The sequence below is a fragment of the Streptomyces sp. NBC_00236 genome, assembly GCF_036195045.1.
Classification (GTDB): Bacteria; Actinomycetota; Actinomycetes; order Streptomycetales; family Streptomycetaceae; genus Streptomyces.
The window spans coordinates 1,944,196-2,000,904 of the sequence record NZ_CP108100.1 but is presented as its reverse complement, the minus strand read 5'-3'; the positions used below and the strand labels follow the sequence as shown (position 1 = coordinate 2,000,904).

Below are 56,709 nucleotides of genomic sequence, written 5' to 3'. Positions count from 1 at the left end.
ACCCCGCCCTGCGGTACGCGGCGAAGGCCCGGGCGGAGCTCGGCGCGCCGACCACCTTCAACATCCTCGGGCCGCTCACCAACCCGGCCAAGGTGCGCGCGCAGGCGATCGGCGTCGCCGACCTGCGCATGGCGCCCATCGTCGCGGGCGTCCTCGCCGAACGCGGCAACTCCTCCCTGGTCTTCCGGGGCGACGACGGTCTGGACGAGCTGACCACCACCGCGACCTCCCGTGTCTGGATCGCCAGGAACGGCACGGTGCGCGAGGAGGCCTTCGACCCGCGCGACGTCGGCCTGGACCTGGTCCCCGTGGACGCCTTGCGCGGCGCCGACGCCTCGTACAACGCGGATGTCGCCCGCCGGCTGCTCGCCGGCGAGACGGGCCCCGTACGGGACGCGGTCCTGCTCAACTCGGCGGCGGCGCTCGTCGCGCTGGACCCGGGCGAGGGCACGCTCGCCGAGCAGCTCACCGCGGGAATCGCGAAGGCCGCCGAGTCCATCGACTCGGGCGCGGCCGGGCGGGCGCTGGAGAGATGGGTCGTGGCCAGCAACGCCTGAGACGGCTCCGGGCGCGGATATGAGGCAGGGCGCAGTCCAGATCATGGACTGCGCCTTGCGCGTTCGCGTACGTATGGCAAGATGCTGCGCAGGTCATGAGTGACAGCGACTACGGCCCCGGCCCGCTGTCCGGCAACCCTCCGTCCGTGGCGGGGTGCCCCGGGTGAAGACCAGGCCGCAGGCAGCGAGGTCTGCGGCAAGCGCGGACCCCTCGACGTCGTGAGATGTCCACCCGTGGGGTCCTGGTCCTCAGGGAGCCTCTTGTGAGCAAGCGAATGCGATAGGGCTTTTCGGCCCTCCTCCGCACATCCTTCTTTCTTCCTCCGTGCTGCCGCGTATCCGCAGGCGCGCGGAATTCGCCTGCCTGTTACGGGAGTTCGTCATGTCTGTCCTCACTGCTGCCACCGATCGGTCGATTTGTGCCCCGCTGCCGGTTCTGGGCAAGGATGTAACGGTTCCGCTGGTCACCGGCGGCGAGGTCACCTACGCCGCGCTGGACTACGCGGCCAGCGCTCCGGCCCTCCAGCGGGTGTGGGACGACGTGGCCGCGTACGCGCCGTACTACGGCAGCGTCCACCGCGGTGCCGGCTACCTCTCGCAGCTGTCCACGGACCTCTTCGAGAGCAGCCGCGTCACCGTCGCGGAGTTCCTCGGCTGCCGCGCCGACGACCAGGTGGTCTTCACCCGGTCCACCACCGACTCGCTCAACCTGCTCGCCGCCGCCCTGCCCGCCGACTGCCAGGTGTTCGTCTTCGAGACCGAGCACCACGCCTCGCTGCTGCCCTGGCGCGACGCCCGGGTGACGTACCTGAACGCCCCGCGCACCCCGGACCAGGCCGTCGAGACCCTGGAGCGCGCACTCGCCGGCCGCGACCCCTACGGGCCCGCGCTGGTGTGCGTCACCGGTGCCTCCAACGTCACCGGTGAGCTGTGGCCGGTCAAGGAGCTCGCCGCCGCCGCGCACGCCCACGGTGCCCGGATCGTGCTCGACGCCGCCCAGCTGGCCCCGCACCACCCCGTCGACATCGCCGAGCTGGACGTCGACTGGGTCGCCTTCTCCGGTCACAAGCTGTACGCGCCGTTCGGCTCGGGCGTCCTCGCCGGCCGCTCCGACTGGCTGACCGCCGCCGAGCCCTACCTGGCCGGCGGCGGCGCCTCCCGCCAGGTCGCCCGGCGCTCCGACGGCGGGGTGGACGTCGAGTGGCACACCACCGCGGCCCGTCACGAGGCCGGTTCGCCCAACGTCATCGGTGTCTACTCCATCGCCTCCGCCTGCAAGGCCCTCACCGAGGCCGGGTTCGACAGCCTGGTCGCCCGGGAGCAGCGCCTCGTCACCGCGGTCCGTGCCGGACTCGCCGAGGTCCCCGAGGTCAAGGTGCTCTCGCTGTTCGGTGATGACGCCCCGCGGGTCGGCGTCATCTCCTTCGTGGTGGAGGGCTGGAACAGCTCGCACTTCGCCGCGGCGCTCTCCGCCGAGTACGGCATCGGGGTGCGCGACGGACTGTTCTGCGCCCACCCCCTCGTACGCACCCTGCTCGGCAGCGACCCGCAGGACGTCGGGGAGTGCGGCGCGCCGGAGGCCGAGCCGGGCCAGAAGTCCCTCAACGCGATCCGGGTCAGCTTCGGCGCCGGTACGCCGGACGAGCACGTCGAGCGCTTCCTGCGGGCGGTCAAGGAGCTCGTGAGCGAGGGCGCCCAGTGGAAGTACCGCACCGAGGACGGCCGTTGCGTCCCGGACCGGGGCACCGCCACCCAGGTCTGAGGCCCGTCAGCATGTGAGGCCGGGTACGGACGACTGTCCGTACCCGGCCTCACATGCTGACGTGGCTACGCGTCCAGACCGATGGCGAAGGCCGCCTCCAGGTCGTGCTGCGAGTACGTACGGAACGCCACGTGCGTGTCGGTTCCCTCGACACCGGGGATCTTGCTGATCCGGCCGGGGATGACATCGGCGAGGTCGTCGTGCTTGGACACCCGGACCATGGCGATCAGGTCGTATGTACCGGTGACCGAGAAGACCTCGCTGACGCTGTCCAGCGCGGCGATGGCCTCGGCGATCTCGGGAATCCGGTCCACGCTGGTCTTGATGAGTACGATCGCGGTGATCACGGCTGGCTTTCTCCCTCGGTGGCCGTGGCTGGAGACTTCACTCTAGGGCCTTGCGGCCGGATCATGCCGGGCTCGCGGGCCCCGGCACGCGCATCTGCGGCGTTGTCGTCGCTCGCCCATGCTCCGCAGTGACTCCTCCTCCGCCTTGCAGCCGCACGCACCGGACCCCGCTCCCTTATCCGGCCTGATCCGGCCGCAAGGCCCTGGCCCCACGGCGATAGCGCCCCCAGGCATAGAGGAACCCGGTGGCGAAGCCGACCACATGGGCGAGATAGGCCACCCCGGGCCCGCTGCCCGCCCCCTCGGCCGCCAGCCACTGCAGGACGAACCAGAAGACCAGCACGATCCAGGCGGGGAAGCGCAGCGGCAGGAACAGCAGGAACGGGAACAGGCTGGTCACCCGGGCCCGGGGGAAGAGGTAGAGGAAGGCTCCCAGGACCGCCGAGATCGCTCCCGACGCGCCGACGAGTGTCTGGTCGGACGTGGAGTGCGCGGCCGCGTAGGCGAGCAGGGCGACATACCCGCAGCCGAGGTAGAAGAACGCGAACTCGGTGTGGCCCATGCGCTCCTCGGCCATCGCCCCGAATACGTACAGGAACAGCATGTTGCCCAGCAGATGCAGCCAGTTGCCGTGCACGAACAGTGCGGTGAGCGGGGTGAGGACGGCGTGCGCGGAGCCGTCCCACAGTTCGCTCGGGATCACGCCCCAGCGTTCGAAGTAGCCGGCCTGGGCGGCGAGCAGTGCGTCCGCGGTGCCGTAGACCGGGTTGAACCCCGACAGCGGGCTGATCACGAAGACCACGCAGCACAGGGCGATGAGGGCGTAGGTCACCGGCGGCCCGCCCGAGGTGGCCGCCCGCAGGATTCTGCCGGCCGCAGCCCGCCGATCGATCATGAACAGAGCATGACGCAAGCGGAGGGATCGGGACAGACCGCCTCGCCGTGCCGGTGGGAAGCACCGAGGCCGTAGGGTTACGAGAGGACATCCGCAGTTCGACGGCGCACCGCGAGAACCTTGTCCGGCAGCTCACGGCTCGACGAAAGAGGACGCAACGATGACGACGGTTCCCCAGCCGACCGACGGGACCCGCTGGCGCTGCACGCTCTGCGGAAATCTGACGAGGTTCGACGTGACGCGTTCCTCCAAGGTGGTCGAGTACGTTCACCTCGACCTGGCCGGTGAGTCCAGCGTCGAAGAACGCGAGGTGGTCAGTGAGACCATCGAGTCGGTGCGCTGTCGTTGGTGCAACGCGGTGGACCAGATCGAACTAGTCGACAGGCCGGGTGCCGACTCCTGACGGGGCCGTGCGGACATAAAAAATGAGGTGACGGAAGGTGGAGCAGCCCGCTGGCGGCGCCACGCCGGCCGATGCGGCCGGCGACGCCGTGGAGGTGCTCGACCGCCCGCTGCCCGAAGGCGTGCGGCGTCGCGTCGTCGCGCTGGTCTCGGACGCGTTCGGCGGTCTCACGGTCACCGAACTCCCGGCCCAGCTCCGACAGTACGCGCGCTTCACGCCCACTAGGCGTGCCAAGTTCGCGGGAAACGCGATGGCGGCCGCGCTGGAGGGCGACCCTGCCTTCCGCCGGCGCATCGGTGAACGGCTGAAGGAGGCCCAGCCGGAGCTGGCCGCCGCGCTGGTGGCGGGCTCGCCGCCCGCCGCCGCGGACCCCGTCGACGTGGCCGCGGCGGCCTATGTGCTGCGCCCGGCCGGCTGGGTCAAGCTGGTCGCCGCCGCCGGCGAGGAGGCCGAGCGGGCCGGTGCCGAGCGGGCCGACGAGGAGGTCCGGCTCGAACTGGAACGGCTGCGCGAGGAACTCGCCCGGGCCCGCGCCCAGACGAAGACCGACACCGAACGCCTCCGCGCCGAACTGGACGCCGCCCGCAAGGAGGCCGACTCGCTCCAGCGCAAACTGCGCAGCGCGGCCAACGAGGTCAAGCGCGGCGAGGCGGCGCTGCGCCGCGGCAAGGCCGAGAGCGACGCCCTGCGGGCCGAGGCGGCCGCCCAGGTGTCCGCGGCCGAGAGCGAGACCCGGCGCCTGCGGACGAGGCTCAGCGAGGCGGAGGCGTCCGTCGAGGCGGGACGCAGGGCTGCCAGGGAGGGGCGCTCGGTCGAGGACATGCGGCTGCGGCTGCTCCTCGACACGGTGCTCGAAGCGGCCGGCGGGCTGCGGCGCGAACTGGCGCTGCCACCCTCCACGATGCGTCCCGCGGACAGTGTGGACGCGGTGGAACCCGGCCGGATGTCGCCCAAGGACATTGCCGCCAGGGCCCTTTCGGAGACCGATCCGGCGCTGCTCGACCAGTTGCTCGCGCTGCCGCAGGCCCATCTGATCGTGGACGGCTACAACGTCACCAAGACCGGCTATCCGCAGATGCCGCTGGAGAAGCAGCGGCTGCGGCTGCTGGGCGGCCTGTCGGTGCTCGCGGCCCAGACGGGCGCCGAGATGACCTGTGTCTTCGACGGGGCGGAGCTGGCCGCTCCGGTGCTGCTCGCGCCGCCGCGCGGGGTGCGGGTGCTGTTCAGCAAGCCGGGTGTCACGGCGGACGAGGTCATCCGTCAACTGGCGCGCGCCGAACCGCCCGGGCGGCCCGTCGTGGTGGTGTCCACCGACCGTGAAGTGGCTGACGGGGTGGCGAAGGCGGGAGCGAGGCCCGTTGCGTCCGTCTTGCTCCTGAAGCGGCTTTCGCGTGTCTAGTGCGTGTTGATGTGACTTGCAGGGAAATCAGGGAACGGACCGTCAAGTCACCGCTACGCCCTGTGTGCTGTGGGTAAAGAAGTACCTCCTGTGACGAGATTTTTCCTGTGAGGATTTGAACTGATCACAGGATGGTCACTAAGGTCGGGCCTCGAACCTTCGCACGGTTGATCACCCACCCGGGGTGGCAGTGAAGGAACCGCCGAGGCCGTGAACGCGCACGGAGCTGGGGATTCATCTCCCCCATAGCCCGGTAGGCGGCTCGAGGAAGAAGGAGCTCGCCTTCGTGGGGTCCCACCGTCGTCCCAAGCAACCGAGCCGCACCCGCGTGACCGTGCTCGGCGTGACTGCCGCCGCGGCAGTTGCCCTGACCTCCCAGGCGGCCCACGCCGACCCGAAGCCGACCAAGAGCGAGGTCAAGGAGAAGGTCGACAAGCTCTACGACGAGGCGGAGAAGGCCACCGAGCAGCACAGCCTGGCCAAGGAGAAGCAGGACAAGCTCCAGAAGCAGATCGACGCGATCCAGGACAAGGTGGCGCGCGGTCAGCAGGAGCTCAACAACCTCCGCTCCGGCCTCGGTTCCCTCGCCGCCGCGCAGTACCGCTCGGGCGGCATCGACCCCTCCGTCCAGCTCTTCCTCGCCTCGGACCCGGACAGCTTCCTGGACCAGGCCTCCGCACTCGACCAGTTGACGGCCAAGCAGGCCGAGTCGCTGGCGAAGGTGCAGGAGAAGCAGCGGTCCCTCGCGCAGGAGCGCAAGGAGGCCCAGGACAAGCTGAGCGACCTCGCAGAGGTCCGCAAGACGCTCGGTGAGAAGAAGAAGCAGCAGCAGGCCAAGCTCTCCGAGGCGCGTCAGCTGCTCAACACCCTCACTCAGGCCGAGCGCGACAAGATGCGCGCGGACGACCAGCGCGCCAGCCGCGCCGCCAGTGACCGGGTCGACCTCGGCAACGAGGCCCCCGCCTCGGGTCTGGGTGCCGCCGCGCTCCAGGCCGCCGCCACCCAGATCGGCAAGCCGTATTCCCCCGGCCAGGCCGGCCCCGGCTCCTACGACTGCTCGGGCCTGACCATGTGGGCCTACGCCCAGGCCGGTGCCAACATCACCCGCACCACGTACACCCAGATCAACCAGGGCACCCGGATCGGGATGAGCCAGCTGAAGCCGGGCGACCTGGTCTTCTTCAACGGCAACTCCCACGTGGGCCTCTACGCGGGCAACGGAACCGTGCTGCACGCCCCGCGCTCGGGCACGTTCGTCCGCTACGAGTCGATGAGCACCATCGGCAGCTTCTACGGCGCGGTGCGCATCTGACCACGCCCGAACGGGCGAATTCCCGCGCCCCGTACTGACAGCCGCCCCGTCGGAGACCACAGGTCACCGGCGGGGCGTCACTGTGTGTGCCTGCCCTCCGACCGGCGCGGTCTTTGTCCGCTCAGTGTTCGCCCGACTACTGTCTGCCTGCTGTGCAGCTCCCGTGCGTCGGTCCGCCCGCCCCGGGTGGCAGGGGCTGCGCACGTCTGCGTACAGCGGAAGGGAGTGCGGCGTCCTGTGGTGTCCCATCGCCGTTCCACACAGCCCGGCGTGAGCCGGAGCGTCCGGGTGACCGTTCTGTCGGCTGCGGCGGCGACCGCCGCGGCAGCGCTCGGAGGAGCCACCGCGTACGCCGAGCCGCAGGACACACCCCGGACCGCCGGGGCCCGGGTCGACCGCCTCTTCACCGAGGCCGAGCAGGCGACCGAGCACTACAACAGGGCCGGCGAGAACGTCGCACGGCTGCGCGGAGAGGTCCGCAGGGCCCAGGACCGGGCGGCGCGGGGCCAGGAGCGCATCAACCGGATGCGTACGGAGATCGGTTCGGCCGCCCGTGAGCAGTACCGGTCCGGCGGCATCGACCCCTCGCTCGCGCTGCTGCTCTCCTCCGACCCGGACAGCTATCTCGACCGGGCCGCCACCCTGAGCCGGGTCGACACCCGGCGGGCCACCGCCCTGGCCGGCCTCCGCAAGGCCCAGCAGGCGCTCGCCCAGACCCGTGCGGAGGCCGCCCGCTCGCTCGCCGCCCTGGAGCGCGACCGGGCAGCCGTCAGCCGCCACAAACGCACCGTCGAGCACAAGCTCCGCCAGGCCAGGGAACTGCTGAAGCAGCTGCCCGGGAACGAGCGGGCCGCCTTCGAGCGGGCCTCGCGCACCGGCCGCGACGGCGGGGCCGCAGGGCCGGTGGCCGGACTGCCCGCCGGATCGGCCCGGGCGGCGGCGGCCGTCATGGCCGTCCAGCGGGCGCTGGGCCTGCCGTACGTCTGGGGCGCGAACGGGCCCTCCGGATTCGACTGCTCCGGGCTGATGCAGTGGGCGTACGCCCAGGCCGGGGTGAGCCTGCCGCGGACCTCGCAGGCCCAGCGGTACGCCGGCCGGATGGTGCCGCTCGCCCAGGCCCGCCCCGGCGACCTCGTCGCCTACCGCGCGGACGCCAGCCACATCGGGATGTACGTGGGCAACGGCCAGGTGATCCACGCCCCCTACCCAGGGGCCCCGGTCCGCTACGACCCGGTCGGCATGATGCCCGTCTCCTCGGTCACCCGGGTCTGACCGTACCCTCGGGCATGTGGCTGATCAGGGGCGTACCGCGGGGCGGGCGCGCGGAGGACGACGGCGGGCGGCGGGCGCGGTGCTCGCCGCGCTGCTGTGCGCGGCCGCCTGCACGGCCCCGGCCGACGAGGCGCCCGACACCACCGCCCGCGACATCCGGGTCACGCTGGACCGCCGGGCCGCCGCCGTGCTGCACCACGACGCGGACGCCTACGTGGCCGTCGTGGACCCGGACGCCACGGCCCTTCGGGGCGCACAGCGCAAGGAGTTCGCCCATCTCGCGGACGTGCCGCTGGGCACCTGGACGTACCGGGTGACGGACCTCGCCGCGCACGGGGCCGACCGGGCCACCGCCGACGTGCGGCTCGGCTACCGGATCGAGGGCTACGACAGCGCGCCCGTCTCCGTCGACCGGGTGATCGATCTGGAGCGCGACCCGGCCGACGGCCGCTGGTACCTCACCGCCGACCGGGCCGCCGACGGCGCCGGCGAGCAGCTCTGGGAGCAGGGCGACGTCGAGGCGGTGCGCGGCACGCACAGCCTGGTGCTGGGGGTCGGCCGGTCCCGGGACGAGCTGAAGGCGATCGCCGCGACGGCGGACCGGGCCGTGCCCGACGTGTCCGCCGCCTGGCCGGAGCACTGGGCGGGGCGCGTGGTGGTGCTGGTGCCCCGCACCGTGACGGACATGGCGGAGCTGCTCGGCTCGCCCGCCGCGAACTACCGGGGCATAGCGGCCGTCACGACGGGCGAGACCGGCGGCTCGGGGAAGGCGCCCGCCGACCGGGTGATCGTCAACCCGGAGGCGTACGCCATGCTCGGCGCCTTCGGGCAGCGCGTCGTCCTCACCCACGAGACCACCCATGTGGCCACCCGCACCGACACCTCGGCCGCCACCCCGGCCTGGCTCTCCGAGGGCTTCGCGGACTGGGCCGCCTACCGGGACGGGCGGCGTACCGCCGCCGAGATCGCCCCCGAACTGGGCGACGCCGTCACCGGCGGCGACGTGCCCGCCGCACTGCCCACGGACGAGGACTTCGGCTTCGCCGGAGATCCGGACCGGCTGGCGAGGGCGTACGAGGGCGGCTGGCTGGCCTGCGAGCTCATCGCCGAGCAATGGGGCGAGGAGAAGCTGTTCGCCTTCTACCGGGCCGTCGGAGGGCACTCGGGGCGGGACGGGGCGGTGGAGCAGGCCCTGCACGAGGTGCTCGGCACCACACCGCAGGACTTCACGCTGCGCTGGCGGGAGTATCTGCGGAGCCGGTTCGGCTGAGCGGCGGCCGGGCGGGCGCCGCGCCCGCGGCCGGAACACCACCGGCCGGGTCGCGCACGGTGTCCCGCCACAGCCGCGCGCACGCGAGCAGGCACGCGCCGACCAGCAGCCCGTTGCGCACGAACATCAGGGTCACGCCCGTCGCGTCGCTGGTCACCACATGGCCGAAGCCGAGCGGGAACTCCAGCTGGGTCACCCCGGTCGCCACCAGCACCAAGCCCGCCGGCCAGGCCATCCGGCTCTCCCGGAAGACCAGGCACACCGCGGCCAGACCGACCAGCCACAGCATGTACTGGGGGCTGATCACCCGGCTCGTGGTGGTGAACAGCAGGACCGCGGTGAACGCCGCGTCCGCCGTCGTACTCACCCCGAACGTGCGCGCCCGCAGCCGCCACACCAGCAGCCAGCCGAACGCGACGACGCTCAGCCCCAGGGAGAGGGTGCTCACCAGCGGCACGTGCGGCCCCAGGAACTCCAGCGAGCCGTAGTGCAGCTCCACCCGGCCCTGCCAGCCGAACTGCCGCGCCACATGGAAGACCAGCGCCCCCAGTGACTCGACCTCGGTACCCCGGTCCCGCTGGAAGCCCAGGAACGCCAGCGCGCCCGGTGCCGCCGCGGTGCACAGCACCAGCAGCCCGAGCGCCACCCCGGCCGCCGTCGTCCACGCCAGACGGGTTCGCCGGCCGCGGGCGGTACCGGCGAGAACCAGCGCCGGCCACACCTTCAGCAGCGCCCCGAACGCCGCCAGCGCCCCCAGCAGCCGCGGATGCCGGATCCCCGCCAGCAGCGCCGCCACCGCCACGGCCGTCACCATCACGTCGTACCGCGCGTACGCCGTCGTACCCAGCAGCGGCACCCCCGCCACCCACACCCAGGCCCCGGCCGTCCGCCGGGCGGCGCCCCGGCCCGCGTACAGCAGCAGACCCAGCACCAGCGCGTCGCACAGGAACGCCAGCACGAAGAAGGCCGACGCGTAGTCCAGGAAGGGCAGCAGGGCGGGGGAGAGGATCGCGAGCGCGGCGGCCGGCGGGTACTGCCAGGTGACGTCGGACTGCGGATAGCTGCCCGAGCTCAGCACGTCGTACCAGCCGCGGTAGATCACCGACACATCGCTCGTCACGTCCGGGCCCGGCACCGCGATCACCTTGATGACGCAGAGCAGGAGCACGGATCTGGTGAGCGCCCACACCGCGAGGGCTGCCGGCCGTGTGCCACTCGAACCCGTCATGTCCCGCCTCACCGTTTCCTTGTCGTACGAGGTGCCATGATGCCCGCCCCCGCTGTGCGGAACCCGCAGGGCCGGGTCCGGGACGGCCCGTGGCGTCGCGGCGCCGGGTGCGTGCGGTCCCGGACCCGGCCCCGGGCGGGGCAGCCCGGTACTGTCGGCGGCGATGGACAAGACCTTGATCGTGACCAATGACTTTCCGCCCCGCCCCGGTGGCATCCAGGCGTTCCTGCACAACATGGCGCTCCGCCTGGACCCGGAACAGGTCGTCGTCTTCGCCTCCACCTGGAAGCGCGGCGCCGAGGGCGCGGCGGCCACCGCCGCCTTCGACGCCGAGCAGCCCTTCACCGTGGTCCGCGACCGTACGACGATGCTGCTGCCGACCCCGCGGGTGACCCGGCGTGCCGTGGAGCTGCTGCGCACCCACGGCTGTTCCTCCGTCTGGTTCGGCGCCGCCGCCCCGCTCGGCCTGATGGGACCGGCGCTGCGCCGGGCCGGAGCCCGCAGGCTGGTCGCCACCACCCACGGGCACGAGGCCGGCTGGGCCCAGCTGCCCGCCTCCCGGCAGCTGCTGCGGCGGATCGGCGAGGGCACGGACACCCTCACCTACCTCGGCGAGTACACCCGCTCCCGGATCGCCGCCGCGCTCACCCCGGCCGCCGCCGCACGCATGGTCCAGCTGCCGCCCGGCGTCGACGAGAAGACCTTCCACCCGGACTCGGGCGGCGACCGCGTCAGGGCCCGGCTGGGGCTCACCGACCGGCCCGTCGTCGTCTGCGTGTCCCGGCTGGTGCCCCGCAAGGGCCAGGACACCCTGATCCTCGCCATGCCCGCGATCCTGGCCGAGGTGCCCGACGCCGTCCTGCTGATCGTCGGCGGCGGCCCGTACGCCGGTGAGCTGAAGAAGCTGGCGGCGGACACCGGAGTGCTGGACTCGGTGCGGTTCACCGGTCCGGTGCCGTGGGAGGAGCTGCCCGCGCACTACGGGGCCGGTGACGTCTTCGCGATGCCGTGCCGCACCCGGCGCGGCGGCCTCGACGTGGAGGGCCTCGGCATCGTCTACCTGGAGGCGTCCGCGACCGGGCTGCCGGTCGTGGCGGGTGACTCGGGCGGCGCCCCGGACGCCGTGCTCGACGGCGAGACGGGCTGGGTGGTGCGCGGCGGCTCGGCCGAGGAGTCGGCGGAGCGGATCGTCGCGCTGCTCGGCGACGCGGAACTGCGCCGGCGGATGGGCGAGCGGGGCCGCGCCTGGGTCGAGGAGAAGTGGCGCTGGGACCTGCTGGCCGAGCGGCTCAGGGAGCTGCTCTGAGCGGCCGGGTACGCGGAAGGGGCCCGCGGAACGGGCCCCTTCCGGTGGCACGGCATCAGCCGCGGTAGAGCGACTCCACCTCGTCCGCGAAGTCCTTCGCCACCACGTTCCGCTTCAGCTTCAGCGACGGCGTGATGTGGCCCGCCTCCTCGGTGAACTGGGCGGCCAGGATGCGGAACTTGCGTACCGACTCGGCCTTGGACACCGCGGCGTTGCCGTCGTCGATCGCGCGCTGCACCTCGGCCAGCAGCTCCGGGTCCTCGCGCAGCGACAGTGCGGTCGAGCCGACGGGCTTGCCGTGCTCCTCGGCCCAGCGGCCCAGGAACTCCTCGTCCAGCGTCACCAGAGCGCCCACGAACGGGCGGCCGTCGCCGACGACCATGCACTCCGCGACCAGGGCGTGCCCGCGGATGCGGTCCTCGATGACGGCGGGAGCGACGTTCTTGCCGCCCGCCGTGACGATGATCTCCTTCTTGCGGCCGGTGATCGCGAGATAGCCGTCCTCGTCGAGGGTGCCGATGTCGCCGGTGTGGAACCAGCCGTCGGCCAGCGCCTCGGCCGTCGCCGCCTCGTTGTTCCAGTAGCCGGAGAACAGGTGCTCGCCGTGCAGCAGCACCTCGCCGTCGTCGGCGATGCGGACGACGGAGCCGGGCAGCGGCTGGCCGACCGTACCGATCTTCTGCCGGTCCCACGGGTTGAAGGCGGTGGCCGCGCACGACTCCGTCAGGCCGTAGCCCTCCAGGACGGTGAAGCCGATGCCGCGGTAGAAGTGGCCGAGCCGCTCACCGAGCGGCGCGCCGCCGGAGATCGCGTGCTCGCCGCGCCCGCCGAGCACGGCCCGCAGCTTGCTGTAGACCAGCCGGTCGAACACCTTGTGCTTGAACTTCAGGCCCACCGACGGCCCCTGCGGCGTACCCAGCGCACGGCTGTAGGCGATCGCCGTGTTCGCGGCCCGGTCGAAGATCTTGCCCTTGCCGTCGGCCTGCGCCTTGGCCCGGGCCGAGTTGTAGACCTTCTCGAAGACGCGCGGCACCCCGAGGATCAGGGTCGGCCGGAACGAGGCCAGCTCATCGGTGAGGTTCTTGATGTCCGGTACGCAGCCGAGCTTGATCGGCGCCATCACGGAGGCGACCTCGACCAGCCGGCCGAAGACGTGCGCGGCGGGCAGGAAGAGCAGCACGGAGCATTCGCCGGTACGGAACAGCGGCTTCAGCCGCTCCACCACGTTGCCGCACTCCGCGAAGAAGCTGCGGTGCGTCAGCACACAGCCCTTGGGGCGGCCGGTGGTGCCCGAGGTGTAGACGATCGTGGCCGGGTCGTCGGCCTTGGCGCTCGTCATCCGCAGGTCGAGCGCCTCGTCCGAGATCTCCTCGCCGATCGCGACCATCTGCCGGATCGTGTCGCCCTCGATCTGCCAGATGCCCTTCAGCCCGGGCAGATCTGCCTGTACCGAGGCCACGGACGCCTGGTGCGCCTCGGACTCCACGATGCACAGGGTGGCGCCGGAGTCACCGAGGATCCACTGGATCTGCTCGGCGGAACTGGTCTCGTACACCGGGACGGTGACGGCGCCGGCGCTCCAGATCGCGAAGTCGAACAGCACCCACTCGTAACGGGTGCGGGAGAGCAGGGCGACCCGGTCGCCGGGCTCGACGCCGGCAGCCATCAGCCCCTTGGCGACGGCTCTGACCTCGGCCAGGAACTGGGTGGCGGTGACGTCCGTCCAGACGCCGGCAACTTTGCGGCTCATCACCGCGACATCGGCATGCTGAGCGGCATTGCGGCGGATGAGATCCGTCAGGTTGCCGTCCGAGGGGACCTCGTACAGGGCCGGAAGGCTGAACTCGCGCAAGACTGCTGCTCCTCATCGGGCTCCGGTGCCACGGCTCTGTGTGACGCACCGGCTGCGGTCCAAGATCGGGCGTGCTCAGTGGGGTGAGCACGACTGGACTGCCCGGACGTTACCCACCGGTACTCGGTTCCGGATAGGGGGTTCAGGCCAGATGTCTTATGCGTCACACATATCGGTGGTCCTCATCCGCACAGTAGTGCACCCCGCTCAACACTCGGAGGTAACCGCAGGTCCGGCCGCCTCTACCCACGTGGGCGCCGGGGTCCTAGGGTGATCGTCATGCGAGCAGGACCGAACAGCCGGAGCGCGTCCGCCGGACGCCGCACCCGCGTCCACGTGGTCAGCGACGTCCACGGCAACACCGAGGCACTGGCCCGCGCCGGGGACGGCGCCGACGCCCTCGTCTGCCTCGGTGACCTGGTGCTCTTCCTCGACTACGCGGACCACTCGCGCGGCATCTTCCCCGATCTCTTCGGCGTCGAGAACGCCGACCGGATCGTCGCCCTGCGCACCGAACGCCGCTTCGAGGAGGCCCGGGACTTCGGCCGGGAGCTGTGGGCGGGGCTGGACCGCAACGCGGCGATCGTCGCGGCCGTCCGGAAGCAGTACGCCGAGATGTTCGCCGCGCTGCCCACTCCGACGTACGCCACCTACGGCAACGTCGACATCCCCGGCCTGTGGCCCGAGTACGCGGGACCCGGCACCACGGTCCTGGACGGTGACCGCGTCGAGATCGGCGGCCGCGTCTTCGGGTTCGTCGGCGGTGGTCTGCAGACCCCGATGCGCACCCCGTACGAGATCAGCGACGAGGAGTACGCGGCCAAGATCGAGGCGGTCGGCCCGGTCGACGTGCTCTGCACACACATCCCGCCCGAGGTCCCGGAGCTGACGTACGACACCGTGGCCCGCCGCTTCGAGCGCGGCAGCCGGGCCCTGCTCGACGCCATCCGCCGCACCCGCCCCCACTACTCCCTGTTCGGCCACGTCCACCAGCCGCTGGCCCGTCGGATGCGGATCGGCGACACCGAGTGCGTGAACGTCGGCCACTTCGCCTCGACCGGCCGGCCCTGGGCGCTGGAATGGTGACCGCTCACCCCGCCCGAACCGGCCGGGCCCTGGAACGAGGCGCGGCGCTCACGCGATAGCCTTCTGGCGGCAGGCCTCTGCCGATCGACCGGTACACCGCACTGGAGGGCCACAGCGATGGCTGAACACACCAGCTCGAGCATCACGATCGAGGCGGCACCGGCCGACGTCATGGGCGTGATCGCCGACTTCGACCGCTATCCGGAATGGACCGGCGAGGTCAAGGAGGCCGAGGTGCTCGGCACCGACGACCGCGGCCGCGCCGAGAAGGTCCGTCTCGTCCTGGACGCCGGAGCGATCAAGGACGACCACACCCTCGCGTACACCTGGATCGGCGACTACGAGGTCAGCTGGACCCTCGTCAAGTCCCAGATGCTGCGCGCCATCGACGGCTCGTACGCGCTGGCGCCGCTCGGCGACGGCGACCGCACGGAGGTCACCTACCGGCTGACCGTCGACGTCAAGATCCCGATGCTCGGCATGATCAAGCGCAAGGCCGAGAAGGTCATCATCGACCGCGCCCTGGCCGGTCTCAAGAAGCGTGTCGAGTCCGTCCCGAAGGCCTGATCCGGTGCGGACGGTCCTGGTCACCGGCCTCGGCGGCGCCGGCCGTACCACCGTCGCGGCGGCCACCGCGCTGGCCGGCGCCCGAGGCGGCGCCCGCACCCTGCTGATCTCCGCCGACGCCACACCCGGCTTCCCGACGGACACCGAACCCACCGGGGTCACCGACGGCCTGTGGTCCGTCCGGATCGACTCCGGCGCGCACTTCCGCAGCGAACTCCTCACACTCCAGGACAAGTTGTCCGGCGTGCTCGACCTGCTCGGCGGCAACCGCATGGACGGCGAGGAGCTCACCGAACTCCCCGGCAGCGCCGAACTCGCCCTGCTGCACTCCCTGCGCCGCGCCGCGCAGGGCGACTGGTCCCGCGCCGGCTACGACCTCCTCGTCGTCGACCTGCCGCCGCTGCGCGAAGCCCTCGCCCTGCTGGCCCTGCCCGAACAACTGCGCCGCTATCTGCGCCGGCTGCTGCCCCAGGAACGCCAGGCCGCCCGCGCCCTGCGCCCGATGCTCGCGCAGCTCGCCGGTGTCCCCATGCCCGCCCAGTGGCTGTACGAGGCCGCCGCCCGGCGCGACGCCGAGCTGGCCGGGGTCCAGGCGCTGATCGAGGACCGCGCGACGACACTCCGGCTGGTCGCCGAACCGGGCCCGGCCGCCGAGGACGCCCTGCACACCGCCCGCACCGGGCTCGCCCTGCACGGGTTGCGGGTCGACGCCCTGGTCGCCAACCGGGTGCTGCCGCGCCACTCGTCCGACCCCTGGTTCGCCGCGCTCTCCGCACAGCAGGACAAGTGCCTCGACCACTGGCACGAGGAGCGGCCCACCGAGGCCCCGCTGCTGCGGTTGCCCCACCTCGGCCGCGATCCGCAGGGCCCCGGTGACCTCACCGGTCTCGTGGACGACACGCCCGCGCTGTCCCCGGACAGCCGCGGGGGCGGGCGCGCCGAGGACGCCTGGTGGATCGAGGAGGCCGGAGCCCCGGAAGGGCCGGACGACGCCGACGGCATACTCGTCTGGTGCCTGCGCCTGCCCGGCGCCGTCAAGAAGGACCTCCAGCTGGTCCGGCGCGGCAACGAACTGCTTCTCACCGTCGGCCCCTTCCATCGCATCGTGCCCCTGGAGTCCGCACTGCGCCGCTGCACCGTCTCCGGCGCCGCCCTCACGGACGGGGTGCTGCGGGTCCGCTTCACGCCGGATCCCGCGCTGTGGCCGAGGACGGGCTGAACGGCGTACCACCGTTCGGGTACCGTCGTTGGTAGGGGTTCCGGATGCCGGGCCGCCGTCCCACCACGCCGCAGGAGTCCGCCATGAGCGAAGCCACCGATCGTCCCGTCGACGACGACGCGTGGGCGCAGGCCTGCGCCGAGGACCTCGCCGCCGAGAAGGCCCGCCGCCGCGCCGAGTACGGCCCGCCGCCCGGCTCCGCCGCCGAGGAACTGCGCAAGCTGGTCGACGCCGTGGCCGACAAGCTCGGCTCCCTCCAGACACCCCTGCTCGGCGTGGCGGCCCAGGGCGCCGTGCAGCAGGTCATCAAGCAGGCGAAGTCCGCGGTGGAGCCCGTCATCGAACGTAATCCGGACGTTTTCGATCACATTGCCGCCGCCGGCAGTGAACTGCTGGCCGCCTACCGCTCGGCGGTCGAGGGACAGGAACGCCGCTGGACCCAGGGTGCGGGGGACCCCGCAGGCACGGAAAAGAAGGCGGACGACCCCACCGACCCCCGAGACGAGGGGCCCGGAGCCGGCGAACACATCGACCTGGACTGACCGGCGCCGACAGGACGGGGCCCGGCCTCGGGTACGGTTGCCCCAGCGGGGCTCGACCGAAACTGAGGGATTCATGGGACTCACCATCGGCGTCGATATCGGCGGCACGAAGATCGCAGCAGGAGTGGTGGACGAAGAGGGCCACATCCTCTCGACCTTCAAGGTGTCGACCCCGCCGACGGCTGAAGGCATCGTGGACGCCATCGCTGCGGCGGTGTCCGGCGCGAGCGACGGGCACCCGGTAGAGGCGGTCGGCATCGGCGCGGCCGGATACGTCGACGACAAGCGGGCCACGGTGCTGTTCGCGCCGAACATCAACTGGCGCCACGAGCCGCTCAAGGACAAGGTCGAGCAGCGCGTCGGCCTTCCGGTGGTCGTCGAGAACGACGCCAACGCGGCCGCCTGGGGCGAATACCGCTTCGGCGCCGGCCAGGGCCACGACGACGTCATCTGCATCACGCTGGGCACGGGCCTCGGCGGCGGCATCATCATCGGCAACAAGCTGCGCCGCGGACGCTTCGGCGTGGCCGCCGAGTTCGGCCACATCCGGGTCGTCCCGGACGGGCTGCTCTGCGGCTGCGGCAGCCAGGGCTGCTGGGAGCAGTACGCCTCCGGCCGCGCCCTCGTGCGGTACGCGAAGCAGCGCGCCAACGCCACCCCCGAGAACGCCACGATCCTGCTGGCGCTCGGTGACGGCACGGTCGAGGGCATCGAGGGCAAGCACATCAGCGAGGCCGCCCGGCAGGGCTGCCCGGTGGCCGTCGACTCGTTCCGCGAGCTGGCCCGCTGGGCCGGCGCCGGACTGGCCGACCTCGCCTCGCTCTTCGACCCGTCCGCCTTCATCGTCGGCGGCGGCGTCTCGGACGAGGGCGAACTGGTCCTCGACCCGATCCGCAAGTCGTTCCGACGCTGGCTGATCGGCGGCGAATGGCGCCCGCACGCCCAGGTTCTCGCGGCCCAACTGGGCGGCAAGGCCGGACTCGTGGGCGCGGCGGACCTGGCCCGGCAGGGCTGATCCGGCCCGGCACCACGGACATGACGGACGCCCGTCGCGCCCCTCTCGGGGAGCGGCGGGCGTCCGTCGTATCGTGACGGACATGGCCATGATGTCGCTGCCCGACTCCCGCACCGAGCAGGACGGCTCGGCCGTCGTCAGAGTGCTCAGTTACAACATCCGGTCGATGCGCGACGACTTCGAGGCCCTGGTCCGAGTCATCCGCGCCTGCGCACCCGATCTGGTCCTCATCCAGGAGGCGCCGCGCTTCTTCCGCTGGCGCAAGGCCGCCGCCCGGCTGGCAGCCCGCACCGATCTGGTGGTCCTCGGCGGCGGTGGCACCGCCGCCGGCCCCCTGTTGCTCTGCTCGCTGCGCGCCACGGTGGAACGCACCGAGGACATCCTGCTGCCGCTCACCCCGGGCCTGCACCGCAGGGGCTTCGCCACAGCGGTGGTCAGGATCGCCGGCACCAGGATCGGGGTGCTGAGCTGCCATCTGAGCCTCGACCGCACGGAACGCCTCGCCCAGGCCGGCCGCCTGCTGGAGACGGTGGACGCGATGGGCGTGGAGCACGTGGTCGTCGCCGGTGACCTCAACGACGTACCGAGCGGACGGGCCTTCCGGCTGCTCGCCGGCCGGTTCCAGGACTGCTGGGCGGTACGGCCCCGGGGCGGCGAGCACACCTTCCCGCCGCACGACCCGCACAAGCGGCTCGACGCCGTCTTCGCGACCGGCGGCATCGAGGTGCTCGGCTGCGGGGTCCCTACGGGGTTGCCGGGGGTGTGGCGGCCCGACCTGCTGGCCGCCACCGACCACCTGCCGGTGCTGGCCGCCCTCAGGGTGCCTGCCGCGGGGTGAGGGTTGCTCCGGGGCGCGGGGTTCCGTCCTCAAGCGCCGGACGGGCTTTTGTGCGGGTGCCCCGCGGGGTGCGGTGCGCCCCTGTCCGGTGGGTGGGGGTGGGGTCCCTCCGGGGAGACTCCTCAAAAATGGCGTGTGCACCCGACGACGGACAGGTACCCGGGTCGTACGCCATTTTCTGCGGGGACTCCCCTGCACGCCCCCACCCGGTCTCGACCGCGTCTGCACGCCGGTGGGACTGCTGCCGCAGACGCAGGACGGCCGGTCCGGGGCCGTGCAGGGGAGTCCCCGCAGGACGACGAACGGATACCGGGGTCCGCTGCGTGGGACTGGAAACGTTCGTCGTTTGAGGAGACGCCCCGGAGGGGCACCGGACCCCACCCACCGGGCGAAGGCGCACCGGGGCGGGGGACCCGCACCCCTCAAGCCCGTCCGGCGATTGAGGACGGAACCCCGCACCACAGCACCCCGCACCCCGCAGGGCCCCGCTCAGACCACCGCGCCGCGGCCCGGGTCGTCCCCGTCCTCGTCGTCGTGTTCCATCCGCGCCACCAGCGTCGCGAAACCGCCCAGGAAGCCGCCGACACAGACCGTGGTCAGCCACCAGGTCATCTCCCACTGGAGCAGCACCGCCAGCAGCAGCAGGATGGGGCCGCCGATCACCGCGAGCCAGGCGAACTTCGCCGTGACGTCGGCCTCCGGCAGCGGCGGCGGCTCCGGCGGCACGAAGTGCCCCTCGCCGCTGTCGTCATCGTCGTCGATGTCGCCCTCGGCCCGCTCCGCCGGCTCGTAGTCGCGCGGACCGGCGACACCCGGGGCGAAGACCACCGAACTGCCGAGCGGCTTCTCCGGCGGCTTGGGCCGGCTCTTGCCGAGGCCCTTGTCCGGGTCCGGAGCGACGGTGTCCTCCTCCGGGAGCGCGAGGTCCTCGACGGACCGGAAGGGCCTGGCACCCGGCGGGTCCGGCGGCTCCTCCCCGTACCCCTCGACGATCGCCTTCCAGACGGCGTCCTCGTCGACCGGGCGTTCGCCCTCGGCCCCGGCGGGCGCGGGCAGGTTCTCCGGCGCCGGCGCACCGCCCTCCTCGTCGGGGACGGCCGTCCCCCCGGCGGGGAGGGGCTCGCGCTCTTCCTCGCTGCCTGTGCGCTCCGCGTCGTGCTCAGCCACCGGACGTGCTCCCCTTCATTCCGACGCTCGGAGCGAGGCGGCCGATGAACGAGTAGCTCTCGTCGAAGATCCGCTCCGCATCGTGGTCCAACGTCGCGACGTGGTAGCTCTGTTCCAGCAGGATCTCCTCGACGTCCGTCGAGGACACCTGGCTCAGGATCCGGGCGGTGTCGGCCGGCGGTACGACATGGTCCCGCGGGCTGTGCAGCAGCAGGATCGGCTGGGTCACCTGGGGCAGCTCGGCGTCGACCAGCCGGAAGAACTTCCGCAGCGAGTGCGCCGCGTGCAGCGGCACCCGCTCGTAGCCCACCTCGTGGGAACCCTCCAGGGCGATGTCGCTCACCAGACCCTTCGTCGTCGGCACCAGATGGCGGACGACCGGAAGGGCGTGTGCCGCGAGACCGTGCACCTTGTTGGCCGGGTTGACCAGCACGAGACCCCGGACGGCGTCGCCGTGCTTGGCCGCGAGCCGCAGCGACAGTGCGCCGCCCATGGAGAGACCGAACACGAAGACCTGCTCGCACCGCTCCAGCAGCTCCCGCAGTGCCCGGTCCACCTCCGCGTACCAGTCCTGCCAGCCGGTGACCTGCATGTCCTCCCAGCGCGTGCCGTGCCCGGGCAGCAGCGGCAGCGAGACGGTGAGCCCGCGCTCCGCCAGATATTCGGCCCAGGGGCGCAGCGACTGCGGGGATCCGGTGAATCCGTGACAGAGGAGGACGCCGACCTCTCCGCCCTCGTGGCGGAACGGCTCGGCTCCAGGAAGGACCGGCACCGGGGTCTCCTGTTCGTGAGGCTCGAAAGGGAGCGAAAGGGGGGAGTGCAGAAGGATTACTTCACCGTACGCGACCGGACCGACACCGACCAGGGCCGTCACCGGCCGGGGCCGGGGACACCCCGTCCGTGCCGGGCGGGAGCCGGGGCGGTCACATGCCTTAAGGTCTGTCGGACAGCACACAGGAGGCACCCGAGTTGATCTACGGCGCTATGAAGTTCTCCATCGGCGGGTCTCTGAAGCTCGCCTTCAGGCCGTGGGTGGAGGGCCTGGAGAACATCCCCGCACAGGGGCCCGCGATCCTCGCCAGCAACCATCTGTCGTTCTCCGACTCCTTCTTCCTGCCCGCTGTCCTGGACCGCAAGGTCACCTTCATCGCCAAGTCCGAGTACTTCACCGCGCCCGGGGTCAAGGGAAAGCTCACCGCGGCCTTCTTCAAGGGCGTCGGACAGCTCCCGGTGGACCGCTCGGGCGCCCGCGGGGCCGGTGAGGCGGCGATCAAGGCCGGTATCGAGGTCATCGAGAGCGGCGGCCTGTTCGGCATCTACCCGGAGGGCACCCGGTCGCCCGACGGCCGCCTCTACCGGGGCAAGCCCGGCGGCCTCGCCCGGGTGGCGCTCGCCACCGGCGCGCCGGTCATCCCGGTCGCGATGATCGACACGGAGAAGATCCAGCCGCCCGGCCAGGTGATGCCGAAGCTGATGCGTCCGGGGATCAGGATCGGCGAGCCCCTCGACTTCAGCCGCTACCACGGCATGGAGGGCGACCGCTTCATCCTGCGCTCGGTCACCGACGAGGTGATGTACGAGATCATGAAGCTCTCGGGCCAGGAGTACGTCGACATCTACGCGACCGCCGCCAAGCGGCAGCTCGCCGATGAGGCGAAGCGACGGGCCGAGGCCACGAAGAAGGCGCCGTCGGGCGCGGAAGCGGACCGCGACGACGCCTGAGGGCGCGGTGGTCCGCCGGGGGCGGGGGAGAACAGCATGGCCAAGCGTGTACGTGTGGTGCGGATGTCGGTCGAGCAGCCACTGTGGCGCGCCCTGACCGCGTACCGCATCCTGACGATGCTCTACGCGATCCTGCTCGCCGTCTTCGGGCGCGAGAAGTACGACCGGCCGTGGGTGGCCGTCGCCTTCCTGGCCGTCATGACCGTCTGGACGCTCGCCACCCTGCCGAAGGTCGCGGGTGCCGCTGCCTGCACCAAGCGCTTCCTGGGCGCGGACCTCACGCTCGCGCTCATCGGCATCCTCGTCACCCCGCTCGCCGACTTCCAGGCCCAGCACGTCGACGGCCCGACGCTGCCGTCCATCTGGACCGCCGGATCCGTCCTGGCCTTCGCGATCAAGGGCGGCTGGCGATGGGCGGCGTTCGCCTCCACCTTCGTCGCCGTCGCCAACCTGATCGAGCGCGCCGAACCCAGCCGCGACACCCTGCACAACGTCCTGCTGGTCTGGGTCGCCTCCATCGCCATCGGGTACGTCGTCGAGGTCGCCCGCGCCAGTGAGCGCACCCTCGCCCGCGCCCTGGAGATCGAGGCCGCGACCCGGGAGCGGGAGCGTCTGGCCCGCGACATCCACGACAGCGTGCTCCAGGTCCTCGCCATGGTGCAGCGCCGGGGCACGGCGATCGGCGGCGAGGCCGCCGAGCTGGGCCGGATGGCCGGGGAGCAGGAGGTCGCCCTGCGCACCCTGGTCTCCAGCGGACTGGTGCCCCCCACCCGGGTCTCCGAGGACGCGGCCGAGGGCGCCGTCGTGCGGACCGTGGAGACGGACGACGACGAGACCGCGGCCCCGGCCGAGACCGATCTGCGGGCCCTGCTCGCGCCGCATGCCGGATCCCGGGTCACCTTCGCGGAACCCGGCGCACCGGTCCTGCTCACGCCCGCGGCGGCCGGGGAACTGGCGGCGGCCGTCAGCGCCGCCCTGGACAATGTCCGGGTGCACGCGGGGGAGAGCGCCCAGGCGTGGATCCTGGTCGAGGACTGGCCGGACGAGGTGATCGTCACGGTCCGGGACGACGGACCGGGCATCCCCGAGGGCCGGCTCGCCCAGGCCGAGGGGGAGGGACGCCTCGGCGTCGCCCTGTCGATCCGCGGGCGGCTGCGCGATCTGGGCGGTACGGCAGAGCTGATCTCGGTGCCCGGTCAGGGCACCGAGGTCGAATTGAAGGTTCCGAAGGTTTCACGGGGGAAGGCGGGTTCGGTCCGATGAGCGGAGCACACGAAGAAGGCGCGGGGCAGCAGCGGCCCATCAGGGTGATGGTCGTCGACGACCACCCGATGTGGCGTGACGCCGTCGCCCGCGACCTGGCCGAGTCGGGCTTCGACGTGGTGGCGACCGCGGGCGACGGCCCGCAGGCCGTCCGCCGGGCCGGGGCCGTCACCCCCGACGTCCTGGTCCTCGACCTCAATCTGCCCGGGATGCCGGGCGTCCAGGTGTGCAAGGAGCTCGTCGGGTCGCAGCCCGGACTGCGCGTCCTGGTGCTCTCCGCGAGCGGCGAGCACGCCGACGTACTGGAGGCGGTCAAGTCGGGTGCCACGGGCTATCTGCTGAAGTCGGCGAGCACTCAGGAGCTGACCGACGCGGTCCGCTCCACCGCCGTCGGCGACCCGGTCTTCACCCCCGGCCTCGCCGGACTCGTCCTGGGCGAGTACCGCAGGCTGGCCTCCGAACCCGCACCCGTCGCGTCGAACGAGCCGAAGGCCCCGGAGCTCACCGACCGGGAGACCGAGGTGCTGCGGCTGGTGGCCAAGGGGCTCTCGTACAAGCAGATCGCCGAGCGGCTGGTCATCTCGCACCGCACCGTCCAGAACCACGTCCAGAACACCCTGGGCAAGCTCCAGCTGCACAACCGGGTGGAGCTCGTGCGGTACGCCATCGAGCGCGGCCTCGACGACGTCTGAGATCAACACCCGCACATTGCGCGGGAATTGACCGTCCCGACCATCCCGAAGTGACCTGGATCACCCTTAGCGTGGAGCTGAGTGAGCTCACTTCGGCGAAGGGATGCTTCATGCGGGTCGGAGTACTGACCGGGGGCGGCGACTGCCCCGGGCTCAACGCGGTCATCCGCGCCATCGTCCGCAAGGGCGTGCAGGAGTACGACTACGACTTCATCGGCTTCCGGGACGGCTGGCGCGGAGCGCTGGAGGGCGAGACGGTCCCGCTCTCCATCCCGGCGGTGCGCGGCATCCTGCCGCGCGGCGGCACCATCATCGGATCCTCGCGCACCAACCCGCTCAATGCCGAGCAGGGCGTCCGCCGGGTGCGGGAGACCCTCGCCAAGTACGAGGTCGACGCACTCGTCACGATCGGCGGCGAGGACACCCTCGGTGTGGCGGCCACCCTGTCCGACACGTACGGCGTCCCCTGCGTCGGCGTGCCCAAGACCATTGACAACGACCTGTCCGCCACCGACTACACCTTCGGCTTCGACACCGCCGTCAACATCGCGACCGAGGCCATCGACCGGCTGCACACCACGGCCGAATCCCATATGCGGGTCCTCGTCGTCGAGGTGATGGGCCGCCACGCGGGCTGGATCGCCCTCCACTCCGGGCTGGCCGGTGGTGCCAACGTCATCCTCATCCCCGAACAGCGCTTCGACATCGACCAGGTCTGTGCCTGGGTGACCTCCCGGTTCCGGGCGAGCTACGCACCGATCGTGGTGGTCGCCGAGGGGGCGGCGCCCGCCCGGGGGGAGATGGTCCTCAAGGACGGTTCGCACGACTCCTTCGGCCATGTCCGCCTCTCCGGCGTGGGCGAGTGGCTGGCCAAGGAGATCGAGAGCCGGACCGGCAAGGAGGCCAGGACCACCGTGCTCGGCCATGTCCAGCGCGGCGGCACCCCCAGCGCCTTCGACCGCTGGCTGGCCACCCGCTTCGGGCTGCACGCCATCGAAGCCGTGCGCGACGGCGACTTCGGGAAGATGGTCGCCCTGCGCGGCACGGACATCGTGCGGGTGCCGATAGCGGAGGCCACCGCCCGCCTCAAGACGGTCGACCCGGCCCTCTACGCGGAGGTGGGGGTCTTCTTCGGCTGAGCGGCGAGCCGGGGGAGCGGGCCGTATATTCGCGATGACCGGCCCTGCGGGGCCCGCTCCCGGAGCGGGCCCCGCACCCAGGGCCTTTCGCCCGCATCAGTCACAGGAGACGTCGTGGAAATCCTGGCCTTCGGTGTGCAGTCCGACGAGAAGCCTCTGATCGAGAAGGCGTTCGCCGGGAAGCACGAGGTGCGCTGCCTGGACGTCTTCCTCAACCGGGACACCGCCCCCATCGCGGCGGGCTACGAGGTCATCTCCACCAGTGTCAACGCCGACCTGGGCGGCAAGGTCCTGCAGACCCTCGCGGCCGGCGGCACCCAGATGATCGCCCAGCGTTCCACCGGCTTCAACAACATCGATCTGGACGTCGCGGAGCGCCTCGCCCTGCGGGTCTCACGGGTCTCCTGGTACTCGCCGTACTCGGTCGCCGAATTCGCCTGGACCCTCGCCATGGCGGTCAACCGCCGCGTGGTCCGCGCCACGATCCGCACCCGGGACTTCGACTTCCGCCTCGACGGCCTCCTCGGCCGGGACATGCACGGCCGCACGGCCGGCATCATCGGCACCGGCAAGATCGGCGAGGCGTTCACCCGTATCGCCCATGGCTTCGGCATGAATCTGCTCGGCTGGGACGTCGCGGAGAACCCGGCCTGCGTCGAGCTCGGCATGCGGTACGTCGACAAGGAACAGCTCCTCGCCGAGTCCGACCTGATCAGCCTGCACGTCCCCCTGCTGCCCGCGACCCACCACATCATCGGCAAGGACGCCCTGGGCCGCATGAAGGACGACGCGATCCTGATCAACTCCAGCCGCGGCGGACTCATCGACACCACGGCCCTGGTCGAGGAGTTGCGGGCGGGCCGGCTCCTGGGCGTCGGACTCGACGTGTACGAGGCGGAGGCCGGGCTCTTCTTCCTCGACAAGTCCCTGGAGGGCGTCGACGACGACACCCTGGCCCGGCTCGTCACCTTCCCGAACGTCCTCGTGACCTCGCACCAGGCGTACTACACCGAGGACGCCCTGGGCCAGATCATCGCGGCCACCGTCCAGAACGTCGACGACTACCTGGCCGGCCGCCGCAGCGAGAACGTCCTGGTCCCCGCACCGCCCGGACCCTGAGAACCTCACCGGGGCCCGGGCGTCCGGGGAACATCAGCCGCGTACCGGAAGCCCTGCCAGCAGCTCGCCCACGATCGTCGACCCGCGCAGCGTCAGCACCGACTCCGGGTGGAACTGCACCGAGGCGAAGCCGTCCCCGCGCAGCGCGTGCAGCTCCCCGGTCGCCGGGTCCAGGCTCGCCTCGATGCCGTGCGCCGCCAGTTCGGTGGCCGCCGCGTCGTCGCAGCGCGCCGTGAAGCTGTTGTAGAAGCCGACGGTCTCCGGGCGGCCGAACAGATCGATCCTGGTCTGCGCGCCCTGGTACGGGACGGTCTTGCGGACGATGTCCAGACCGAGTTCCGCCGCGATCAGTTCGTGCCCCAGGCAGACCCCGAGCAGCCCGTGCCGGTGATCCCGTACGAGTTCCGCGGTCAGCGCGCGCAGCAGCCGCATCTTCGGGTCGGCCGCGTCACCCGGGTCGCCGGGGCCGGGGCCCAGCACGACGGGCCCCTCGTGCGCCCGGACGGCCTCGCGCAGCCCCGGCTCGTCGTAGCGGCGCACCGACACATCGAGACCCGAGGCACGCAGCAGATGTCCCAGCATCGAGGTGAACGTGTCCTCGCCGTCGACGACCAGCGCATGACCGGACAATGTGCCGGTGCGCTCCTGCATCCGCAGCCAGAACGGCGCCAGCCCGTCGCGCCGGGCATCGAGCGCCGCCCGCACCCGGGGATCGTCCGCCAGTCGCGGCCTGGCGTCCTCGGCCTTCGGCCGCCCCGGCCGCACCCCCAGCGCGGTCAGCACCCCGGCCGCCTTGGCGTGGGTCTCGGCGACCTCGCTCTCCGCGTCGGAGTGGCGCACCAGCGTCGCCCCGACGGGCACCCGCAGCTCGCCCCGGGCCGAGATGTCGGCGGTCCGGATCAGGATCGGCGAGTCCAGCGTCTGCGTACCGTCGGGCGCCTGCCGCAGCAGCGCCAGCGCGCCCGCGTAGTAGCCCCGCCCGCCGGACTCGTACCGCTCGATGACCCGGCAGGCGTTCTGCACGGGGGAGCCGGTGACCGTCGCCGCGAACATCGTCTCCTTCAGGACCTCCCGCACATCCAAGGAGGAGCGGCCGCGCAACTCGTACTCCGTGTGCGCGAGATGGGCCATCTCCTTGAGCCGCGGCCCGATCACCACCCCGCCCATGTCGCCCACGGTGCACATCATCTTGAGCTCCTCGTCGACCACCATGGAGAGTTCCTCGGTCTCCTTGCGGTCCCCGAGGAAGGCCAGCAGGTTCTCGGCGGTCGGTCCCCCGGCGGGGTAGCGGTAGGTGCCGCTGATCGGATTCATCACGACCGTCCCGCCGGACATCCGCACATGCACCTCGGGGCTCGCGCCGACCAGGGTCCGCCCACCCGTCGCCTGCCGCCGCCCCGATGAGGAGGGTCCTTCGGACCCGCTGTCGCCTGTGTGCACGACGAACGTCCAGTACGCACCCCGCTCACCGGCCAGCAGCCGCCGGAACAGGGCCAGCGCGTCCGCCCGGCCGAAGCCCGGGATCTCGCCCCGGAAGGTCCGCCGGATGACGAAGTTCGCGCCCTCGCCCCGGCCGATCTCGTCCTCGATGACGCGGCGCACGGTGCCCGCGTACTCCTCGTCGGACACGTCGAACGCGCCGCCCTCGACCCGCACCTCGTGGGCGGGGAGCGCGTCCAGGGTGTCGTCGAGGGGCAGTTCGTACGTCTCGTCGGCGACCAGCACGGTCAGCGGTGTGCCGTCGTCGCGGACGTCGAAGCCGCGCTCGGCGATCTGCCGGAACGGCACCAGGGCCAGGGTGGGCCGTTCACCCACCGGGAGGTCGGCGAGGCGGTCGGCCTCGTGGACCCGGCCGATCAGCACCTCGACGGTGTCGTGGTCGTGGCCGGGGGTGCGCCTGCGCAGCAGGGCGAAGGGCGGGCAGTCGTCGCCGAGGAGCCTCTGGACGATCGTGTGCGATGCGGTGTGCGGTGACATCTGCGGTGTTCCTTCCACTGGAATCAGCTGGGAGGAACGGCCCCTGGACATGGGAAAGGCCGCCCCTCGGGCGGCCTCTGCGTCGTTGTGTACGCGCGATCAGTGGGCCGCCGGATGAGCGGTCCACCACCAGTTACGGGTCGAGTGCGCGAACATGCCCGAACCATAACCCATGTCGCACGCGTGAAGGGGCCCGTTCCGCCCGACGGGCGCAACGGACCCCTTCACCGATCCGGTCCGAAGACGATCAGACCAGCGTGTTGTAGATGCCCCAGCCGCCGCCGACCTTCGCCATCGGAGCGAACGGCTTCGCCATGTCACCCGTGGAGCGGTAGAACCAGAGCACGCCCGCGCTGTCCCGGGCGATCAGGTCCGGGATGCCGTCACGGTTCAGGTCGCTCGGGCCCAGGAGGTCCTTGAAGACGCCCCAGCCCCTGCCGACCTGGGTGCGCGTGGCGTACGGCACGGTCGCGTTGCCGCTGCCCTTGTAGAGCCACAGCACGCCGGACTTGTCCCGCGCGACCAGGTCCGCCTTGCCGTCCCCGGTCAGGTCACCGGTGGAGACCAGCGTGTTGTAGACACCCCAGCCGCCGCCGATCCGTGTCTTGGCGAGGAAGGGCTTCGCGGGCGTTCCGGTGCCCTGGTAGAACCAGAGGACGTTGGAGGCGTCGCGGGCGATCAGGTCGCCCTTGCCGTCACCGTTCAGGTCGCGGGCGCCCCACATGCCGTTGTAGACACCCCAGCCGCCGCCGACCTTGAGGCGTGCCTTGAACGGCTGGTCCGGGTTGCTGCTGCCCTGGTAGTACCAGAGGTAGCCGCTCTTGTCGCGGGCCACCATGTCGCCCGTGCCGTCGGCGCGCAGGGCCGTCATCGCGGTGATCGTGTTGTAGCCCTGCCAGCCCGGACCCACCCGGTAACGGGCGTGGAACGGGACCGTGGGGCTGCCGGTGCCCTGGTACTGCCAGAGCACACCGGCCGCGTCACGGCCCAGGATGTTGTAGCGGTTCGTGCCGGGGTCCGGCGCGACGCTGGAGCTGGTCTGGACGTCGCTCGCCTTCACCCATGCCATGCGGTGGTTGTAGCGGATCGGGACGTAGACGGTGGTGCCGACGAGGTTCCGCTGGGCGGAGACGAACCAGTCGTCGCCCTTCACCTCCGGGCCGGCCTTCACGTATGCCTGGCCGGCGGGGAGCGTGTACTTCGTCAGGTAGTCCGGGTTGTCGGTAGGAGCCTCCAGGCCCGCGGCCGTGTAGGCGGCGGTCTCCGGGTAGGAACGCCCGTAGATCCGGACCGTCACCCCGGCCTTGGCCTTCACCAGGCTGGGGGAGGAGGCGAGCGGCACGGTGTACTGGCCGCCGGGGTTGTAGAACCAGGCCTTCTTCCCGCCGTACCAGATCGCCGTCCAGTTGGTCCGCGCCTCGGCGACGACGTAACTGCTGCCCGCGCGAACCTTGTTGCCCCAGTTCGAACCCTCGCTCCAGAGGGCCGTGAAATAGGGGTCGCTCAGTGTCGTCGCGGTCGTCGACGGCGAGGTGTAGAGGTAGCCGAAGTTGGCCGGCCGCGCGCTGACAGCCTTGGTGCCGTACGTCAGCTTCGGTTGGTTGGCCGTGGTGAACGGCGGCACCACACGGACGACCTGGCCCGCCTGGACCGGCCCGCCGGCGCCACCGGCGCCCGTCGGGGCGCCCATCAGGCCCATGAAGTGGTTCCAGTCCCAGAAGGGGCCCGGGTCCCAGTGGGTGTCCTTGGAGGACCTGTCGAGCTGTACGGGCACCTCGTCGTGTCCGATGATGTGCTCACGGTCCAGCGGAATGCCGTACTTGTCCGCCAGGAACTTCACCAGGGCCGAGGTGGACTCGTACTGCGGCTCGCTGTACCAGCTGCTCTCCTTGATGGCGTAGCCCTCGTGCTCCACGCCGATGGAGTGCATGTTCAGGGTCCAGTTGCCCGCGTGCCACGCCAGGTTCGTGTTCTCGACCATCTGGGTGACCAGACCGTCCGAGGCGCGGACCAGGTAGTTCGCGCTCGCGAGCGTCGCCGGGTTCGTGAGCGTGTCGAGCGAGCCCGCGTAGCTTCCCTCGGTGTCGTGGATCACGATCTGGCGGATGTCGACGCCCTGTGCGGGCCGCTGTGCGGGCGAGTAGGAGCGCTGGCCCGTGCTCGACGTCCTGGCGGGAACGAAGTTGCAGTTCAGACCGGACGGGCATTCGGGCGTGGGGGTCGCGGTGGTGCTCGCGAAGCTCGCGGCGAGCGGCACCTTCGACGGCTTGACCGGCTCGATGGAGGGGGCGGCCGGAAGCGTGACCACCTGGCCGTCCTGTGTGACGGCGCGCTCACCGGTCTTGATCGACTCGAAGACGCGCTTCGCGAAGAGGTCGGCGCCCTTCTTGTCCGGCGACTGGCTGAAGCGCGCCACGGCCGGATACCACCGGGCCGCGTCGTCCGGCAGCGAGTCCGTCGCCTCGCGCTGGTACTCGGCGAGCAGTGCCGCGCCTGCGCGGATGCTCTCCTCGGTGTCGTCCCGGACCTCGTCCGCGCCGGCGTCGATGAGATCGGCGGCCTTGTCCAGGGTGTGCAGCCGCGGATCGGAGGTGTCGACGCTCTTCTTCGGCAGGCTGCGCAGCACCTTGGCGGGGTCGAAGGTCTTCTCGATCTCCGGCCGTCCGCTCAGGTTCATGTGTGCCAGACGTTCGTCGTCGTCCGGCTGCTCCACGTCGTCGGGCGACACACTGGTCAGCCCCATCACGTTGTACGCGCCGCTGGTGCTCGGCTCGCCGTCGTGGCTCTCCCAGCGCGTCTGCCGGTACGAGACCGCCATCAGGACGCTCTGCGGTACGTCGAACTCGGACGCCGCGTCCGCGAACTGCTTCTGCAGCTCGGCGGAGGCCGGAACGGACTTCCCGTCGCTGGTCGCGGTGTCCTGCGAGGCCATGGCCAGAGTGCCGATGGTCGCCGTCGCGACGACTGCGGCGCCGACTCCGTACAGCAAGCGTCTCTTCTTGAGGTCCCTGCGGTGATTCCGCTTCAAAGCCCCACCCCTGTGGTCCACTTGTTCAATTCAGAAAGGTGTGACGCTAGCAGGCCCGACGGTGCCCCCCGTCACTGACCGTGCCGAGTGTCCGTCTCATCCGTTGGGCACCCGGAAAAACAGTGGACGCGACCCCGTAATGTGGGAGCCGTGACCGTGAACGCCAATACCTCCGTCGCCGGTGGCAACACCTGGCGAGACCTTCCCGCGGCGCAGCAGCCCGAGTACCCCGACTCCGAGGCGCTGCGCGATGTACTCGCGGACCTCGCGTCGTATCCGCCGCTCGTCTTCGCGGGCGAGTGCGACCAGCTGCGTGCCCGCATGGGAGCCGTCGCCAAGGGCGAGGCGTTCCTGCTGCAGGGCGGTGACTGCGCCGAGGCCTTCGACGCCGTGTCGGCCGAGCACATCCGCGCCAAGCTGAAGACGCTGCTCCAGATGAGCGCCGTCCTCACCTACGCGGCCTCCGTGCCCGTCGTCAAGGTCGGCCGGATCGCCGGGCAGTACTCCAAGCCGCGCTCCAAGCCGACCGAGACCCGCGACGGCGTGACGCTGCCGACCTACCGGGGCGACTCCGTCAACGGCTTCGCCTTCACCGAGGCCGAGCGCGTCCCGGACCCGGAGCGGCTGAAGCGGATGTACCACGCATCCGCCTCCACGCTGAACCTCGTCCGCGCCTTCACCACCGGTGGTTACGCGGACCTGCGCCAGGTGCACGCCTGGAACCAGGACTTCGTGAAGTCGTCCCCGTCCGGCCAGCGCTACGAGGCCCTGGCCCGCGAGATCGACAACGCGCTGAACTTCATGAAGGCGTGCGGTACGGACCCGGCGGAGTTCAAGGCCGTCGAGTTCTACGCCTCGCACGAGGCCCTGCTGCTGGACTACGAGTCGGCGCTGACCCGCGTCGACTCGCGGACCGGCCAGCTGTACGACACGTCGGCCCACATGGTGTGGATCGGTGAGCGCACCCGCCAGATGGACGGCGCGCACATCGAGTTCGCCTCGAAGATCCGCAACCCCATCGGCATCAAGCTCGGCCCGACGTCCACCGTCGACGAGGCCCTCGGCTACATCGAGCGCCTCGACCCCGAGCGCGAGCCCGGCCGGCTCACCTTCGTCGTCCGGATGGGCGCCGACAAGGTCCGCGACAAGCTCCCGGAGCTGGTCGAGAAGGTCACCGCCTCCGGCGCGACCGTGGCCTGGGTGACCGACCCGATGCACGGCAACACCTTCGAGGCCGCGTCCGGCCACAAGACCCGTCGCTTCGACGACGTCCTGGACGAGGTCAAGGGCTTCTTCGAGGTGCACAAGGGCCTCGGCACGCACCCGGGCGGCATCCACGTCGAGCTCACCGGTGACGATGTCACCGAGTGCGTCGGCGGCGGCCACGAGATCTTCGTGGACGACCTCCACCAGCGTTACGAGACGGCCTGTGACCCGCGGCTCAACCGCAGCCAGTCGCTGGACCTCGCGTTCCTGGTCGCCGAGATGTACCGGGACCAGTAACCGGGACCGGCGGGCGTCACCGAACGCGGCGCATGCATGACTGTGGGGCACGGATCCATGTGATCCGTGCCCCACAGGGCGTTCCGGGGCTTTTGCCGATGTTGAGGGCCGGGTAAGGTTAGGTTAGCCTCACCGATTATCGGGGCGGCACCCACGATCCATCCCGCCGGGAGGTGAACCGCATGTACGTCTGCTCGTGCTTCGGCGTTACGGAGCAGCAGGTCAAGAAGCATGCGGAGGACGGTGCCTGCACGCCCCGCCAGATAGCGTCCGCCTGCAAGGCGGGGACCGACTGCGGAAGCTGCGTCCGCACCATCCAGGCCATGCTCGGCCGCGGCTCCTGCCCGCGTCGTGACCTGCTCGACCAGAAGCTCACGCCCGGCACCGCGGACCGTGTCACGGCCGGCGCCGCTCCCGATGCCGATCCGCGCATCGCCCCCGGCGTCGGCCCCGTTTCCGCCCCGGTCGCTCTCCCCGACGCCGCCTGAGCCGCCCCGGCCGCCCGCGCGGGCGGGCCCGCTCCCGTCAGCTGTCGGGCTGCTCGATCAGCTGGGCGATGTAGAGCGGCTCACCGAGCTTCTCGACCAGCTCCAGCTGGGTGTCGAGATAGTCGATGTGGTGTTCCTCGTCAGCCAGGATCGACTCAAAGATATTTGCGGACGTGATGTCGCCCTTGGTGCGCATGAGCTCGATACCGCGCTTGAGGCGGTCGATCGCCTCCACCTCGACCTGGCGGTCCGCCTGGAACATCTCGGTGACCGTCTGGCCCACCCGTACATGGAAGAGCCGCTGGTAGTTCGGCAGTCCGTCGAGGAAGAGGATGCGGTCCGTCAGGATCTCGGCGTGCTTCATCTCGTCGAAGGACTCGGAGCGCGTGTACTTCGCGAGCTTCGTCCAGCCGAAGTTGTCCTGCATCTTTGCATGCAGGAAGTACTGGTTGATGGCAGTCAATTCGGCGGTCAGCTGTTCGTTCAGGAACTCGAGGACCTCGGGGTCGCCCTGCATCGCAGAGGCTCCTTCCAACCGGTGAACTGGGCAAGATGGCCGCATCCTCGCATCGCACCCGGTGGTCGTCCAGTAAGTGCATGCTTAGTAGGAGTTGCCCGAATCGCCGCTGCCCTGGTCATGACCACCCCTGCCTGTCTGTCACCATGGAGTCATGGGTCAGCCGGAAAGCCGGGAACACCGCGCATCAGAGCAGTCCGAGCTTCCGCCGGGACAGCGACTGCAGCGTGGGTGGCCGGTTACCCACTACGGGCCGGTGCCCAAGTTCAAGCCCGACCGCTGGGAGTTCCGCGTCTTCGGCGCCACGGCCGACGGTGAGAAGCACTGCTGGAACCATCAGGAGTTCTCCGCGCTGCCGTTCTCCTCGGTCGTCGCCGATCTGCACTGCGTGACCAAGTTCAGCATGCTCGGCGCCGAGTGGGGCGGGGTTCTGGCCCGTGACGTCGTGGCGCTGGCGCCCCCGGCGCCGCAGGTCACCCACGTCATGGTCTGGGCCGAGTACGGCTTCAGCTCCAACCTCCGGCTCGACGACTTCACCTCCGAGCGGGCCCTGTTCGCCACCCACAAGGGCGGCGAACTCCTCACCGCCGAGCACGGTTTCCCGCTCCGGCTCGTCGTGCCGCATCTGTACGCCTGGAAGGGCCCCAAGTGGGTCCGGGGCATCGAGTACATGAGCGCCGACCGTCGCGGCTTCTGGGAGGAGCGCGGCTACCACAACATCGGTGACCCGTGGAAGGAACAGCGCTACTCCTACCAGGAGGAGCCCGGGGAAGGCCCCGAGCTCTGATCCTGCTGTTCCCCCCGTGCCGACTCAGTGGTGGTACTGGTGCACCACCGCGTGCCCCTTGCCGCGCCCGATCATCCACTTGTTCACCGGTGTGGTGACGACGAAGGCGACGGCGAGCGAGATCGCGAGGGCTCCCCAGAACAGGACGTCCGAGAGCATGGCGTCCATGGCGCCGGGCCACAGGACGATCACCCCGTTGTCGATCAGCTCCATCACCGCGATGGAGATCGTGTCGGCCGCGAGCGCGATCCGGAACGCCGTCCTGAAGTCGACGCCCGAACTCAGGACGGACCGCAGCGTCAGCGTGTAGCCGAAGAAGAACGCCAGGACGATCGCGAGTGCCATCGTCGGCATGTTGCCCCAGCCGAGCGCCGTGCCGATCACCATGCCGAGGATCTCGCCGATGGCGCACCCGGTGAGGCAGTGGAGCGTGGCCCGCGCCGCCATCGCCCAGCTCGCGCCGCCCGAACGGTGGCCGGAGTGGTGGGTGTGGCCGGAGTGCTCGGGGTGGTCGGTGTGCCCGGCGTGCTGTGTGTGATCTGCGTGATCCTGCATGGTGAACCCCCAATGCCGAGGAGCGGTTCCTGCCGATAGGGAGAACCGTATACCCCCATGGGGTATTCCCGAGGGTGTTTCCCCCCGGTCAGCCCTGGCCGCGCAGCTCCTTCAGCCGGGCCACGTCCGCCGCATGGCCCTCCTTGCCGCCCGGTGTCTCGATGACCAGCGGAACGCCCTCGGTGGCCGAGTGGGAGAAGAGCTCCCGGAACGGCTCCTCGCCGATGTGGCCGGCCCCGATGTTCTCGTGCCGGTCCTTGTGGGCCCCGGCCACGTCCTTGGAGTCATTGGCGTGGATCAGCTTCAGCCGGCCCTCGCCGACCGTCTCCACCAGCAGGTCGAGCGTCGCCTTCATGCCGCCCGGACCGGCCAGGTCGTGTCCCGCCGCGAAGATGTGACAGGTGTCGAGGCAGACGCCGAGCTTCGGATGGGCGTCGAGCGCGTCGAAGTACGGGCCGAAGTCCCAGGTGCGTGAGCACAGCGAGAAACCCTGTCCCGCCGTCGACTCCAGCAGCAGGAACGGGTCGTCGTCGTGCGTCAGCTCGTCCAGCAGCGGCCGCATGTGGGTGCGCACCTGCGCCAGCGCCTCCTCCCGCGGCCGGCCGTTGGTCGCCGAACCGGTGTGCACCACGACACCCAGGGCACCGATCTCGCGCGCCCGGCGCAGGGAGTGGCGCAGGGACTCCACGGACCGCTCCACGGTCGCCGGGGTGTGCGACCCGAAGTTGATCAGGTACGGGGCGTGGACGTACGCGGGTATGGACTCGGCGGCGCACTCGGTACGGAACAGCTCGTCCTGCACCGGGTTGCCTGCCGGGGTCGCCCAGCCGCGCGGATTGGCCACGAAGACCTGGACGGCCTCCGCGCCCATCTCGCGTGCGTAGGACAGGCCGACCTTGGAGAGGCCGCCGGCCACCGGGACGTGGCCGCCGACGGGGTTGCGCATACGGATCTACAGTCCCTTGGTCTTGATGGTGATGGTGCTGCCCTCGGGGGCCTGGTCGCCGCCGTCGACGGACTGGCTCTCGATGGTGTCGCTGAAGGAGAGGAACGGGCGGTCGACCTTGACCTCGAAGCCCGCGTCCTCCAGCTCGCCCCGGGCATCGTCGACGTCCTTGCCGGTGACGTCCGGGACGTCGATCATCTGCGGGCCCTTGGAGACCGTGAGCGTGATGGTGTCGCCCTCGGCGGCCTCCTCGCCCTCGGCCGGTGACTGCTCGGCGACGTCGCCCGCGTCCTCGGGGGAGTTCACCCGGTCCGGCAGCACCTTCGCCTTCAGCCCCTCGTCGTCCAGCGCGGCGGTGGCGTCCTCGACGGAGAGACCGGTGACATCGGGGACGTCGACCGGGCTGCCCTTGGAGACCACGATCGCGACCGCCGAGTCCGGGTGGCGCTCGGCGCCCGCCTCGGGATCCGTACGCACCACCTCGCCCGCGGCCACGTCGTCGTCGAACTCCTTGGTGATCATGCCGGGCGTCAGGCCCCGCTTCTCCAGCTGCCGTCTGGCCTCGGCGAGGGCGACGCCGTGGACGTCGGGCACCGTGACGATCTCGGGACCGCGTGAGACGACCAGCGACACGGAGTCGTTGCCCCGGATCCGGGCGCCCGACTTCGGGTCGCTGCTGATCACCTTGCCGCGGTCGACGGTGTCGCTGTAGGCCCGCCGTACGCCCTTCAGCTCCAGGCCGCTGTCCGCGAGCCGCTTCTCGGCCGCCTTCTGGCTCTGGCCCAGCAGCGAGGGGACCCGGGTGAACTGCCCGGAGTTGATGTACCAGACACCGCCGCCGACGCCCAGCACCAGCAGCACGGCGATGACCGCCGCGATGACACCGCGCGGCGGCCTCGGGCGGCCCGTACCCGCGCGGCGCGAGGGCGTTTGCGCGGGTGGCTGCGGCGGCATCTCCAGCCGGCTCGTGTGGTGGGCGGTGCCCTGGCCCGGCGGCAGCACCCGCGGGATCACGCTCGTGCGGTCCTCCGCGCCGTCCCGCATCTCGGCCAGCGCCTGGGGCGGCACGGCGTCCAGTTGCGCGTCGGTGAGGCCGGACCGGGCCCGGCGGGACTCGGCGAGCAGCGCCACCGCGTCGAACGGGCGGACCTCGGGGTCGCGGGCGGTGGCGCTCGCGACCAGCCCGTCGAGCTCGGCCGCGAGCCCCGGGACGACGGCCGAGGGGGCCGGGACGTCCTCGTTGAGGTGCTGGTAGATGACCTGGGCGGGGGAGTCCCCGGCATGCGGCTTGGTGCCCGTCAGCATCTCGTACAGCACGACACCGCACGCGTACACGTCGGCGCGGGTGTCCGCGGTGCCGTGCTCGATCTGTTCGGGGGCGAGATACGAGACCGTCCCCAGGATGGACCCGGTGGTGTTCGTGACCGAGCCCACGGCCCGGACCAGGCCGAAGTCGGCGACCTTGACCCGGCCGTCGTCGCCTATCAGCACGTTCTCCGGCTTCATGTCCCGGTGGACGAAGCCTGCCCGGTGCGCGGCGCCCAGAGCGGCGAGCACCGGCTCCAGGATGTCGAGCGCGGCCCGCGGCTGGAGGGCGCCCCGCTCGCGCAGTACGTCGCGCAGCGTGCACCCCGCCACGTACTCCATCGCGAGGTAGACGTACTGCCCCTGGGCGCCCTGGTCGAAGACCGCGACCACATTGGGGTGCGCGAGCCGGGCCACCGACTTGGCCTCACGGATGAAGCGCTCGACGAACGAGGCGTCGGCCGCGAGGGCCGGATGCATCACCTTGAGGGCGAGCACCCGGTCGAGCCGGGTGTCCATGGCCCGGTAGACCGTGGCCATGCCGCCCACGGCGATGCGGGCATCGACGCGGTAGCGGCCGTCGAGCAGCTGCCCGACGAGAGGGTCCTGGAGGGTCGTATCCACGCAGCCGAGTCTACGAGCCGCCGCCGACACGGCCGACTGGCCGGAGCGATCCCGGGGCCCAACTGCAGCCGAGCCGTGACAGGGACACGCGATCCGCGGCCGGGGAGCGGGCGTGGCCCGGGATCGGGACGGGTCGTGACAGGGACATGAGATCCACCACACGGACCGCCCGGGCCCCGGAATCAGAACGCCGGCCGCTCCGGATCCAGCACGGCCCGCCCCGTCACCGGCGACGAGGCCTCGGCGAAGTGGCGGCGAGGAATCCGCCCCGCGCGGTACGCGAGCCGCCCGCCCTCCACCGCATGGCGCATCGCGCCCGCCATCAGCTCGGGCTCCTGGGCCCGGGTCACCGCCGACGCCAGCATCACGGCCGCGCACCCCAGCTCCATGGCCAGTGCCGCGTCGGACGCCGTCCCGGCGCCCGCGTCCAGGATCACCGGCACCCGCGCCTGCTCGACGATCAGCTGGAAGTTGTGCGGATTGCGGATACCCAGGCCGGAGCCGATGGGGGAGCCGAGCGGCATGACCGCCGCGCACCCCACGTCCTCCAGCTTCCGGGCCAGCACCGGGTCGTCGTTCGTGTACGGCAGCACGGTGAAACCGTCGTCCACCAGCGTCTCCGCGGCGTCCAGCAGCTCGACGGGGTCCGGCAGCAGGGTGCGCTCGTCCGCCACCACCTCCAGCTTGACCCAGTCGGTGCCGAGCGCCTCGCGGGCGAGCCGGGCGGTGAGCACGGCCTCGCCCGCGGTGAAGCAGCCCGCGGTGTTCGGCAGCACGCGGATGGAGAGCCGCTCCAGTACGGAGAGCACGGAGCCCCGCACGGTCGGGTCGAGCCGGCGCATCGCGACGGTGGTCAGCTCGGTACCGGAGGCGGTCAGGGACCGCTCCAGCACGTCGAGGCTGGGCGCCCCGCCCGTTCCCATGATCAGCCGGGAGCCGAAAGCGGTGTCCCCGAGGGTGAAGAGGTCGTCGGACATGGTCAGCCTCCCTGGACCGCGGTGAGGACCTCGACCCGGTCGCCGTCGGCGAGCGTGGCCGCGGGCCACTGGCCACGCGGTACGACGGTCTCGTTCAGGGCGGCCGCGACGCCCGAGGGCGCAGAGGTCAGCGACGCGACCAGGGCGTCCAGAGTGGTGCCGGGCGCGATGGTGACGGCCTCGCCGTTCACGGAGACGGTCATGGGGACGGGGAGGGGTGCGGGCTCGGTCATGCGGGCTGCTCCTGACGTACGGGGGCGGCGGGTGAGAAACGGCTGGGCGAGAAGGAGCGTGCGACCTCGGGCAGATCGCCTTCGGCCAGCAGCTGTGCCATCGCGTCCCCGGTGACGGGGGTGAGCAGCACCCCGTTGCGATGGTGGCCGGTGGCGAGATGGAGGCCGGGCAGCGCGGTGCGGCCCAGTAGTGGGGCGTTGTCGGGGGAGGCCGGGCGCAGACCGGCGAGGGTCTCGGTGAGCGGCAGTTCGGTGATGCCCGGCATCAACTCGTGCGCGTCGCGCAGCAGCTCGTACACCCCGCCCGCCGTGACGGTGGTGTCCCAGCCCATCTCCTCGCTGGTGGCGCCGATGACCAGTTCGCCGTTCTCGCGCGGCACGAGATAGACGTGGCTGCCCCGGACCACGGCGCGCACGGTGCGGGAGAGGAAGGGTGCGTACGCGGGGGGCACGGTCAGTCGCAGCACCTGGCCCTTCACCGGGCGGACCGGGGGCAGGACGTGCTCGGGTACCCCCGCGAGCCGGCCGCTGAGGCTGCCCGCGGCGAGCACGACCTGATCGGCCACCGGCTGCGTACCGTCGGCCAGCACGGCTCCGACGGCCCGGCCGCCCGTGACCGAGAGCCGCTCGGCCCGCCGGCGGTGGAAGACGACCCCGGCCCGTTCGCACGCCGCCACCAGTGCGGCGGCCAGCCGTCGCGGGTCGACCTGGTGGTCGCCGTCGACCCGCAGTCCGCCGCGTACGCCGGGTGCGAGCATCGGTTCCAGACGGCGGCACTCACGGCCGGTGAGCCACTCGGATTCCAGTCCCGAGCGGCGTTGCAGCGCGTGGAGTTCGCGCAGATGGGCGCGGTCGTCGGCGTCGAGCGCGACGGCAAGGGTGCCGCAGGCGCGGAAGCCGATGTCCTGGCCGCTCGCCGCCTCCAGCTCGGCCGCGAACGCCGGATAGCGTGCGGCGGAGGCGACGTTGAGGCCGAGCAGCATCTCCTCGCCGTAGTGGAGTTCGGTGACGGCGGCCAGCATCCCGGCCGCGACCTGGGCGGCGCCGCCGCCCGGTGCGGGATCGGCGACCGCGGTGGTGAGGCCGCGCTGAGCGGCCCGCCAGGCGGTGACCAGGCCGATGATGCCGCCCCCGATGACGAGGACGTCGGACCCGTTCGCACGGTGCGTACGCATGGGCGTCCAGCCCCTCCCTTCGCCGGCATGACCCGGATCAGGTTCGTACGGTCGGAGGCCGTCCAGCCTCCCTCTCAGCCCGGTGCGTCCGGGCTCCCGCGAGTGATGTGCACGGCCACCCTAAACCCCGTGCCCGCGCCGCTCACAAGCGAGCGGACGCGGGCACGGGAAAGGCGATCCGGCGGCCGCGTCGCGGGAACCGTCTTCCTGACGATCCGTCAGGTGTTTAAGGTGGACGGGTGGACGAGCAGACCGGACAGCAGCAGACAGGGCCGCGGCACCGCCGTCGCGTCGTGATCGCCGGAGCGGGCATGGCGGGTGTGCAGACCGCCGTGGCCCTGCGGGAACAGGGCTTCACCGGCCCCGTCACGCTGATCGGAGCCGAACCCCACCAGCCGTACGACCGGCCCCCGCTGTCGAAGGCGGTCCTCCTCGGCAAGGCCGAGGACTCGGCCTTCGACATCGACTTCGAGGCGCTGGACATCACCCTGCGGCTCGGCCTGGACGTGACGGCGCTGCGCGCGGCCGACCACGAACTGGACACCCCGGACGGGCCCGTCCCCTACGACGTCCTGGTCCTCGCCACCGGCGCCGAACCCCTGGTGCTGCCGGGCTCCGAGGGCGTCCCGGGCGTCCACCTCCTGCGCACCCTGGACGACGCCGCCCGGCTGCGGCCGGTCCTCGAACGGCAGCACGACGTCGTGGTCGTCGGCGCGGGCTGGATCGGCGCCGAGTTCGCCACCGCCGCCCGCGCGGCGGGCTGCGCGGTCACCGTCGTCGAGGCCGCCGACCGCCCGCTCGCCGGCGCACTGCCCGCCGAGGTCGCCGCCCCCATGGCCGGCTGGTACGCCGAGAGCGGTGCCGCGCTCCTCACCGGCGCCCGGGTCGCCCGCATCGAACCCGGCCGCGTGCTCCTGGCCGACGGCCGCACCCTGCCGGCGGACGCGGTCGTCGTCGGCGTCGGTGCCCGGCCCGCGACCGCCTGGCTCGCCGGATCCGGGATCGAGCTCGGCCCGGACCGGTCGGTGACCGCCGACGCGTCCCTGCGCACCTCGCTCCCCGACGTGTACGCGGTCGGGGACTGCGCCTCCTTCCCCTCGGCCCGCTACGGCGAGCGCCTGCTCGTCCACCACTGGGACAACGCCCTTCAGGGCCCCCGTACCGTCGCCGCCGCCATCACCGCGCCCGGCGGCGAGGACCGGCCCCCGGTCTACGACCCCGTGCCCTACTTCTGGTCCGAGCAGTTCGGCCGCTTCGTTCAGTACGCGGGCCACCACACCGGGGCCGACACCCTGGTGTGGCGCGGCGATCCGGCCGAGCCGTCGTGGACGGTGTGCTGGCTGCGCGACGGCGTGCTCGTCGCCGTACTGGCGGTCGGCCGTCCGCGCGATCTGGCGCAGGGGCGCAAACTCGTCGAATCGGGGACGGAACTCAACCCGGACCGGGTCGCCGACCCCACCGTGCCCCTGAAATCAGCCACGCGCTGACGGCCCGACCGGCCCCCGTACGGTCGGCCCGGGTACCGACTGTCGGTCCGGGATGGCACGCTTGTCCCCGTGACCGAGATTGACGCAAAGATCGATGCTCTCGTCCCCGCCTGGCTCCACCTTCCCGACATCGCCGAAATGTTCGATGTCCAGGTGACGCGTGTACGCCAGATGGTCAAGGACGGCCAGCTCATCGCCGTACGACGTGGTGAGAACCGGGCGCTCCAGGTGCCTGCCGCCTTCATCGACGGCGACAAGGTGGTCAAGGGCCTTTCGGGGACCCTGACGCTCCTGAGGGACGACGGCTACTCCGACGCGGAGATGCTGGAATGGCTCTTCACCCCCGACCCGAGCCTGCCGGGCACGCCCGCGCAGGCGCTCAGTGAGAATCGCGGCACGGAGGTGAAGCGCCGCGCCCAGGCGCTCGCCGTCTGACCCGCTGCCGCACGGGGGGTGCGGGCCGCCCTGGCGGCCCGCACCCCGCGCGGCACCACCGAACCGACCGACGTCGCCTTTCCCCGGGGGGAACCGCACCATGTCCACGCCTCGCGCGCTGTTGTCCGATGCCCGGCTCTACCTGTGCACGGACGCCCGCCGGCGCCAGGGTGACCTTCCCGCGTTCCTCGACGCGGTCCTGACCAGCGGCGTGGACATCATCCAGTTGCGCGACAAGGGCATGGAAGCGGCCGAGGAGCTGGAACACCTCGCCCTCTTCGCCGACGCCTGCAAGCGTCACGGCAAGCTCCTCGCCGTCAACGACCGGGCCGACGTCGCCCATGCCATCGGCTCCGATGTGCTGCACCTGGGCCAGGGCGACCTGCCGGTCCCGGCCGCCCGCGCGATCATCGGCCAGGACGTGGTCATCGGCCGCTCCACGCACGCCGAGTCCGAAGTCGACGCGGCCGTCGCCGAGCCCGGCGTCGACTACTTCTGCACCGGCCCCTGCTGGCCCACCCCGACCAAGCCCGGCCGGTACGCCCCGGGGCTGGACCTCGTCCGTTACGCCGCCTCGCTCGCCCCCACCCGTCCGTGGTTCGCCATCGGCGGGATCGACGCGGGCAACCTCGACGAGGTGCTGGACGCCGGAGCCCGACGGGTCGTCGTCGTGCGGGCCGTCACCGAGGCTTCCGATCCGGCTGCCGCCGCCGCCGCGCTGGCGGGAAGGATCCGGGACCGCGCCGGGGTGTGACCGGGCGGAGGGGCAACTTCGGGACAGGAGTGTCCGAAGCGTGGACAAAGATCGGGCAATCAAGCCAAATCGCCCCAGTTCGGTTGGGAGCCCGCCGCGCCCTGGTTAACCTGCCGGTATGGCCCTTGGCACACCCTCCACCAGGACAGATCACGCGCGCACCGTGCGTGAGATGCTCGCGACCGGCAAGACCTCGTACTCGTTCGAGTTCTGGGCGCCCAAGACAGAGAAGGGCGAGCGGAACCTCTGGAACGCGCTGCGCCGGGTCGAGGCGGTGGGACCGAGTTTCGTCTCCGTGACGTACGGGGCCGGCGGATCGACCCGGGCCGGGACGGTGAAGGCGACCCAGGACATCGCCGCCGAGTCCACGCTCACCCCGGTCGCGCACCTCACGGCGGTCAACCACTCCATCGCCGAGCTGCGCAACATGGTGGGCCAGTACGCGGACGCCGGGATCCGGAACATCCTCGCGGTGCGCGGCGACCCGCCGGGCGACCCGATGGGTCCGTGGGTCGAACACCCGCAGGGCGTGCGGTACGCGGCGGACCTCGTCCGGCTGATCAAGGAATCCGGCGATTTCTGCGTCGGCGTCGCGGCATTCCCGGAACGGCATCCGCGCTCCGCCGACTGGGACACCGACATCCGGCATTTCGTGGACAAGTGCCGCGCCGGTGCGGACTATGCGATCACGCAGATGTTCTTCGATCCGGACGCCTATCTCCGGATGCGTGACCGGGTGGTCGCTGCGGGTTGCGAAACGCCGATCATTCCTGAGGTGATGCCCCTGACGAGCGTCCGGCAATTGGAGAGATTCGCGCAGCTCAGCAACGCGACTCTGCCCGCGGACCTGAAAGAACGGATCCTCGCCGCCAAGGACGATCCCGCCGCTGTACGCTCCATTGGCATCGACTTCGCAACGCGGTTCTGCGCGAAGCTGCTTTCCGAGGGTGTCCCCGGGCTGCACTTCATCACGTTGAACAACTCGACGGCGACGCTCGAAATCTACGAGAATCTCGGACTGCACAAGCAGTCGTGACCGGCCGTACCCGCCGCGACCCGGGGCGGTGGCCGTAGAAGGGGGCGGGCATGGGCTGGACGGTCCTCTACATCGCGTTCGGCATCGTTGCGCTGTGGCTGCTCGGTGAGGTGCTGCTGCAGTACAAGGCGCGCCTGCGCTGGCGCCTGCTCGCCTTCACCGGCTTCGCCGGTGTCGTCGTCGGTGTGCTGATGCCGTCCGTGTTCGTCATCGCCCTCGGCGCGATCGCCTTCGCGACCGGCCAGACGTACGTCACGCTCTCCTTCCGCCGCGGCTTCTCGACGGGCTGGGCCATAGGGGGCAGCCCCGGGGAGAGCCGGCGCCGCCGCGGCGCCGCCGCCGACCGTGAACCCACGCTCCAGGTCTCGGACCTGGAGATGGAGTACGACCACGAGGCACCGCAGCAGCCGGAGGCCGCACCGCAGGCCGGCCCGGATGCGGTCTACGCCCCGGAGCCGCTGCCGGACGACACCGGGCAGTACGGCATCTACACCGACCACCGCCCGCAGCAGGGGCAGCACCAGGAACCCCAGCAGCCGCAGTACACCGCGTACGACCCGTACACCGACCCCGCCGCGTACCCGGCGCAGGGCCAGGACACGTACGGCGGCCAGGACACCTACGCGGGAGCCGGTCAGTACGACTACGGCACGGACCAGCAGCAGTACGCCGCGTACTCCGACCCGTACATCGGCACCACCGCGAGCACCCCGCAGTACGGCACGTACGGGAACGACGGGGGCTACGACAGCTACGGCAACGGCCAGCAGTTCGCCGACCCGTACGCCCCGTCGCAGTCGTACGCCTCCGAGACGCCGCCGGGCGGTGTCTGGGTGCCGCAGCAGCGCGAGGGCGAGCAGTACCCGCCGATGCCCCCGGAACAGCCCGTCCAGCCGGCGCCGTACCCGAACGGCTACGACACGGGCTACAACGAGCAGTACCGCTACTGACGCCGACCGGCCGGGGCCGGATCCCCGGCCGTCACCGCGACCCGCGGAACCCGTCGCCCTCGACGATGATCCCGGCGACCAGCGCCCCGGACATCCCCGCGTGCGCCGGGCCGCCGCCCGGATGCGCCCAGCCGCCCGCCAGCAACAGTCCGGGCAGCCGGGTGCGGTTGCCGGCGTGGAGCCAGCCGCCCCCGGCGCCCGCCAGCGCGGGCGCGGGGACCGCACCGCCCGGCGCACCCGTCTCGGCCTCGGACTCCGCGGGCGTCCGCACCTCCGTGTGCAGGATGCGGTCCCGCAGGCCGGGCACAGCCGCGTTCGCGGTGTCGATCAGGGTGTCCGCGTACCGCGCCCGCAGCGCCTCGTCCGTCCAGTCCACCGGGCCGTGCGGGGCGACGGTCGCCGTCAGCGTCACGGCCTCGTGGGCCTCGTCGGGGCGGGTCGAGGGGTCGTCGGGGCGCAGCACCGTCACCGTGGGGTGCGCGGCGAGCCGGCCGCCGGACACCGCCTCGCGCTCCGCCGCCCCGTCCGCCGGATGCACCAGCGTCCGGTGCACGGCGTCCGCGGACCGCCCGCCGCGCAGCGACAGCAGCACCACGAACCGGCCCGTCGGCGCGGAGCCGTCCGGCCGGGGCTGCACCGTCACGTCACCGTCCCGCCAGAGCTCCTGAGCGGGCATCAGGCCCGGGTGCGGCCGGGCTCCCAGCACCACGTGAGCCGCCTCCGCGACCGTGCCGTCCGTCAGCTCCACGCCTGCCGCCCGGCCGTCCTTCTCCAGGACCCGGGCCACCTCCGCGCCGAAGACGAACTCCACCTTCCGGGCCAGACACCGCTCGTACACGGCCTGCGCGAGCGCCCGCATGCCGCCGGAGACGTACCAGCTGCCGAAGGTCTCCTCCATGTACGGCAGCAGGGCCGTGCTCGCCGGGGCACGCTGCGGATCGAGCCCGTACGACAGCGCGTACCCGTCCAGCAGGGCGGCCAGCCGGGGATCCGCCAGCTCCCAGGACCCGATCTCCGCCACCGTGCCGGCCCGGAGGGAGGGGCGCAGCAGCCGCCGCCGCACGGGCGCCGGATACGGGTCGCGGGTCAGGACCTGCCAGTCGGGGCGCAGGGGTTCCTCCAGCAGCGGCCGCCTCGAACGGTCCCACGCTTCTCGGGCGCGGTCGAGAAACGCCCCCCAGCTTCCGCCCGCGCCCTCGCCGAGCGCGGCGTCCAGGGCAGCGACGACGCCGGCCCGCGAGGCGTTCGGCAGGGACACGTCCGTGCCGTCCGCGAAGACATGACGGCTCGCCGGATCGACCTGGGACAGCGTGACGCACCGCTCCAGCGGTTCCTTGCCGGTCTTCACGAACAGGTCGCGGTAGACGGCCGGAAGATGGAGCAGGCCGGGGCCCGTGTCGAACGCGAAACCGTGCAGGGCATGGCGGCCGACGGATCCGCCGAACGTCTCCGACCGCTCGTACACCGTCACCCGGTGGCCTGCCACTGCCAGCCGGGCCGCCGCCGACATCGCGCCCAAGCCGGCGCCGATCACCGCAATACGTGCCATGCCGGCGACTCTAACGGCCGCTGCCGACGGCTCAGCCGTCAGGCCGGTGGGAGACGGTTTCCGCCAGGCGTTTCTCTTCGCGCCGCTGCGCTCTGCGGCGCAGGAACCGGCGGATCCGGGAGGCCAGGAAGACCAGTATCACCAGGCCGAGCACCAGCAGCGTCGCGGCGATGGAGGCCGCGATCCACGGATGGAATATGGCGAAGGTGACGACCCCGGCGACCCCGAGGTCCTCGGCGATGCTCACCGCGATGTTGCTGAAGGGCTCGGGGGAGGTGTTGACCGCCATCCTGGTGCCCGCCTTCACCAGATGGCTCATCAGGGCGGTGGACCCGCCGATGGCCCCCGCGGCGAGTTCCGGCAGCGAACCGCTCTCGCCCGCCAGCAGCGCGGCAACGACCGCCCCGGCGAGCGGCCTGATGACGGTGTGCGCGGTGTCCCAGACCGAGTCCACGTACGGGATCTTGTCCGCCACCACCTCGCACAGGAAGAGCACACCGGCCACGACGAGGACATCGGTGCGCTGCAACGAGGCCGGCACCTCGTCGGTGACACCGGTCGCGCCGAAGATGCCGAGGAGGAGGACCACCGCGTAGGCGTTGATCCCGCTCGCCCAGCCACTCGTGAACACCAGGGGGAGTACGGACACGGGGGTGATCGTAACCAGGTGGTGTACGGGTGCGGGAGGGCGCAGGTGCGCAGGGCTGAGTACCCGTACCCAGGACCTGAGATGAGTAGGGGTGCGGATGGGGCGCGGCCTGCGGGGACGGCAGAGTGGGGACCACGGAAGGGGCGCTGCGCCGGTACCGCCGGCACGGGGCGGCGGAGCGGGCGCGGCACTCCTTCCGAACGGGGGTGCACGGCGGAGGACTCGGGACCACGGGGGAACACGGGGTCACGGGGGAAGGTTCTCCGGCAGCACGGAAGACGCCGGTCGGGCGGGGCTCGGGGGGATCGAGCTCCGCCGGACCGGCGTCTTCGTGCGTTCAGGACCTCGGGGGGATCGAGCTCCGCCGGACCGGCGTCTTCGTGCGTTCAGGACCCTCGCGGGGCCGGGGTCAGCGCCCGCCGACCCGCCCGTGCAGCAGCAGGGACAGCGCGGAGTGCACGTCGTCGATCGACCGCTCCGGCTGGAACGCCTGCCAGTCCAGCGCCGCCACCAGCACCATGCCGACCAGGGCGGCCGCCGTCAGCGGGATGTCGATCTCCTCGCTGAGCTCGCCGCCCGCGACGCCCTCCCTGAGCACGCCCTCGACCACGGCGACGGCCTCCTGACGCACCACCAGCAGGGTGGCCTGCCAGGCGCGGTTGGTGCGCCACAGCTCGGCCACGTACAGCTGGGTGAAGGCCGGGTAGCGGTCGATGAAGACCAGAGCGGCGCGGATCATGGCATCCAGTGCCTCGACCCGGCTGCCGCCGCGCTCGTCGGTCTCCTCCGCCGCCGTGCGCAGCGAGGAGGCGAGCAGCCCGACACCGTGGCGCAGCAGCTCCTCGAAGAGCTCGGTCTTGCTCTTGAAGTTGTAGTACACCGTGCCCTTGGCCACCCCGGCACGCTCGGCGATCTCGTCCACCGTCGTCGCCGAGAACCCCTTCTCGGCGATGAGGGTCACGGCCGCTTCGTAGAGCTTCTGCCGGGTGGCCTGGCGGCGTGTGGCGCTACTGCTTTCCATGCTCCTGATTCTCACAGGTCCCGGAGTGCTCACAGACTCAGCTCCGGATGCAGCCGCTCCAGGGTCCACACCTGCTTGCGGCGGGCGGACAAGGCCGTCAGCGCGAGCGCCCCGGCGGTGAAGGCCAGCAGCACCGCACAGCCCTGCCATACCGGCCCGAGCCCGCCGCCCGTGATCAGCCGGCGCAGGCCCTCGACGACGTAACTCATCGGCAGGTACGGATGGATCGCGTTGAAGAAGCCCGGACTCGTCTGTACGGGGTACGTGCCGCCGGCCGAGGTCAGCTGGAGCATCAGCACCGCGAGGACGAGAATGCGGCCGGCGGCCCCGAACCGGGCGTTCAGCCACTGCACGATCGCGCCGAAGCAACAGGTGACCAGGGCCAGGAAACCGATGGTCCCGGCGGCGTTGGCCATCTGGAGGCCGAGCCCCCAGTGCAGTACGGACATCAGCGCGGCCACCTGGAGGAGACCGATCGCGGCCACCGGCAGCCAGCCCGCGAGGGCGATCCGCCAGGCGGGTGCCCCGGCGGCCAGGGCACGCCGGTTCAGCGGCTGGATGAGCATGTACGCCACCATCGCGCCGACCCACAGGGAGAGCGGGATGAAGTAGGGGGCGAAGCCGGTGCCGTAGTTGGGAGCCGCGTGCAGTGACCGGGATGCCAGCTGCACGGGGTCGGCCATGACCTCAGTACGGGCGTCGCGGTCCTTCCTGTCGTAGTCCGGGATCTTGCCGGCCCCGTCGTCGAGCCCCTTGGCCAGCGTGGCAGAACCGTCGCCGAGGCGGACCAGGCCGCTGTCCAGGCTCGTCGCGCCCTTCTTGAGGTCGCCGACCCCGGTGTTCAGCTCGGCGGAGCCCGACTTGGCCGTGGCCAGCCCGGTGTGGAGCCGGTCCGCGCCCTTGGCGACCTTGTGGGCGCCGGTGTTGAGCGCGTTGACCTTCCTGACGGCGCTCTCCAGGTCCTCGTCCAGGTGGGGCGAGCGCTCGGCGAGGGCGTCGGCCTGCTTCTGCAGGGTGGTCAACTGGCCGCGCAGCTTCTTGAGGTCCCCGTTCTGGTTCTTGACCAGGACGTTCACGTCGTCGGCCACGGCGGCGACGTCGGCCGCCGCCGTCACGGCCCGCTTCAGCGGCGCGCAGACGGTGGCATCGGGGAGCGGCTGCTCCTCGCACCGGGTGCGGTGGACCTCGGCGAGGTCGTCGGAGGCCGTGTGGGCGGCGGTGGCGGCGGTGGGCGCCGCCTTCACGAGCAGGTCGAGGTTGTCCCGTACGGTCTGCGAGGAGTCGGCGACGAGCCGGGCCGTGTCGCCGATCGCCTTGCCGTTGTCCTTCAGGAACGGGCGGACGTCCGCGGCCACGCCGTTGACCTTGTCGGCGAGCAGCTGGGTGCCGTCCGCGACCTGGCGCGAGCCGGTCTCCAGGTCGCCCGCGCCCTTGTCCAGCTTGACGATGCCGGTGGCCAGCCGGCTGCTGCCGGCCTTCGCGTCCTTGAGCCCGTCCGCGAGGTCCTTCGAGCCCTTCTTCGCCCTGCCGATCCCGCCCTCGAGATCGGCGGCGCCCTTGGCCGCCTTCGCCGTCGCGTCGTGGAGATCGGAGAAGTTGATGAAGATCCGGTCGAGGAAGCCCCGGGAGGCGTTGGCCGACGCGGCGGTGCGGACCTCGGAGAACACCGTGCGGGAGATCTGGCCGACGATGTAGTTGTTCGCGTCGTTGGTGCGCACCTGGAGCGCGCCCGTCTCGGGTGACTCACCGGCGCTGGAGGCGATGCGCCTGCTGAAGTCCGGGGGCATGGTCAGCGAGAGGTAGTACGTGCCGTCCTCGACGCCCCGGCCCGCCTCGGCGGCGCTCACCTCGTGCCAGTCGAAGACCTTGGAGTCGAGCAGCTTGCCGGTGATCTCGTCCCCGGCCGCGAGGTGTCTGCCCGCGGCGGTGGCGCCCTTGTCGTCGTTGACCAGTGCGACCGGGATGCGGTCCAGGCGGCCGTAGGGGTCCCAGAAGGACCAGAGGTACAGGGCGCCGTAGAGCAGGGGGAGCAGCAGGAGCGCGGCCAGTGCGGCGCGCGGCAGCTTCCCCCTGCCGAAGCGCCGGAGCTCAAGCGCGGCCAGTCTCGGCGAACGCATCGGCCGTCCCTTCGTCGTGTGCGGGGGCCGCCGGCGACGCGGGCTCCCCGGGGTCGTGTGCGGGGGCCGCCGACGACTGGCGCTCCCCGGCGTCGTCTGCGGGGTCAGCGGTTGCGGTCGCGCCGGTACGTACGGTGACGGCGTCCTCGGGGGCCTGCCTGCACACGGCCAGCACGGTCGTGCCGTCGGCGGCGAGGTGACGCAGCAGCTCCCAGGCCTCGGCGCGTTCCGCGTCGGACAGCTTGAGGTCGGTGTCGTCCACCGCGAGCAGCCGCGGCCGGCCGATCAGCGCGAGGGCGATGGAGAGCCGCAGGGCCTCCAGCCGTTCCAGATCCCTTACGGAGGTCCGTCCGGCCTTGGGCAGGGTGGCGGTGTCGAGTCCGGCCGCCTTCAGGGCGGCGTCGATCCGGGCCCCGGCCGCGGCGACGCGCTCGCGGCGCGGCCGCAGCAGGGCACGAAGGGAGCCGTCGAAGCGGCGCTGCAACAGGGCACGTTCACGCAGGTGCTCGGCGACCGTGAATGCCGGGTCGAGCTCGCTGACTCCGGGCACCGTGCCCAGGGCCGCGATACGGCGTACGGCGGCGGCCCGGCGTGGCAGGCGCAGGCCGCCGGTCGAGGCATCGCCCTCGGTGGGGCGCATCCGGCCGGTGAGGGCGAGCAGCAGGCAGGTACGGCCCGAGCCGGACGGGCCCTCGATCGCGATCAGGGACCCGGGGGCGGCGCTGAACGTCACGCCCCGGAAAGCCCATCCGCGCGGCCCCTTGAGGCCGAGGCCTTCGGCGGTGACAGCTGCCCCGTGCGGGCTGTTCACAGACCCTCCCCTGTCCTTCTTTTGAACTGACCAGTCAGTGCAAAAAGGTAGCCCGAACTTGCGATCGAGGCAAAAGGCCAGGTCAGGGGTTGATTTGGACCGATTGTCAGTGGGGGCCGTCACGATGGATACAGACGGCCACGAAGCCGTTACGAGACAGGAGGTTCTGTCATGGCCCACTCGTCCGCAGCAGCCGCCCCGCGACGCCGCGCAGACGGCCCTGCCCCCTCACCGACCGGCCCGGCGCACGACGTCCATCCCGTACTCCGGCGCACCTCGGCGCCGCCCGCCGCCCTCGATCTCCTCGCCCAGGCCCGCGCCGGCCTGGAAGAGGCAGCTGTTCTCGATGTGCCGAACGAGCGCTACGCCACCGCCCATCTCGCCGCGCTGCGCACCGCGGCCGCGGTGCTCGCCGTCCGCGGGCGCCCCGAGACCTCCCCACGGCGGCGGGAGCGGATCCGCAGCGCCTGGGAGGTCCTGCCGGAGATCGCCCCCGAGCTCACCGAATGGAGCGCGCTCTTCGCCTCCGGCGCCCGCCGCCGGGCCCGGGCGGAAGCCGGCATACCCGGCGCGGCCGGCCGGCGCGACGCGGACGACCTGCTGCGCGACGCGGCGATGTTCCTTCGCCTGGTGGAGCGGCTGCTGGTGCTCCAGCCGGTCCTTCCGCAGCCCCGCGCGGAACGGTCCGATGCGGGATGACGGGGACGGCGGCGCGAGGCAATAGGGTGGACGGGACCTATCACCTGCGCTGTTCACGCTCCGCCCTCAGCGGCGGCACCGTGCCGAGGAGTCAACTGCCGTGTCGGACCAGCTGCGCCCCCGCGCCTCCCTCCGTACCGCTGTGGTCTGGGAGGTCCTCAAAGACGCTCTCGACCGGCAGGTCAAGGCGACCGGCAGGGACGTCCTGGACGTACTGGACACGGGTGGCGGTACGGGCAACTTCGCCGTTCCCGTCGCACGTCTGGGCCACCGGGTCACCGTCGTCGACCCGAGCCCCAACGCGCTGTTCGCGCTGGAGCGCCGTGCGGCCGAGGCCGGGGTCGCCGACCGGGTCAACGGAGTCCAGGGAGACATCCTCGGCCTGTTCGACGTGGTCGGGCGCGGGGGATACGACGCCGTGCTCTGCCACGGAGTCCTGGAGTACGTGGACGATCCCGCCGAGGGCGTGCGGCACGCGGTGGAGGCGCTCCGCCCGTCCGGAGCGCTCAGCCTGCTCGCCGCCGGACTCGGTGGCGCGGTCCTGGCGCGGGCGCTCGCGGGCCACTTCACCGAGGCGCGCCACGCGCTCAGCGACCCGGACGGCCGATGGGGCGAGGGCGACCCGGTGCCCCGGCGGTACACGGCGGAGCAGCTCACCGAGCTCGTCGAGGGCGCGGACATCGAGGTCGGAGCGGTCCACGGGGTACGTGTCTTCGCCGACCTGGTGCCGGGGGTCCTGGTGGACACCGAGCCCGGCGCGATGGAGGCCCTGCTCAAGCTGGAGACGGCGGCCGCTGAGCTGTCCGCGTTCCATGCGGTGGCCACCCAGCTGCACGTCCTGGGCACCAAGCGGGCCTGAGGGGCCGTCCCGCCACCGGCCGATCACGGCGGCAGCGTGGCTGATCAGCAACGCAGCTGCAGACGGAGTACGCCCCAGCAGCCCCGATCGGAGCCTTGGCCCCGTATGATCGGGGGACACCATCCGGCATGACGGATCGGAGGTTGGGGAATCAACGCCTCAGCAGCTGAGCCGCCGTGGCGGCCCGGACTGGCTGATTGGCAATGAGGGCGGGTTTCACGGGGGCGATTCCCTGCCTATCCTGGAAGGGCCGCATACCGGCCGCCCCCCGCGGCCGACGACGAGGAGGACTCCGTGCCGCTCTCGGAGCACGAGCAGCGAATGCTCGAGCAAATGGAGCGAGCGCTGTACGCCGAAGATCCCAAGTTCGCGACAGCGCTCGAGGGAAGTGGGCTGCGTACATACACCCGGCGACGGGTCTACCAGGCAGTTGCTGGCTTTCTGGTGGGAATCGCGCTCCTCATGGCCGGAATGGTCGCCCAGCAGATCTGGATCAGCGTGGTGGGGTTCCTCGTCATGCTGGGCTGCGCGGTGCTCGCGGTGACGGGTTGGCGCAAGGCGCCGAAACCGGGCGAGCAACAGGCAGTCCGCGCGGGTGGCGCGGAGCCGCGCCGACAGCCCAAACAGCGCAGGTCCGTGATGAACCGGATCGAACAGCGGTGGCAGCGCCGCCGTGATGAGCAGGGCCAGTAAGCGCTCAGAACACTTATGGGTGAGGGGCGGTCGCTTTTCTGCGACCGCCCCTCACGCGTGTGCCCGGGCGAGGCCTGCGGAGCCGAGGCCCGGGCCTTGATGCCTTCGGGCTCGATGCGGCTCGATGCCCCGGTCGGCCCTGCAGGAAGGGCCTGATGCTCAGGGCCTGATGCCTCGGGCGGCCCCGTCCCGGGCGGCCCCGTCCGGGAGGCCCGACGCCTGGGCTTGAGAACCCGGGGGCCCCGGGCGGAAGGCCCGTGGCCTCAGAACTCGGGCGGTTCCGCGCGACGGGTCTGACGCCCAGGGCCTCAGACCCGCGGGCAGGCCCGCAGAACGGGCCTGCCCGGGGCCCGTACGCGTCAGCCCTGCTGGCGGGACGGGAGGCGGAGCCACGCGGGCCGCTGCGGCGCCCGCCATCGGCCGGCCAGGGCCGCCCGGCGCTCCGACACCGCCCACACCACCCGTACGGCCGAGCGTGGTGCCACTGTCGCGCGGAACCGGGCGAACCGGCCGACGGAGCCCCGCAGGCCCGCCCGTACCGCCTGCGCATCCTCCGCGAGCCCCGACACCGGCCGCGGCTCCGGCGCGTAGAGCACCTGCTCCACCGCGCCCGCCACCCGGTGCACCGCCTCGGCCACCTCCGGGTCCAGCTCACCCGCCCGTACCACCCGGGCCGCGGCCTTCCGCGGGGTCAGCGACTCGTCCGGCTCGATGCCGTGGTCCCAGGCGGTGTCGGTGATCTCCTGCCAGGCCGCCAGCGTTCTCGCGGTCGCGTCCGCCGGGGTGCGCCCGGTGGAGGAGCCCAGCCTCCGGGCCCGTACCCGCATACGCCAGAACATGGGCAGCAGCGGGAGCAACAGCACGAGGACGGCCACCAGGACCACTCCGAGCACGGTGCCCGCCGACGTCCCCGTGTCCGTGGGCGCGGCGGCACCCGGAAGAGCCGAGCTGCCGCACTCGCCCTGCCCGCCCGTCTGCGCCGGGCAGCTGTCCGAGGCGGACGGTGCGACCGGCACCGCTGCCGAGGCCTCCGTCTCCGGCCGGGCCGGATCGGCGGAGTCGCCGGACGGGGCGTCCGGCAGGGTGTACGACGGCAGCGAGCCACGTGTCGGCGTGGGCTCGAAGCGGGTCCAGCCGATGCCCTCGAAGTACAGCTCCGGCCAGGCATGCGCATCACGCAGACCGACCGACATCGAACCGTCCGACTGCGCCGTGCCGGGCGTGAAGCCGACGGCGACCCGGGCCGGGATGCCCAGCGTCCGGGCCATCGCCGCCATGGTGAACGAGAAGTGGACGCAAAAGCCCCGCCGGTCGTTCAGGAACCGGCCGATCGCCGCGCTGCCGGTACCCGAGTTCACCGAGGTGTCGTAGGTGAAGCCGCCCTCGGAGGCGAAGTAGTTCTGCAGCTTCACCGCCTGCTCGTAGGAGTTGGCGGAGCCCTTCGTGACCTCGTCGGCCGTCGCCCGGACCACCTTGGGCAGCGAGCCGGGCACCTGGGTGTACTCGCGGAGCAGGGCTGCCGGAACCTCGCCCGCGCTCGCGAGCTGTCCGGCTGTCGGCTGCACGATCAGGCTGGAGACCCCGTACTGCGCCCCGCCGGTCGTCTCGCCGTCGTCCCCGACCAGGGTGCGGCCCTCGGGCTCGAACCGCCAGCGCCCGTCGACCCTCACCTCGGTCGCCGGGTAGGGGAGCGGCAGGTAGGTCTGCTTGTAGGAAGGCGACGCGGAGATGTTCGTACTGATCTCCGTCACGGCGACGTCCGGCGACAGACCGGGCGGGTTCGGGAGCCGTTTCGGAACGTCCTTCAGCCGGCGGGTCGAGGCCCGCCATTCGCTCCCGTTGAACTGGTCAAGGGCCAGGATGCGGAGGTAGAAGTCCTGCGCACCGGTCGAGTTGGTGCGGTACGACATCACCTCCCGGTTCTCCGGCTGGTTGAGGTCGTTCTGCAGGGAGACCAGCGGGTTCACGGCGGAGATGGTGCCGCCACCGCGCCCCTTGCCGTTGCCGCCGCCCGTACCGGCCAGCAGCCCGCTGTCGAGCGCGGGCAGGGCCGCGGGCACGACCAGCGCGATGCCCAGGGCGAACGCGCCGATGCGACGCCCGGTGCGCACCGGGGCGAGCGCCCCGCCGCCCTGGGCGCCGATGCCGGAGGCATGACCTCGGCCCCGGGCCGCGGCGGCCCCGGCGAAGACCCGCCCCCACTGGGAGAGCCGGTCGCGGCCCTCGGCCAGCAGGAGGAGGAGATAGCCGCAGGCGGCCAGCAGGAACCACAGCCAGTCCGCGCCACCGTCGGAGAGACCGGCGGCGACGGAGTAGAGGGCCAGCAGGGGCAGCCCGGCCGGCGCGGCGCTGCGGAACGTGACCGCCAGCGCGTCCACCGCGAGCCCGATCAGCAGCACGCCGCCCACCAGCATCAGCCGGATGCCCGCCGTGTCCGGTGCCGGGATGGCGTACCGCCCGACGTCGTCCGCACCCACGGTCAGCAGGTCGGCGAGCCGCTGCACCGACTGCGGTCCGGGCAGGAAGCCCGCCAGCGCCTCCTGACGGGCGAACGCCACGGTCAACAGCACCACCAGGACCAGTGCCTGAGCGGCGACGGTCGCCGCCCGCGGCAGCGGCACCCGCCGGCCGAGCGCGCCCACGCCGCACTGGATGGCCAGCAGGAACGCGGCCTGCACGATCCAGGCGTAGGGGTCGACCAGTGGCAGCATCGAACACGCCGCCATCAGCGTCGCCGCATAGGCGCACAGCGCCAGCCGACCACGACCGCTCATGACCGTCCTCTCATGACCAACCACCGGAGAATCCCGTCGTGCCGCCGGTCGTGCCGCCCATCGCGGCGGACCCGGTCAGCGAACCCTGATGGCTCGCCTGCTGCCACAGCCGGGCCAGATCCGTGCCCGGCCCGACCGCAACCGCCGTCCATCCCGACTCGCGCAGCAGCCGGAGCCGCTGCTCGCGGGCCGCGTCGGAGGCGGGCGTTGCGCCGTGCACCCAGGCGGCGCTGTCCAGGACGAAGGCGACGGCCCCACCGCCGCGCTGTCGCATGCGCGCCGCCACCGCGGCCTGTTCGTCGTCCAGATCGCCGAGGAAGGCGATCAGCAGGCCCTCGTCGCCGCCGCGGAGCACGTCGTACGCCCGGGCGAGGCCCTCGCCGTCGGAGTGGTCGACGACGGCGAGGGTGTCCATCATCAGTCCGGCCGAGTCGGCCGTGTCCTGGGTGGAGCCGGAGAAGCCGCTCGCGCCCGGTACCTCCGTGCCGTCGTCGGTCACCAGCCGGACCGCGAAACCCCGTTCCAGCATGTGCACGAGCGCGGAGGCCGCGCCGGAGACGGCCCACTCGAACGCCGAGTCGGGCCCCGTGCCCTGGAAGGCGATTCGGCGCGTGTCCAGCAGCACCGTGCATCTGGCCCGCTGCGGCTGCTCCTCGCGGCGCACCATCAGCTCGCCGTAGCGCGCGGTGGAGCGCCAGTGGACACGGCGGAGGTCGTCGCCGTGCCGGTAGCCGCGCGGGATGACGTCGTCCTCACCCGCCAGCGCCGGCGAGCGCTGCCGCCCCTCG

At 71.8% G+C, this 56,709-nt stretch carries 53 protein-coding genes and 2 riboswitches (2 of these 55 cut by a window edge); of the genes, 30 read left to right on the top strand and 23 right to left on the bottom strand.

Annotated elements, in window-relative coordinates; translation table 11 throughout:
- A protein-coding gene (gene trpD, locus OG446_RS08840) for an anthranilate phosphoribosyltransferase (RefSeq protein ID WP_328893491.1) crosses the window boundary here: on the top strand, positions 1–557 show its 3' portion. The gene continues 508 nt to the left of window position 1, outside the view; the window shows 557 of its 1,065 coding nt (coding positions 509–1,065); the start codon falls outside the window, past its left edge; its stop codon occupies positions 555–557.
- A 91-nt stretch (positions 558–648) separates the two neighbouring features.
- Positions 649–766: riboswitch (SAM riboswitch) on the top strand.
- Between the two features lie 173 nt (positions 767–939).
- Complete coding sequence (locus OG446_RS08835; RefSeq protein WP_328893490.1) at positions 940–2,319, top strand: aminotransferase class V-fold PLP-dependent enzyme; 1,380 nt, start codon at positions 940–942, stop codon at positions 2,317–2,319.
- 65 nt (positions 2,320–2,384) lie between these two features.
- On the opposite strand, the gene OG446_RS08830 is transcribed toward OG446_RS08835, so the two are convergent.
- Positions 2,385–2,666, bottom strand: a complete 282-nt coding sequence (locus OG446_RS08830) for an Lrp/AsnC family transcriptional regulator (protein WP_136328375.1) — start codon at positions 2,664–2,666, stop codon at positions 2,385–2,387.
- A 175-nt stretch (positions 2,667–2,841) separates the two neighbouring features.
- The gene (locus tag OG446_RS08825) at positions 2,842–3,561 is read right to left on the bottom strand and encodes a rhomboid family intramembrane serine protease (RefSeq protein ID WP_328893489.1); all 720 of its coding nucleotides are present in this window, start codon (positions 3,559–3,561) and stop codon (positions 2,842–2,844) included.
- 160 nt (positions 3,562–3,721) lie between these two features.
- On the opposite strand from OG446_RS08825, the gene OG446_RS08820 reads away from it, so the two are divergent.
- From OG446_RS08820 to OG446_RS08800, 5 genes are all read left to right on the top strand, one after another.
- Positions 3,722–3,964: a hypothetical protein gene (locus OG446_RS08820; RefSeq protein ID WP_014156692.1), complete on the top strand. Its 243-nt coding sequence runs from the start codon at positions 3,722–3,724 to the stop codon at positions 3,962–3,964.
- A 37-nt stretch (positions 3,965–4,001) separates the two neighbouring features.
- Positions 4,002–5,363 (top strand): NYN domain-containing protein, encoded by a 1,362-nt coding sequence (locus OG446_RS08815; protein WP_328893488.1) that lies wholly within the window; start codon positions 4,002–4,004, stop codon positions 5,361–5,363.
- Between the two features lie 286 nt (positions 5,364–5,649).
- Positions 5,650–6,675, top strand: a complete 1,026-nt coding sequence (locus tag OG446_RS08810; protein WP_328893487.1) for a C40 family peptidase — start codon at positions 5,650–5,652, stop codon at positions 6,673–6,675.
- 237 nt (positions 6,676–6,912) lie between these two features.
- Positions 6,913–7,947 (top strand): C40 family peptidase, encoded by a 1,035-nt coding sequence (locus OG446_RS08805; protein ID WP_328893486.1) that lies wholly within the window; start codon positions 6,913–6,915, stop codon positions 7,945–7,947.
- A gap of 16 nt (positions 7,948–7,963) precedes the next feature.
- Entirely contained in the window at positions 7,964–9,217 is a 1,254-nt protein-coding gene (locus OG446_RS08800; protein WP_328893485.1) for a hypothetical protein, read from the top strand.
- On the opposite strand, the gene OG446_RS08795 is transcribed toward OG446_RS08800, so the two are convergent.
- The gene (locus OG446_RS08795; RefSeq protein ID WP_328898243.1) at positions 9,174–10,445 is read right to left on the bottom strand and encodes a glycosyltransferase family 87 protein; all 1,272 of its coding nucleotides are present in this window, start codon (positions 10,443–10,445) and stop codon (positions 9,174–9,176) included. The genes OG446_RS08800 and OG446_RS08795 overlap by 44 nt on opposite strands.
- Before the next feature lie 163 nt (positions 10,446–10,608).
- Here OG446_RS08795 and OG446_RS08790 point away from each other — a divergent pair, with 163 nt between their 5' ends.
- Positions 10,609–11,751: a glycosyltransferase family 4 protein gene (locus OG446_RS08790; protein ID WP_328893484.1), complete on the top strand. Its 1,143-nt coding sequence runs from the start codon at positions 10,609–10,611 to the stop codon at positions 11,749–11,751.
- Between the two features lie 55 nt (positions 11,752–11,806).
- Here OG446_RS08790 and OG446_RS08785 read toward each other — a convergent pair whose 3' ends face one another.
- Positions 11,807–13,603: an AMP-dependent synthetase/ligase gene (locus OG446_RS08785; protein WP_328893483.1), complete on the bottom strand. Its 1,797-nt coding sequence runs from the start codon at positions 13,601–13,603 to the stop codon at positions 11,807–11,809.
- 279 nt (positions 13,604–13,882) lie between these two features.
- Here OG446_RS08785 and OG446_RS08780 point away from each other — a divergent pair, with 279 nt between their 5' ends.
- The 6 genes from OG446_RS08780 (at position 13,883) to OG446_RS08755 (ending at position 18,870) form a co-directional block, all read left to right on the top strand.
- Positions 13,883–14,689, top strand: coding sequence for a metallophosphoesterase family protein (locus tag OG446_RS08780; protein WP_328893482.1), 807 nt, complete (start codon positions 13,883–13,885; stop codon positions 14,687–14,689).
- A 117-nt stretch (positions 14,690–14,806) separates the two neighbouring features.
- Positions 14,807–15,256: an SRPBCC family protein gene (locus tag OG446_RS08775; protein WP_148017697.1), complete on the top strand. Its 450-nt coding sequence runs from the start codon at positions 14,807–14,809 to the stop codon at positions 15,254–15,256.
- A 4-nt stretch (positions 15,257–15,260) separates the two neighbouring features.
- Complete coding sequence (locus OG446_RS08770; protein ID WP_328893481.1) at positions 15,261–16,475, top strand: ArsA family ATPase; 1,215 nt, start codon at positions 15,261–15,263, stop codon at positions 16,473–16,475.
- An 83-nt stretch (positions 16,476–16,558) separates the two neighbouring features.
- A complete protein-coding gene (locus OG446_RS08765; RefSeq protein ID WP_148017699.1) occupies positions 16,559–17,017 on the top strand; it encodes a DUF5304 domain-containing protein in 459 nt (152 codons plus the stop codon).
- Between the two features lie 73 nt (positions 17,018–17,090).
- On the top strand, positions 17,091–18,032 hold the full coding sequence (locus OG446_RS08760; RefSeq protein ID WP_148017700.1) for an ROK family glucokinase: 942 nt from the start codon (positions 17,091–17,093) through the stop codon (positions 18,030–18,032).
- Between the two features lie 82 nt (positions 18,033–18,114).
- The gene (locus OG446_RS08755) at positions 18,115–18,870 is read left to right on the top strand and encodes an endonuclease/exonuclease/phosphatase family protein (protein ID WP_328893480.1); all 756 of its coding nucleotides are present in this window, start codon (positions 18,115–18,117) and stop codon (positions 18,868–18,870) included.
- Positions 18,871–19,359: 489 nt separating this feature from the next.
- On the opposite strand, the gene OG446_RS08750 is transcribed toward OG446_RS08755, so the two are convergent.
- Positions 19,360–20,037 (bottom strand): hypothetical protein, encoded by a 678-nt coding sequence (locus tag OG446_RS08750; RefSeq protein ID WP_328893479.1) that lies wholly within the window; start codon positions 20,035–20,037, stop codon positions 19,360–19,362.
- A complete protein-coding gene (locus OG446_RS08745; protein WP_328893478.1) occupies positions 20,030–20,809 on the bottom strand; it encodes an alpha/beta hydrolase in 780 nt (259 codons plus the stop codon). The genes OG446_RS08750 and OG446_RS08745 overlap by 8 nt, the downstream gene beginning before the upstream one ends.
- A gap of 197 nt (positions 20,810–21,006) precedes the next feature.
- On the opposite strand from OG446_RS08745, the gene OG446_RS08740 reads away from it, so the two are divergent.
- From OG446_RS08740 to OG446_RS08720, 5 genes are all read left to right on the top strand, one after another.
- Positions 21,007–21,759, top strand: coding sequence for a lysophospholipid acyltransferase family protein (locus OG446_RS08740; protein ID WP_328893477.1), 753 nt, complete (start codon positions 21,007–21,009; stop codon positions 21,757–21,759).
- 36 nt (positions 21,760–21,795) lie between these two features.
- Positions 21,796–23,022 carry a MacS family sensor histidine kinase gene (gene macS, locus OG446_RS08735; protein ID WP_328893476.1) on the top strand — a complete coding sequence of 409 codons (1,227 nt, stop codon included), beginning with the start codon at positions 21,796–21,798 and terminating at the stop codon, positions 23,020–23,022.
- Entirely contained in the window at positions 23,019–23,714 is a 696-nt protein-coding gene (locus OG446_RS08730) for a response regulator transcription factor (RefSeq protein WP_328893475.1), read from the top strand. Before macS ends, OG446_RS08730 begins: the two co-directional genes overlap by 4 nt.
- A gap of 110 nt (positions 23,715–23,824) precedes the next feature.
- Positions 23,825–24,853, top strand: coding sequence for a 6-phosphofructokinase (locus OG446_RS08725; RefSeq protein WP_328893474.1), 1,029 nt, complete (start codon positions 23,825–23,827; stop codon positions 24,851–24,853).
- Between the two features lie 114 nt (positions 24,854–24,967).
- Entirely contained in the window at positions 24,968–25,972 is a 1,005-nt protein-coding gene (locus tag OG446_RS08720; RefSeq protein WP_328893473.1) for a 2-hydroxyacid dehydrogenase, read from the top strand.
- A gap of 33 nt (positions 25,973–26,005) precedes the next feature.
- Here the strand turns inward: OG446_RS08720 and OG446_RS08715 are convergent, their stop codons facing one another.
- The 3 genes from OG446_RS08715 to OG446_RS08710 all read right to left on the bottom strand — a co-directional run bounded on the left by OG446_RS08715 (position 26,006) and on the right by OG446_RS08710 (position 30,881).
- Positions 26,006–27,949, bottom strand: coding sequence for an anthranilate synthase family protein (locus OG446_RS08715; protein WP_328893472.1), 1,944 nt, complete (start codon positions 27,947–27,949; stop codon positions 26,006–26,008).
- Between the two features lie 99 nt (positions 27,950–28,048).
- On the bottom strand, positions 28,049–28,105 hold the full coding sequence (locus OG446_RS37150; protein ID WP_073735655.1) for a trp operon leader peptide: 57 nt from the start codon (positions 28,103–28,105) through the stop codon (positions 28,049–28,051).
- A gap of 91 nt (positions 28,106–28,196) precedes the next feature.
- The gene (locus tag OG446_RS08710) at positions 28,197–30,881 is read right to left on the bottom strand and encodes an N-acetylmuramoyl-L-alanine amidase (protein WP_389260540.1); all 2,685 of its coding nucleotides are present in this window, start codon (positions 30,879–30,881) and stop codon (positions 28,197–28,199) included.
- A gap of 252 nt (positions 30,882–31,133) precedes the next feature.
- Here OG446_RS08710 and OG446_RS08705 point away from each other — a divergent pair, with 252 nt between their 5' ends.
- Together OG446_RS08705 and OG446_RS08700 are read left to right on the top strand one after the other, a co-directional pair.
- Positions 31,134–32,480: a class II 3-deoxy-7-phosphoheptulonate synthase gene (locus tag OG446_RS08705; protein WP_328893470.1), complete on the top strand. Its 1,347-nt coding sequence runs from the start codon at positions 31,134–31,136 to the stop codon at positions 32,478–32,480.
- A 182-nt stretch (positions 32,481–32,662) separates the two neighbouring features.
- Positions 32,663–32,968, top strand: a complete 306-nt coding sequence (locus OG446_RS08700; protein WP_328893469.1) for a (2Fe-2S)-binding protein — start codon at positions 32,663–32,665, stop codon at positions 32,966–32,968.
- Positions 32,969–33,005: 37 nt separating this feature from the next.
- On the opposite strand, the gene bfr is transcribed toward OG446_RS08700, so the two are convergent.
- On the bottom strand, positions 33,006–33,485 hold the full coding sequence (gene bfr, locus OG446_RS08695) for a bacterioferritin (protein ID WP_326663200.1): 480 nt from the start codon (positions 33,483–33,485) through the stop codon (positions 33,006–33,008).
- Positions 33,486–33,639: 154 nt separating this feature from the next.
- Between bfr and OG446_RS08690 the strand changes: the two genes are divergently transcribed.
- Entirely contained in the window at positions 33,640–34,272 is a 633-nt protein-coding gene (locus tag OG446_RS08690) for a sulfite oxidase-like oxidoreductase (protein WP_328893468.1), read from the top strand.
- A gap of 24 nt (positions 34,273–34,296) precedes the next feature.
- Here OG446_RS08690 and OG446_RS08685 read toward each other — a convergent pair whose 3' ends face one another.
- From OG446_RS08685 to thiO, 6 genes are all read right to left on the bottom strand, one after another.
- Positions 34,297–34,827, bottom strand: coding sequence for a DUF4396 domain-containing protein (locus OG446_RS08685; RefSeq protein WP_328893467.1), 531 nt, complete (start codon positions 34,825–34,827; stop codon positions 34,297–34,299).
- Positions 34,828–34,915: 88 nt separating this feature from the next.
- Positions 34,916–35,773 (bottom strand): deoxyribonuclease IV, encoded by an 858-nt coding sequence (locus OG446_RS08680; RefSeq protein ID WP_328893466.1) that lies wholly within the window; start codon positions 35,771–35,773, stop codon positions 34,916–34,918.
- 6 nt (positions 35,774–35,779) lie between these two features.
- Positions 35,780–37,702 (bottom strand): Stk1 family PASTA domain-containing Ser/Thr kinase, encoded by a 1,923-nt coding sequence (gene pknB / locus OG446_RS08675; protein ID WP_328893465.1) that lies wholly within the window; start codon positions 37,700–37,702, stop codon positions 35,780–35,782.
- A 182-nt stretch (positions 37,703–37,884) separates the two neighbouring features.
- The gene (locus OG446_RS08670) at positions 37,885–38,679 is read right to left on the bottom strand and encodes a thiazole synthase (protein ID WP_328893464.1); all 795 of its coding nucleotides are present in this window, start codon (positions 38,677–38,679) and stop codon (positions 37,885–37,887) included.
- Between the two features lie 2 nt (positions 38,680–38,681).
- On the bottom strand, positions 38,682–38,912 hold the full coding sequence (gene thiS / locus OG446_RS08665) for a sulfur carrier protein ThiS (RefSeq protein WP_328893463.1): 231 nt from the start codon (positions 38,910–38,912) through the stop codon (positions 38,682–38,684).
- Positions 38,909–40,087, bottom strand: a complete 1,179-nt coding sequence (gene thiO / locus OG446_RS08660; protein ID WP_328893462.1) for a glycine oxidase ThiO — start codon at positions 40,085–40,087, stop codon at positions 38,909–38,911. Before thiO ends, thiS begins: the two co-directional genes overlap by 4 nt.
- A riboswitch (TPP riboswitch) is annotated at positions 40,085–40,197 on the bottom strand. It overlaps the preceding gene by 3 nt.
- 201 nt (positions 40,198–40,398) lie before the next feature.
- Between thiO and OG446_RS08655 the strand changes: the two genes are divergently transcribed.
- The 5 genes from OG446_RS08655 to OG446_RS08635 all read left to right on the top strand — a co-directional run bounded on the left by OG446_RS08655 (position 40,399) and on the right by OG446_RS08635 (position 44,749).
- Positions 40,399–41,574, top strand: coding sequence for an NAD(P)/FAD-dependent oxidoreductase (locus OG446_RS08655; RefSeq protein ID WP_328898242.1), 1,176 nt, complete (start codon positions 40,399–40,401; stop codon positions 41,572–41,574).
- 69 nt (positions 41,575–41,643) lie between these two features.
- Entirely contained in the window at positions 41,644–42,009 is a 366-nt protein-coding gene (locus OG446_RS08650; RefSeq protein WP_326735730.1) for an Rv2175c family DNA-binding protein, read from the top strand.
- 100 nt (positions 42,010–42,109) lie between these two features.
- Positions 42,110–42,763, top strand: coding sequence for a thiamine phosphate synthase (thiE, locus tag OG446_RS08645; protein WP_328893461.1), 654 nt, complete (start codon positions 42,110–42,112; stop codon positions 42,761–42,763).
- Between the two features lie 118 nt (positions 42,764–42,881).
- On the top strand, positions 42,882–43,799 hold the full coding sequence (metF, locus tag OG446_RS08640) for a methylenetetrahydrofolate reductase [NAD(P)H] (RefSeq protein WP_326663217.1): 918 nt from the start codon (positions 42,882–42,884) through the stop codon (positions 43,797–43,799).
- Between the two features lie 50 nt (positions 43,800–43,849).
- Positions 43,850–44,749: a hypothetical protein gene (locus tag OG446_RS08635; RefSeq protein WP_328893460.1), complete on the top strand. Its 900-nt coding sequence runs from the start codon at positions 43,850–43,852 to the stop codon at positions 44,747–44,749.
- Positions 44,750–44,780: 31 nt separating this feature from the next.
- Here OG446_RS08635 and OG446_RS08630 read toward each other — a convergent pair whose 3' ends face one another.
- The 5 genes from OG446_RS08630 to OG446_RS08610 form a co-directional block, all read right to left on the bottom strand.
- Positions 44,781–46,298 (bottom strand): phytoene desaturase family protein, encoded by a 1,518-nt coding sequence (locus OG446_RS08630; protein WP_328893459.1) that lies wholly within the window; start codon positions 46,296–46,298, stop codon positions 44,781–44,783.
- A gap of 31 nt (positions 46,299–46,329) precedes the next feature.
- Positions 46,330–46,947, bottom strand: coding sequence for a DUF4126 domain-containing protein (locus OG446_RS08625; protein ID WP_328893458.1), 618 nt, complete (start codon positions 46,945–46,947; stop codon positions 46,330–46,332).
- Between the two features lie 409 nt (positions 46,948–47,356).
- Positions 47,357–47,968, bottom strand: a complete 612-nt coding sequence (locus tag OG446_RS08620; protein WP_328893457.1) for a TetR/AcrR family transcriptional regulator — start codon at positions 47,966–47,968, stop codon at positions 47,357–47,359.
- A gap of 29 nt (positions 47,969–47,997) precedes the next feature.
- Positions 47,998–50,085 (bottom strand): YhgE/Pip domain-containing protein, encoded by a 2,088-nt coding sequence (locus OG446_RS08615; protein ID WP_328893456.1) that lies wholly within the window; start codon positions 50,083–50,085, stop codon positions 47,998–48,000.
- Positions 50,057–50,896 (bottom strand): ATP-binding cassette domain-containing protein, encoded by an 840-nt coding sequence (locus OG446_RS08610; protein WP_328893455.1) that lies wholly within the window; start codon positions 50,894–50,896, stop codon positions 50,057–50,059. The genes OG446_RS08615 and OG446_RS08610 overlap by 29 nt, the downstream gene beginning before the upstream one ends.
- 171 nt (positions 50,897–51,067) lie before the next feature.
- On the opposite strand from OG446_RS08610, the gene OG446_RS08605 reads away from it, so the two are divergent.
- The 3 genes from OG446_RS08605 to OG446_RS08595 all read left to right on the top strand — a co-directional run bounded on the left by OG446_RS08605 (position 51,068) and on the right by OG446_RS08595 (position 53,147).
- A complete protein-coding gene (locus tag OG446_RS08605) occupies positions 51,068–51,595 on the top strand; it encodes an SAV_6107 family HEPN domain-containing protein (protein ID WP_328893454.1) in 528 nt (175 codons plus the stop codon).
- 100 nt (positions 51,596–51,695) lie between these two features.
- The gene (locus OG446_RS08600; protein ID WP_328893453.1) at positions 51,696–52,454 is read left to right on the top strand and encodes a class I SAM-dependent methyltransferase; all 759 of its coding nucleotides are present in this window, start codon (positions 51,696–51,698) and stop codon (positions 52,452–52,454) included.
- A 294-nt stretch (positions 52,455–52,748) separates the two neighbouring features.
- Positions 52,749–53,147, top strand: a complete 399-nt coding sequence (locus tag OG446_RS08595) for a DUF3040 domain-containing protein (protein WP_148017729.1) — start codon at positions 52,749–52,751, stop codon at positions 53,145–53,147.
- A gap of 359 nt (positions 53,148–53,506) precedes the next feature.
- Here OG446_RS08595 and OG446_RS08590 read toward each other — a convergent pair whose 3' ends face one another.
- Positions 53,507–55,921 (bottom strand): DUF3488 and transglutaminase-like domain-containing protein, encoded by a 2,415-nt coding sequence (locus OG446_RS08590; protein WP_328893452.1) that lies wholly within the window; start codon positions 55,919–55,921, stop codon positions 53,507–53,509.
- Between the two features lie 10 nt (positions 55,922–55,931).
- Positions 55,932–56,709, bottom strand: partial view of a DUF58 domain-containing protein gene (locus OG446_RS08585; protein WP_328893451.1) — the 3' portion only. It continues 602 nt past the right edge of the window; only the last 778 of its 1,380 coding nucleotides appear in the window; its start codon lies beyond the right edge, outside the window — the gene reads right to left on this strand; it ends in the stop codon at positions 55,932–55,934.

Excerpts from the sequence above, each read along its gene's own strand:
- OG446_RS08710 (WP_389260540.1), bottom strand. The coding sequence starts at position 30,881 with ATGGCCTCGCAGGACACCGCGACCAGCGACGGGAAGTCCGTTCCGGCC.
- OG446_RS08690 (WP_328893468.1), top strand. The coding sequence starts at position 33,640 with ATGGGTCAGCCGGAAAGCCGGGAACACCGCGCATCAGAGCAGTCCGAG.
- thiO (WP_328893462.1), bottom strand. The coding sequence starts at position 40,087 with ATGCGTACGCACCGTGCGAACGGGTCCGACGTCCTCGTCATCGGGGGC.
- OG446_RS08730 (WP_328893475.1), top strand. The coding sequence starts at position 23,019 with ATGAGCGGAGCACACGAAGAAGGCGCGGGGCAGCAGCGGCCCATCAGG.
- metF (WP_326663217.1), top strand. The coding sequence starts at position 42,882 with ATGGCCCTTGGCACACCCTCCACCAGGACAGATCACGCGCGCACCGTG.
- thiE (WP_328893461.1), top strand. The coding sequence starts at position 42,110 with ATGTCCACGCCTCGCGCGCTGTTGTCCGATGCCCGGCTCTACCTGTGC.
- OG446_RS08700 (WP_328893469.1), top strand. The coding sequence starts at position 32,663 with ATGTACGTCTGCTCGTGCTTCGGCGTTACGGAGCAGCAGGTCAAGAAG.
- OG446_RS08620 (WP_328893457.1), bottom strand. The coding sequence starts at position 47,968 with ATGGAAAGCAGTAGCGCCACACGCCGCCAGGCCACCCGGCAGAAGCTC.
- OG446_RS08635 (WP_328893460.1), top strand. The coding sequence starts at position 43,850 with ATGGGCTGGACGGTCCTCTACATCGCGTTCGGCATCGTTGCGCTGTGG.
- OG446_RS08795 (WP_328898243.1), bottom strand. The coding sequence starts at position 10,445 with ATGACGGGTTCGAGTGGCACACGGCCGGCAGCCCTCGCGGTGTGGGCG.
- OG446_RS08655 (WP_328898242.1), top strand. The coding sequence starts at position 40,399 with ATGGCGGGTGTGCAGACCGCCGTGGCCCTGCGGGAACAGGGCTTCACC.
- macS (WP_328893476.1), top strand. The coding sequence starts at position 21,796 with ATGGCCAAGCGTGTACGTGTGGTGCGGATGTCGGTCGAGCAGCCACTG.
- OG446_RS08775 (WP_148017697.1), top strand. The coding sequence starts at position 14,807 with ATGGCTGAACACACCAGCTCGAGCATCACGATCGAGGCGGCACCGGCC.
- OG446_RS08780 (WP_328893482.1), top strand. The coding sequence starts at position 13,883 with ATGCGAGCAGGACCGAACAGCCGGAGCGCGTCCGCCGGACGCCGCACC.
- OG446_RS08725 (WP_328893474.1), top strand. The coding sequence starts at position 23,825 with ATGCGGGTCGGAGTACTGACCGGGGGCGGCGACTGCCCCGGGCTCAAC.
- OG446_RS08685 (WP_328893467.1), bottom strand. The coding sequence starts at position 34,827 with ATGCAGGATCACGCAGATCACACACAGCACGCCGGGCACACCGACCAC.
- OG446_RS08765 (WP_148017699.1), top strand. The coding sequence starts at position 16,559 with ATGAGCGAAGCCACCGATCGTCCCGTCGACGACGACGCGTGGGCGCAG.
- OG446_RS08820 (WP_014156692.1), top strand. The coding sequence starts at position 3,722 with ATGACGACGGTTCCCCAGCCGACCGACGGGACCCGCTGGCGCTGCACG.
- OG446_RS08615 (WP_328893456.1), bottom strand. The coding sequence starts at position 50,085 with ATGCGTTCGCCGAGACTGGCCGCGCTTGAGCTCCGGCGCTTCGGCAGG.
- OG446_RS08825 (WP_328893489.1), bottom strand. The coding sequence starts at position 3,561 with ATGATCGATCGGCGGGCTGCGGCCGGCAGAATCCTGCGGGCGGCCACC.
- thiS (WP_328893463.1), bottom strand. The coding sequence starts at position 38,912 with ATGACCGAGCCCGCACCCCTCCCCGTCCCCATGACCGTCTCCGTGAAC.
- OG446_RS08670 (WP_328893464.1), bottom strand. The coding sequence starts at position 38,679 with ATGTCCGACGACCTCTTCACCCTCGGGGACACCGCTTTCGGCTCCCGG.
- OG446_RS08680 (WP_328893466.1), bottom strand. The coding sequence starts at position 35,773 with ATGCGCAACCCCGTCGGCGGCCACGTCCCGGTGGCCGGCGGCCTCTCC.
- OG446_RS08630 (WP_328893459.1), bottom strand. The coding sequence starts at position 46,298 with ATGGCACGTATTGCGGTGATCGGCGCCGGCTTGGGCGCGATGTCGGCG.
- OG446_RS08715 (WP_328893472.1), bottom strand. The coding sequence starts at position 27,949 with ATGTCACCGCACACCGCATCGCACACGATCGTCCAGAGGCTCCTCGGC.
- OG446_RS08835 (WP_328893490.1), top strand. The coding sequence starts at position 940 with ATGTCTGTCCTCACTGCTGCCACCGATCGGTCGATTTGTGCCCCGCTG.
- OG446_RS08605 (WP_328893454.1), top strand. The coding sequence starts at position 51,068 with ATGGCCCACTCGTCCGCAGCAGCCGCCCCGCGACGCCGCGCAGACGGC.
- bfr (WP_326663200.1), bottom strand. The coding sequence starts at position 33,485 with ATGCAGGGCGACCCCGAGGTCCTCGAGTTCCTGAACGAACAGCTGACC.
- OG446_RS08590 (WP_328893452.1), bottom strand. The coding sequence starts at position 55,921 with ATGAGCGGTCGTGGTCGGCTGGCGCTGTGCGCCTATGCGGCGACGCTG.
- OG446_RS08760 (WP_148017700.1), top strand. The coding sequence starts at position 17,091 with ATGGGACTCACCATCGGCGTCGATATCGGCGGCACGAAGATCGCAGCA.
- OG446_RS08790 (WP_328893484.1), top strand. The coding sequence starts at position 10,609 with ATGGACAAGACCTTGATCGTGACCAATGACTTTCCGCCCCGCCCCGGT.
- OG446_RS08755 (WP_328893480.1), top strand. The coding sequence starts at position 18,115 with ATGGCCATGATGTCGCTGCCCGACTCCCGCACCGAGCAGGACGGCTCG.